The sequence below is a fragment of the Nocardia niwae NBRC 108934 = DSM 45340 genome, from assembly GCF_001613465.1.
GTDB lineage: Bacteria > Actinomycetota > Actinomycetes > Mycobacteriales > Mycobacteriaceae > Nocardia > Nocardia niwae.
The window spans coordinates 57,672-115,342 of record NZ_BDCK01000031.1 but is presented as its reverse complement, the minus strand read 5'-3'; the positions used below and the strand labels follow the sequence as shown (position 1 = coordinate 115,342).

47 protein-coding genes (2 of these 47 cut by a window edge) are annotated in these 57,671 nt (G+C 70.2%); 25 read left to right on the top strand and 22 right to left on the bottom strand.

The window, feature by feature from the left end:
* The 3 genes from NNI01S_RS22315 to NNI01S_RS22305 all read left to right on the top strand — a co-directional run.
* Positions 1 to 879, top strand: the 3' portion of a protein-coding gene (locus tag NNI01S_RS22315; protein WP_063022082.1) for an ATP-binding protein. The gene continues 222 nt to the left of window position 1, outside the view; only the last 879 of its 1,101 coding nucleotides appear in the window; the start codon falls outside the window, past its left edge; the stop codon is at positions 877 to 879.
* Entirely contained in the window at positions 858 to 3,398 is a 2,541-nt protein-coding gene (locus NNI01S_RS22310; RefSeq protein WP_063022081.1) for a DUF5682 family protein, read from the top strand. Before NNI01S_RS22315 ends, NNI01S_RS22310 begins: the two co-directional genes overlap by 22 nt.
* 333 nt (positions 3,399 to 3,731) lie before the next feature.
* A complete protein-coding gene (locus NNI01S_RS22305; protein ID WP_063022080.1) occupies positions 3,732 to 4,889 on the top strand; it encodes a VWA domain-containing protein in 1,158 nt (385 codons plus the stop codon).
* A gap of 444 nt (positions 4,890 to 5,333) precedes the next feature.
* Here the strand turns inward: NNI01S_RS22305 and NNI01S_RS22300 are convergent, their stop codons facing one another.
* From NNI01S_RS22300 to NNI01S_RS22280, 6 genes are all read right to left on the bottom strand, one after another.
* Positions 5,334 to 6,152: a phosphatase PAP2 family protein gene (locus tag NNI01S_RS22300; protein WP_084489172.1), complete on the bottom strand. Its 819-nt coding sequence runs from the start codon at positions 6,150 to 6,152 to the stop codon at positions 5,334 to 5,336.
* Between the two features lie 383 nt (positions 6,153 to 6,535).
* Positions 6,536 to 9,064 carry an ABC transporter permease gene (locus tag NNI01S_RS22295; RefSeq protein WP_063022079.1) on the bottom strand — a complete coding sequence of 843 codons (2,529 nt, stop codon included), beginning with the start codon at positions 9,062 to 9,064 and terminating at the stop codon, positions 6,536 to 6,538.
* A 34-nt stretch (positions 9,065 to 9,098) separates the two neighbouring features.
* Positions 9,099 to 9,875, bottom strand: a complete 777-nt coding sequence (locus NNI01S_RS22290; protein WP_063022078.1) for an ABC transporter ATP-binding protein — start codon at positions 9,873 to 9,875, stop codon at positions 9,099 to 9,101.
* A gap of 36 nt (positions 9,876 to 9,911) precedes the next feature.
* Complete coding sequence (locus NNI01S_RS22285) at positions 9,912 to 10,850, bottom strand: hydroxymethylglutaryl-CoA lyase-like TIM-barrel protein (RefSeq protein ID WP_063022077.1); 939 nt, start codon at positions 10,848 to 10,850, stop codon at positions 9,912 to 9,914.
* A complete protein-coding gene (locus NNI01S_RS34695) occupies positions 10,847 to 11,014 on the bottom strand; it encodes a hypothetical protein (RefSeq protein WP_157114919.1) in 168 nt (55 codons plus the stop codon). Before NNI01S_RS34695 ends, NNI01S_RS22285 begins: the two co-directional genes overlap by 4 nt.
* Positions 11,011 to 12,231, bottom strand: coding sequence for a CaiB/BaiF CoA transferase family protein (locus NNI01S_RS22280; protein ID WP_063022076.1), 1,221 nt, complete (start codon positions 12,229 to 12,231; stop codon positions 11,011 to 11,013). The genes NNI01S_RS34695 and NNI01S_RS22280 overlap by 4 nt, the downstream gene beginning before the upstream one ends.
* Positions 12,232 to 12,499: 268 nt before the next feature.
* Between NNI01S_RS22280 and NNI01S_RS22275 the strand changes: the two genes are divergently transcribed.
* A complete protein-coding gene (locus NNI01S_RS22275) occupies positions 12,500 to 13,429 on the top strand; it encodes a TauD/TfdA dioxygenase family protein (RefSeq protein WP_063022075.1) in 930 nt (309 codons plus the stop codon).
* Between the two features lie 342 nt (positions 13,430 to 13,771).
* Here the strand turns inward: NNI01S_RS22275 and NNI01S_RS22270 are convergent, their stop codons facing one another.
* Positions 13,772 to 14,542 (bottom strand): deoxyribonuclease IV, encoded by a 771-nt coding sequence (locus tag NNI01S_RS22270; protein ID WP_063022074.1) that lies wholly within the window; start codon positions 14,540 to 14,542, stop codon positions 13,772 to 13,774.
* A gap of 123 nt (positions 14,543 to 14,665) precedes the next feature.
* Between NNI01S_RS22270 and NNI01S_RS22265 the strand changes: the two genes are divergently transcribed.
* The 4 genes from NNI01S_RS22265 to NNI01S_RS22250 all read left to right on the top strand — a co-directional run bounded on the left by NNI01S_RS22265 (position 14,666) and on the right by NNI01S_RS22250 (position 20,352).
* Positions 14,666 to 15,790, top strand: a complete 1,125-nt coding sequence (locus tag NNI01S_RS22265; RefSeq protein WP_084489170.1) for a serine/threonine-protein kinase — start codon at positions 14,666 to 14,668, stop codon at positions 15,788 to 15,790.
* 125 nt (positions 15,791 to 15,915) lie between these two features.
* Positions 15,916 to 17,751 (top strand): serine/threonine-protein kinase, encoded by a 1,836-nt coding sequence (locus tag NNI01S_RS22260; protein WP_063022073.1) that lies wholly within the window; start codon positions 15,916 to 15,918, stop codon positions 17,749 to 17,751.
* Between the two features lie 3 nt (positions 17,752 to 17,754).
* On the top strand, positions 17,755 to 19,371 hold the full coding sequence (locus NNI01S_RS36380; protein WP_063022072.1) for a serine/threonine-protein kinase: 1,617 nt from the start codon (positions 17,755 to 17,757) through the stop codon (positions 19,369 to 19,371).
* 33 nt (positions 19,372 to 19,404) lie between these two features.
* On the top strand, positions 19,405 to 20,352 hold the full coding sequence (locus NNI01S_RS22250) for a MerR family transcriptional regulator (protein ID WP_063022071.1): 948 nt from the start codon (positions 19,405 to 19,407) through the stop codon (positions 20,350 to 20,352).
* Here the strand turns inward: NNI01S_RS22250 and NNI01S_RS22245 are convergent.
* Together NNI01S_RS22245 and NNI01S_RS34690 are read right to left on the bottom strand one after the other, a co-directional pair.
* Entirely contained in the window at positions 20,337 to 21,167 is an 831-nt protein-coding gene (locus NNI01S_RS22245; RefSeq protein ID WP_063022070.1) for a GNAT family N-acetyltransferase, read from the bottom strand. The two genes, NNI01S_RS22250 and NNI01S_RS22245, sit on opposite strands and share 16 nt — an antisense overlap.
* Positions 21,168 to 21,257: 90 nt before the next feature.
* On the bottom strand, positions 21,258 to 21,476 hold the full coding sequence (locus NNI01S_RS34690; protein ID WP_157114918.1) for a hypothetical protein: 219 nt from the start codon (positions 21,474 to 21,476) through the stop codon (positions 21,258 to 21,260).
* A gap of 348 nt (positions 21,477 to 21,824) precedes the next feature.
* On the opposite strand from NNI01S_RS34690, the gene NNI01S_RS22240 reads away from it, so the two are divergent.
* Positions 21,825 to 22,256 carry a hypothetical protein gene (locus NNI01S_RS22240; protein ID WP_063022069.1) on the top strand — a complete coding sequence of 144 codons (432 nt, stop codon included), beginning with the start codon at positions 21,825 to 21,827 and terminating at the stop codon, positions 22,254 to 22,256.
* Positions 22,257 to 22,295: 39 nt separating this feature from the next.
* Here NNI01S_RS22240 and NNI01S_RS22235 read toward each other — a convergent pair whose 3' ends face one another.
* Positions 22,296 to 23,420, bottom strand: coding sequence for an acyl-CoA dehydrogenase family protein (locus NNI01S_RS22235; protein ID WP_063022068.1), 1,125 nt, complete (start codon positions 23,418 to 23,420; stop codon positions 22,296 to 22,298).
* A gap of 9 nt (positions 23,421 to 23,429) precedes the next feature.
* Complete coding sequence (locus tag NNI01S_RS22230) at positions 23,430 to 24,602, bottom strand: acyl-CoA dehydrogenase family protein (protein ID WP_063022067.1); 1,173 nt, start codon at positions 24,600 to 24,602, stop codon at positions 23,430 to 23,432.
* 204 nt (positions 24,603 to 24,806) lie between these two features.
* On the opposite strand from NNI01S_RS22230, the gene NNI01S_RS22225 reads away from it, so the two are divergent.
* Entirely contained in the window at positions 24,807 to 25,514 is a 708-nt protein-coding gene (locus tag NNI01S_RS22225; RefSeq protein WP_063022066.1) for a hypothetical protein, read from the top strand.
* Between the two features lie 159 nt (positions 25,515 to 25,673).
* On the opposite strand, the gene NNI01S_RS22220 is transcribed toward NNI01S_RS22225, so the two are convergent.
* Complete coding sequence (locus tag NNI01S_RS22220) at positions 25,674 to 26,837, bottom strand: epoxide hydrolase family protein (RefSeq protein ID WP_063022065.1); 1,164 nt, start codon at positions 26,835 to 26,837, stop codon at positions 25,674 to 25,676.
* Positions 26,838 to 26,934: 97 nt separating this feature from the next.
* Here NNI01S_RS22220 and NNI01S_RS22215 point away from each other — a divergent pair, with 97 nt between their 5' ends.
* Positions 26,935 to 27,909 carry a helix-turn-helix transcriptional regulator gene (locus NNI01S_RS22215; RefSeq protein WP_063022064.1) on the top strand — a complete coding sequence of 325 codons (975 nt, stop codon included), beginning with the start codon at positions 26,935 to 26,937 and terminating at the stop codon, positions 27,907 to 27,909.
* Positions 27,910 to 28,111: 202 nt separating this feature from the next.
* Here the strand turns inward: NNI01S_RS22215 and NNI01S_RS22210 are convergent, their stop codons facing one another.
* The gene (locus tag NNI01S_RS22210) at positions 28,112 to 29,023 is read right to left on the bottom strand and encodes an NHL repeat-containing protein (RefSeq protein WP_157114917.1); all 912 of its coding nucleotides are present in this window, start codon (positions 29,021 to 29,023) and stop codon (positions 28,112 to 28,114) included.
* A gap of 107 nt (positions 29,024 to 29,130) precedes the next feature.
* Here NNI01S_RS22210 and NNI01S_RS22205 point away from each other — a divergent pair, with 107 nt between their 5' ends.
* From NNI01S_RS22205 to NNI01S_RS22185, 5 genes are all read left to right on the top strand, one after another.
* On the top strand, positions 29,131 to 29,838 hold the full coding sequence (locus NNI01S_RS22205; protein WP_063022062.1) for an alpha/beta hydrolase: 708 nt from the start codon (positions 29,131 to 29,133) through the stop codon (positions 29,836 to 29,838).
* A 34-nt stretch (positions 29,839 to 29,872) separates the two neighbouring features.
* On the top strand, positions 29,873 to 30,307 hold the full coding sequence (locus NNI01S_RS22200) for a hypothetical protein (RefSeq protein ID WP_084489168.1): 435 nt from the start codon (positions 29,873 to 29,875) through the stop codon (positions 30,305 to 30,307).
* On the top strand, positions 30,300 to 31,610 hold the full coding sequence (locus NNI01S_RS22195; RefSeq protein ID WP_157114916.1) for a PPE domain-containing protein: 1,311 nt from the start codon (positions 30,300 to 30,302) through the stop codon (positions 31,608 to 31,610). The genes NNI01S_RS22200 and NNI01S_RS22195 overlap by 8 nt, the downstream gene beginning before the upstream one ends.
* The gene (locus NNI01S_RS22190; RefSeq protein WP_245676325.1) at positions 31,592 to 32,413 is read left to right on the top strand and encodes an ESX secretion-associated protein EspG; all 822 of its coding nucleotides are present in this window, start codon (positions 31,592 to 31,594) and stop codon (positions 32,411 to 32,413) included. Before NNI01S_RS22195 ends, NNI01S_RS22190 begins: the two co-directional genes overlap by 19 nt.
* Before the next feature lie 382 nt (positions 32,414 to 32,795).
* Positions 32,796 to 33,320, top strand: a complete 525-nt coding sequence (locus NNI01S_RS22185; RefSeq protein ID WP_063022059.1) for a gamma carbonic anhydrase family protein — start codon at positions 32,796 to 32,798, stop codon at positions 33,318 to 33,320.
* Positions 33,321 to 33,326: 6 nt separating this feature from the next.
* Here the strand turns inward: NNI01S_RS22185 and NNI01S_RS22180 are convergent, their stop codons facing one another.
* Positions 33,327 to 33,950 (bottom strand): phosphoribosyltransferase, encoded by a 624-nt coding sequence (locus tag NNI01S_RS22180; protein WP_063022058.1) that lies wholly within the window; start codon positions 33,948 to 33,950, stop codon positions 33,327 to 33,329.
* A 12-nt stretch (positions 33,951 to 33,962) separates the two neighbouring features.
* Positions 33,963 to 34,817 (bottom strand): carbon-nitrogen hydrolase family protein, encoded by an 855-nt coding sequence (locus NNI01S_RS22175; protein WP_063022057.1) that lies wholly within the window; start codon positions 34,815 to 34,817, stop codon positions 33,963 to 33,965.
* Between the two features lie 62 nt (positions 34,818 to 34,879).
* Between NNI01S_RS22175 and NNI01S_RS22170 the strand changes: the two genes are divergently transcribed.
* Both NNI01S_RS22170 and NNI01S_RS22165 read left to right on the top strand, forming a co-directional pair.
* A complete protein-coding gene (locus tag NNI01S_RS22170) occupies positions 34,880 to 36,667 on the top strand; it encodes a DEAD/DEAH box helicase (RefSeq protein ID WP_063022056.1) in 1,788 nt (595 codons plus the stop codon).
* A gap of 116 nt (positions 36,668 to 36,783) precedes the next feature.
* On the top strand, positions 36,784 to 40,158 hold the full coding sequence (locus NNI01S_RS22165; RefSeq protein ID WP_245676324.1) for an AAA domain-containing protein: 3,375 nt from the start codon (positions 36,784 to 36,786) through the stop codon (positions 40,156 to 40,158).
* Here NNI01S_RS22165 and NNI01S_RS22160 read toward each other — a convergent pair.
* Both NNI01S_RS22160 and NNI01S_RS22155 read right to left on the bottom strand, forming a co-directional pair.
* Positions 40,128 to 41,306 (bottom strand): alanine racemase, encoded by a 1,179-nt coding sequence (locus tag NNI01S_RS22160; RefSeq protein ID WP_063022055.1) that lies wholly within the window; start codon positions 41,304 to 41,306, stop codon positions 40,128 to 40,130. The genes NNI01S_RS22165 and NNI01S_RS22160 overlap by 31 nt on opposite strands.
* 43 nt (positions 41,307 to 41,349) lie before the next feature.
* The gene (locus NNI01S_RS22155) at positions 41,350 to 41,832 is read right to left on the bottom strand and encodes a hypothetical protein (protein ID WP_063022054.1); all 483 of its coding nucleotides are present in this window, start codon (positions 41,830 to 41,832) and stop codon (positions 41,350 to 41,352) included.
* 414 nt (positions 41,833 to 42,246) lie between these two features.
* On the opposite strand from NNI01S_RS22155, the gene NNI01S_RS22150 reads away from it, so the two are divergent.
* The gene (locus NNI01S_RS22150; RefSeq protein WP_063022053.1) at positions 42,247 to 42,993 is read left to right on the top strand and encodes a tyrosine-protein phosphatase; all 747 of its coding nucleotides are present in this window, start codon (positions 42,247 to 42,249) and stop codon (positions 42,991 to 42,993) included.
* Between the two features lie 7 nt (positions 42,994 to 43,000).
* On the opposite strand, the gene NNI01S_RS22145 is transcribed toward NNI01S_RS22150, so the two are convergent.
* Positions 43,001 to 44,254: a class I adenylate-forming enzyme family protein gene (locus NNI01S_RS22145; protein ID WP_063022052.1), complete on the bottom strand. Its 1,254-nt coding sequence runs from the start codon at positions 44,252 to 44,254 to the stop codon at positions 43,001 to 43,003.
* 92 nt (positions 44,255 to 44,346) lie between these two features.
* Complete coding sequence (locus NNI01S_RS22140; RefSeq protein WP_063022051.1) at positions 44,347 to 45,141, bottom strand: enoyl-CoA hydratase/isomerase family protein; 795 nt, start codon at positions 45,139 to 45,141, stop codon at positions 44,347 to 44,349.
* A gap of 38 nt (positions 45,142 to 45,179) precedes the next feature.
* On the opposite strand from NNI01S_RS22140, the gene NNI01S_RS22135 reads away from it, so the two are divergent.
* The 6 genes from NNI01S_RS22135 to NNI01S_RS22110 all read left to right on the top strand — a co-directional run bounded on the left by NNI01S_RS22135 (position 45,180) and on the right by NNI01S_RS22110 (position 56,643).
* A complete protein-coding gene (locus tag NNI01S_RS22135) occupies positions 45,180 to 46,205 on the top strand; it encodes a glutathione S-transferase family protein (RefSeq protein ID WP_063022050.1) in 1,026 nt (341 codons plus the stop codon).
* A gap of 138 nt (positions 46,206 to 46,343) precedes the next feature.
* Positions 46,344 to 47,069: a hypothetical protein gene (locus tag NNI01S_RS22130; RefSeq protein ID WP_063022156.1), complete on the top strand. Its 726-nt coding sequence runs from the start codon at positions 46,344 to 46,346 to the stop codon at positions 47,067 to 47,069.
* The gene (locus NNI01S_RS22125) at positions 47,066 to 48,055 is read left to right on the top strand and encodes an ABC transporter ATP-binding protein (protein WP_063022049.1); all 990 of its coding nucleotides are present in this window, start codon (positions 47,066 to 47,068) and stop codon (positions 48,053 to 48,055) included. Before NNI01S_RS22130 ends, NNI01S_RS22125 begins: the two co-directional genes overlap by 4 nt.
* Positions 48,052 to 48,834 carry an ABC transporter permease gene (locus NNI01S_RS22120; RefSeq protein ID WP_063022048.1) on the top strand — a complete coding sequence of 261 codons (783 nt, stop codon included), beginning with the start codon at positions 48,052 to 48,054 and terminating at the stop codon, positions 48,832 to 48,834. The genes NNI01S_RS22125 and NNI01S_RS22120 overlap by 4 nt, the downstream gene beginning before the upstream one ends.
* 50 nt (positions 48,835 to 48,884) lie before the next feature.
* Positions 48,885 to 52,730, top strand: coding sequence for an ABC transporter ATP-binding protein (locus NNI01S_RS22115; RefSeq protein WP_063022047.1), 3,846 nt, complete (start codon positions 48,885 to 48,887; stop codon positions 52,728 to 52,730).
* A 124-nt stretch (positions 52,731 to 52,854) separates the two neighbouring features.
* Positions 52,855 to 56,643, top strand: a complete 3,789-nt coding sequence (locus NNI01S_RS22110; RefSeq protein ID WP_084489166.1) for a multifunctional oxoglutarate decarboxylase/oxoglutarate dehydrogenase thiamine pyrophosphate-binding subunit/dihydrolipoyllysine-residue succinyltransferase subunit — start codon at positions 52,855 to 52,857, stop codon at positions 56,641 to 56,643.
* A 200-nt stretch (positions 56,644 to 56,843) separates the two neighbouring features.
* Here the strand turns inward: NNI01S_RS22110 and NNI01S_RS36575 are convergent, their stop codons facing one another.
* From NNI01S_RS36575 to NNI01S_RS34685, 3 genes are all read right to left on the bottom strand, one after another.
* Complete coding sequence (locus tag NNI01S_RS36575) at positions 56,844 to 57,212, bottom strand: YbaB/EbfC family nucleoid-associated protein (RefSeq protein ID WP_169813007.1); 369 nt, start codon at positions 57,210 to 57,212, stop codon at positions 56,844 to 56,846.
* Between the two features lie 37 nt (positions 57,213 to 57,249).
* Positions 57,250 to 57,480, bottom strand: a complete 231-nt coding sequence (locus tag NNI01S_RS22105) for a DUF7683 domain-containing protein (protein ID WP_063022045.1) — start codon at positions 57,478 to 57,480, stop codon at positions 57,250 to 57,252.
* Positions 57,481 to 57,572: 92 nt separating this feature from the next.
* Positions 57,573 to 57,671: the end of a colicin E3/pyocin S6 family cytotoxin gene (locus NNI01S_RS34685; protein WP_218019245.1), read on the bottom strand. Its footprint extends 1,116 nt past the window's final position; 99 of the gene's 1,215 nt are visible here — the last part of the coding sequence; its start codon lies off the right edge, out of view; the stop codon is at positions 57,573 to 57,575.

The window sequence follows — 57,671 nt, the reverse complement described above, 5'->3', positions numbered from 1 at the left end:
GTCGCGACGCTGGCCACCGACCGGGCTTTGCTGCTGCTCGGCGTGCCGGGGACGGCAAAGACCTGGGTGTCGGAACATCTCTCCGCCGCGATCAGCGGTTCCTCGACGCTGCTGGTGCAAGGCACCTCCGGCACAGCCGAGGAGGCGATCCGCTACGGCTGGAACTACGCGCGGCTGCTCGCGGAGGGGCCGAGCGAGGCGGCGCTGGTGCCGTCGCCGGTGCTCACAGCCATGCGGACGGGCTCCATCGCCCGGCTCGAGGAGCTCACCCGCATCCCCTCGGACGTGCAGGACGCGCTGATCACCATCCTGTCCGAGAAAACCCTGCCGGTACCCGAGCTCGGCACGGAAGTGCAGGCCGCCAAGGGCTTCAACGTCATCGCCACCGCCAACGACCGCGACCGCGGGGTGAACGAGTTGTCCTCCGCGTTGCGCCGCCGGTTCAACACGGTGGTGTTGCCGCTGCCCGCGAGCGAGGACGAGGAGGTCGCCATCGTCAGCAGGCGGGTCGAACAGCTCGGTTCGGCACTGGAACTGCCCACCGTGCCCGCGGCGGCCGAGGAGGTGCGGCGGGTGGTGCGGGTCTTCCGCGAGCTGCGCTCCGGCAGCACCGCCGACGGCCGGACCAAGCTCAAGTCGCCGTCCGGAACGCTGTCCACGGCCGAGGCGATCTCGGTGATCACCAACGGCATCGCGCTCTCGGCGCACTTCGGCGACGGCGTGCTGCGCGCCTCCGACATCGCGGGCGCGGTGCTCGGCTCGGTGATCAAGGACCCGGTGGCCGATGCTGTCGTGTGGACCGAGTACCTGGAGGCCGTGGTCCGCGAGCGACCCGACTGGGCGGACTTCTACCGTGCTTGCCGCGAGGTCACCGGGTGACCTCGGGCACCGGATCCTCCGCGGTGACCAGGGTTTTCGGCATCCGTCACCATGGTCCCGGGTCGGCGCGCTCGCTGCGGCTGGCCCTGGCGGACTTCCGGCCCGACATGATTCTCATCGAGGGTCCCGCGGACGCCGATCCGCTGGTGGGCTTGGTGGCTGCCGAGGGGATGACCCCGCCGGTCGCGCTGCTGGCGTACGTTCCCGACGCACCCGCCAAAGCCGCGTTCTGGCCGTACGCGGTGTTCTCCCCGGAGTGGCAGGCGCTGCGGCACGCGGTGGACCACGACGTACCGGTGCGGTTCTGCGATCTGCCCGCGACCGTCACGCTCGCGACCGAGGACGAGCCGGGCGACCGATTCGATCCACTCGCCGCGCTCGCCGAGGCGGGCGGCTACGACGATGCCGAACGCTGGTGGGACGCCGTCGTCGAATCCGTCCCGGACGCCGAGGCGTTCGAGGCGATCAGCGAGGCGATGAGCGCGCTGCGGGAAACCGTCGAGCGCTCCGCGCGGCGAGGCGACATGACACCGGGCGCCGAAACCAGCGAAGGCCCGCGACCGCAAGGCGAACCGGAGGGCTCCGAAGTCGCAGACCGGGCGACAGCACCCACGAAAGACCGTGGGGCGCACCGCGACCCTGCGGTGCCAGAACCCGCTGAGGATCGATCGGCGGCCGCCGAGTCGGAGCGCGGGCGATCCGAGCGCGACCAACCCGCGACCGCCGGATCGGTGCCGGAACGATCCGCGAACGACCCGGCACCGGACTTCGATTCGGTCGCGGAGGCGATCGCCGAATCGGTTGCCGAATCACCGCCCGAACCCCTCGTGATCGACGCTCACACCCTCCGGCGCGAGGCGTACATGCGCCAGACCATGCGCAAGGCGCTCAAGGACGGGGCGATGCGGCTGGCGGTGGTGTGCGGTGCGTGGCATGCGCCCGCGCTCACCGGCGCGCTCGGTCCCGCCGCGCCGGACGCCCGGTTGCTCAAAGGGCTGTCGAAGACCAGAGCCCGGCTCACTTGGGTGCCGTGGACGCATTCGCGGCTGTCCACCTCCTCCGGCTACGGCGCGGGCGTCACCTCGCCGGGCTGGTACCACCACCTGTTCACCGCCACCGAGCAGCCGATCGCCCGCTGGCTGACGAAGGTGGCCGGGGTGCTGCGTGCGCACGATCTGCCCGTTTCCAGCGCGCATGTCATCGAAGCGGTCCGGCTCGCCGACACCCTCGCCGCGCTTCGCGGCCGCCCGCTCGCCGGTTTGTCGGAGGTCACCGAGGCCACCCGGTCGGTGCTGTGCGGCGGTGACGAGACGATGCTGCAGTTGGTGATCGGCGAACTCGTCGTGGGTGAGGCGCTCGGCGCCGTGCCGGAGGAGACGCCGACCGTGCCGCTGGACGCGGACCTGCGCGCCACCATCCGCTCCCTGCGGATGAAGCAGGAGCCCTCGATCCGCACCATCGACCTGGACCTGCGCAAGGAACGCGAGGTCGAGCGGTCGCGGCTGCTGCACCGCCTCCGAGTCCTCGACATCGAGTGGGGCACGCGCACCACCAGCGACGTACGCAGCACCGGCACCTTCCGGGAGACCTGGACGCTGCAGTGGCATCCCGAGTACGCGATATCGGTCATCGAGGCCTCGCGCTGGGGCACCACCATCCGCACCGCGGCGGAAGCGAAGATCCTCGACACCGCCGGCGGCTCCGACCGGTCGGTGGGCGAACTGACCGCGGCGCTGGAAGTCGCGCTGCTCGCCGACTTGGGCGGCGCCACCGACGGATTGATCGCCCGGCTGGAATCGACGGCGGCGCTCGACCATGACGTCACCCACTTGCTGGCCGCGCTGCCCGGCCTGATCCGCACGTTGCGCTACGGCGACGTGCGCGGCACCGACACCAAAGCGCTTGCTCACGTCGCCGACGGGTTGCTGGTGCGCATCTGCGCGGGCATGCCCGCGGCGGTGACCGGCTTGGACACCGACGCCGCCACCGAATTGCGCGGTCTGCTGGACGCTGCGCACACCGCCATCCACACCAGAGACGACGGCTGGGCCACCGGCGAGTGGCTGGCCGCGCTGCGCCGTGTCGCCGACCGTGACGACGTGCACGGCGCCCTGGTGGGGCGTGCCGTCCGTTTGCTCGCCGACGCGGGCCGCATCGACGACGCCGAATCCGCGCGCCGCCTTTCCGCGGCCCTTTCGGTGGGGGCGACCGCCGCGGCCAAAGCGGCGTGGATCGACGGGTTCCTCGGCGGTCGCGGCCTGCTGCTGGTGCACGACCGGGAGTTGCTGCGGCTCATCGACGACTGGCTGCGCGGACTCGGCGACGACACGTTCGTCGAGACATTGCCGCTGCTGCGCCGCACCTTCGGCGCGTTCGAGTCGGGTGAGCGCCGTGCGATCGGCCAGGCGGTCCGCGACGGCGCTTCCGCGGCCGCCGCGTCGGCTGTCACCGGAATCGACCCCGACCGAGCTACCGCCGCACTGCGCACAGCAGCGGAAATCCTAGGGGTCACGATATGAACGGCCAGGCCCGAACACCGCAGCGCAGCGCCACAACACCGGGTCCCGCGCAGACCGAAAGCAGGCACGGCGCCAGCGACCAACCTCCCGGGCGGCAACGCAACATAACTACACACAGCACGAGCCGCCAGACCCTCACACGGCAGCACAGCACCACCACGCAGATCCCCACCCGGACCGAAAACGGGCACAGCGCCAGCGGCCGGACCCGAAGGCGGAAGCGCAGCAGCACCACGCGATACCCCGCACATGGCGGAAGGGGCACAGCATGAGGGATCAGGCAGTCCGGCGAGACCGCAGCGAGGTTCCCGGTCGTACCACGGAGGACGGGGCGTGACCGACGAAGCACAGTCCCGGCGTTGGCGTTTGGTGCTCGGCGCGGCCGCGGAGGAAGGATTGGGCGGGCTCGGCTCCGGTGCGGACGCGGCCATGGACCGGGCGCTCTCGGCGCTGTACAACACCGATGAAGAGACCTCCCCCGGCAAGCGCACCGGAGGTCTGCAGGGCTCGGCGCCGCGCGTGGCCCGCTGGCTCGGCGATATCCGCAGCTACTTCCCCGCCTCCGTGGTCGAAGTCATGCAGCGCGACGCCGTGGAGCGGCTCGATCTCACCCAGCTGTTGCTGGAGCCGGAACTGCTCGAGGCGGTGGAGCCGGACGTACACCTGGTCGGCACCCTGCTGAGCCTGAACCGGGTGATGCCCGAGACCACCAAAGCCACCGCGCGCATGGTGGTGGAGAAGGTGGTGCGGGAGATCGAGCAGCGCGTCGCGGCGCACACCGTCGCGGCGGTCTCCGGTGCGCTGAACCGCGCCGCCCGCGTCACCCGCCCGAGATTGCGAGACATCGACTGGGACCGCACCATTCGCAAGAATCTCGCCACCTATCTGCCCGAGCATCGCACCGTGATACCGGAACGCCTGGTCGGCTACGGCCGCAAGGCGCAGGCGGTGCGGCGGGACGTGGTGCTGGCCATCGACCAGTCCGGTTCGATGGCCGCAAGCGTCGTGTACGCATCGGTGTTCGGTGCGGTGCTCGCCTCGATGCGGTCGCTGCGCACCTCGATGGTGGTGTTCGACACCGAAATCGTAGATCTGACCGACAAACTCGATGACCCGGTGGAAGTGCTGTTCGGCACCCAACTCGGCGGTGGCACCGACATCAACCGGGCCCTCGCCTACTGTCAATCCCTGGTCACCCGCCCGGCCGACACGCTGTTCGTGCTGATCTCCGACCTGTACGAGGGAGGCATCCGCGACGAGATGCTGCGTCGCGTCCGCACGATGCGGGACTCCGGCGTGCAGGTCGTCGTGTTGCTCGCGCTCTCCGACGACGGCGCGCCCGCCTTCGATCACGACAACGCCGCCGCCCTGGCGGCCCTGGACATTCCGGCCTTCGCCTGCACGCCGGACAAGTTTCCGGAGCTGCTGGCCATTGCCCTCGATCGAGGTGATGTGCAGTCCTGGGCGCACACGAACGCCGCCCACCACTAGGGCCCGCACCGAACCCCACGAAGGGGGCGGCCCGTTCCGCTCCACGGTCTGGGGATACCCCGAGTCGGCGGTGGGCTGTAGGGCGATCATGCGGTCACCGCTGTCCACGAGCAATCCGGCCGGACCGCGGTGAACTGGACCTACTCGCTCCAGCCCACCGCGGCGCCGTTGCGGCCACCGGTATCCGGACCATGCCCGCGCTCATGCGGCAGATGCTCGCCGCGATGAACAGCGGCGCGCAGGCCGGAACGGGTCAGCCGGGGTAACCGCCGGGGAATCCGCCCAACAGGGCGAACACCTGGATGGCAAGCGAGGACAGCAGATCCGCGATGGTCATCAATTCCATGGCAACTCCTTGTCCGGACGGGCGAACTAGGACGGCTCTGCGATCGTACGCGCGCCGGAGCGCTTCTCCGGTCAGCGTCGCCGGGCGTGTGGTGGATGTCAGCGTCTGGTCAGCGCAGGTTTCGGTGGCACGGGACCCATCACGCCCCACGCCGTGGCCGCTGCGGGCACCACGACGGGATGCAGGACGGCGGACGATGCCAGCAACACAACAGCGACGAGGGCGTCCAGCCAATAGTGGTTGGCGGTGCCCACCACCACCAGCGTGGTCAGCGCCGGATGGGCCAAGGCCAGCCAGCGCCACGGCGTCCGGGTCGCCGCCACCACCGCCATGCCGAGCAGCAGCGCCCAGCCGACGTGCAGCGATGGCATGGCCGCGAGTTGATTGGACAGCCCGCCGGAATCGGCCGCGCCGTAGACGGATTGGCCGTAGCGCGCGGCGAGGTCGATGAAGCCCCGATCGGTCAGCATGCGCGGAGGGGCAAGCGGGACCAGGATGTGCACTACGAGCGCGGCCGCGGTCAACGCCACCATGAGGTTCCTGGTCCAGCGATAGTGTTCCGGCCGGAACGTCCACAGCCACAGGAGTACTCCCACGGCCACGGTGAAATGGGCACTGGCGTAGTAGAAGTTGGCCGGAACGGCGAGGAACTCGCGGTGCAGGAACAACGCCTGAACCGTCCGTTCGTCCGGCAGGCCGAGCCGTTCCTCGAAGCCGAGCAGGCCGTACGCGTTGCCCATGGCGCGCCCGGTGTCGTCGGCGGTGATCAACCGTCCGGCACGGTAGCCGAGGTAGAGCACCGTGATGAGAACGAGCTGTCCCACCGCCTCGCCGCCGCGACCGCGCACTGCCGTCCGCACCCGTTCGACGACTCCGCCCGGCGCGAACTCCAGTCCGCCGAAGTCCACAGCGACCATCGCGCGGCCTCCTTCCCCGTTGAATCAGGCCGTTTATGTAGAATTAAGTGGAGTGGTAGCCTCCGTTTAAATTAACACTACGAAACCGACAACTGCAGCAGGATGTGACGGGACGGACACCGTCGCGAGGAAGATCGGGTTCGCTTGCACGACAAGCGAATTCGCGATGAATGCTGCCATCGGGAATGCCGATTGAGGGCGCAATGGGGACGTGCCTCAGCCTCAGCCTCGGTCGTCGCGTCGGCATCCGGCAGCTCGACCCGTCAGGCGCTCAACGCCCCCGAATGCTCACGTCCGACCGAGGAATGACCACATGCAGACAGCAGCCGGGCGGAACCGATCCGCGTCCGCGCGGCGCACAGCGGATGTGCGCCGCACGGACGTCAGAGATCCGCGATGGCCGCCAGCGGTGGCGTGCGCGCCGCCCGCACGGCGGGCCAGAGCGCGGCGAGCACCCCGACGACCGCCGAACTGACCAGGACCAGGACCAGCTGGCTCCACGGGATGGCGATCTGATCGAGCCCGAGGTCGCGCAGCGTGCGCAGGAAGCCGACGCCGAGCCCCAGCCCGAGGACCATGCCGACGACCGCGCCGAACACCGCGATCAGCATCGACTCCAGATAGATGGTCCGGCGCACCTGGGTGCGCTGCATGCCGACCGCGCGCAGCATGCCGATCTCCCGCCTGCGCTCCACCACCGACAGTGCGAGGGTGTTGACGATGCCGAGGATCGCGATGACCACCGCGAGGGCGAGCAAGCCGTACAGGATGGCCAGCAGGGTGTTGATCTGTTTGCCCTGCGCGCCTTTGAACTCCTCGCGGTCCTGCACCTGCACCACGACGAACTGCTCGGTGGCTTTCTCCAGATCAGCGCGCATCTGGGTGAGGTTCGCACCCGGTTGCGCTTTGATCAGCACCAGGAAGTTGGTCCGGAAGTTGAGCGGGACGACCTCGTCGTAGACCGTCTGCGACACCACCATCGGACCGAGCAGCGGGTTCTTCTTGTACACACCGGTCACGGTGAGCGGAACCTTCTTGCCGTCGACGCTGGTCGGGGTCACCTGGTCGCCGACCTTCCATCCGCGATCGGCAGCCTCGTCCTCCGACACGAGCACGTCCCTGGCTCCGAGCGTGTCGCTGCCGCGCACGATCTCGTAGTTCAGCACGCCTGCCAGCGGACCGTCCGGCGAGGTGGCGAACACCTGCTCGTCGCCGAGTTTGAAGCCGGCGCCCCGCATCCCCACCGCCTGCTCGACGCCCGGCACCTCGGTGCGCGCGGCGTCGGCCGCGCCGAACGGCACGCCGAGCAGCTGCGGTCCGGCCAGCACGTAGTCGGCCCGCACCCCCTTGTCGACCAGCACACCGACGCTGGCCTTCGCCGAAGCGCCCAGCATGCCGATGGCGGAGACGAGCATCAGTCCCAAGGTGAGCGCGAAGGCCGTCGCGGCGGTGCGGCGCGGATTGCGCGCCGCGTTGTTGCGCGCCATGCGGCCGACCGGCCCGAATGGACGCACCAGCAGGCCGAGCCCGCCGACCAGCGGCCTCGACAGCGCGGGCGCGGCGAGCAGCACCGCGAAGATCAGCCCGAGCGCGCCGACGCCGACCGTGGCGGCCGCCGTGCCGCCGGTGCGCTGCGCGCCCAGTACGACGAACCCCGCGCCGACCACGGCGAGCACCACACCGAAGACCGTGCGCAGGCGCAGCGACTCCCCGGTCGACGCGAACTCCTCGCGCATGGCCTGCACGGGCGGAATGCGCGAGGCGCGGCGCGCGGGCGCGTACGCGCTCACCATCGTCACGACGAGTCCGACCAGCAGCCCCACCACGATGGTCCGCGGCCGGACCGCCATCGATCCGGTGGGCAACCCGAGGTCGAACGCGTTGAGCACCGCCGACAGTCCGAACGCCAGCCCGACGCCGCCCGCGAGACCGATCAGGCTGCCGATCAATCCGATGACGAACGCCTCCGCCACCACCGACGTGCCGACCTGCTGCCTGCTCGCGCCGACCGCGCGCAGCAGCGCCAGCTCCCGCAGGCGTTGCGCGACGATCATCGAGAAGGTGTTGTAGATGATGAACGTGCCGACGATCAGCGCGATCGCGCCGAAGGCGAGCAGGAAGTAGTTGATGAAGTTGAGCGCGTTGGAGACTTCCTTCTTCAGGTCCGCACGCACCTGATCGCCGTTCTGCACTTTGTAGCCCGGCAGCTCTCGGGCCAGGTTGTCGCGCAGTTCGTCGCCGGGAACGCCGGTCGCGGCCAGATCCACATACGCGACGTGCAGGCCGTCGGTGAACAGCTTGCGCGCCTGCGCGTCGTCGAACAGCACTCCGATGAAACCGCCCGTGTCGGAGGGGACTTCGTAGATGCCGGTGAGGGTCACATCGAGGGGATCGGGCTGGGACGGGATGAGGATCTTCGTCCGGTCACCGATCTTCAGTCCGGCGCGCTCGGCCCCGCCGGTGTTGAGCGCGATTTCACCCGGCCGGGCAGGCGGCACACCCTGCAGGAACTTCTCCGGCTCCGCGACGGCCTTCTCCGGCGGCAGGTACGACTTGCCGAACGTCGGCGCCCCGCCGGTCTGCACGGCTTTCTTGCCCGCCGGATCGAGCAGGACCAGCGGTCCGTTCACGCTCGGGGCGACAGTGCGGACGCCCGGATACTTCGCCAGCTCGTCCACCACGTTGTTCGGCACGCCCTGCGCCTGGCGCTCCTTCGGGCTCACCCGGACGTCGACGCCCTTCGCCTCGTTGGCGAAGATCCCGTCGAAAGTGCTCTGCAGCGTGTCGGTGAACACGAACGAGCCCGCGATGAACGCGGTCCCGAGCACCACCGACAAGAGGGTCAGCGCGAGCCGCACCTTGTGCGCGGCGAGATTGCGCAGCGCGACTTTGCGCATCGGACTTCCGGCCATCACACCCGCCCCCGATTCTTCCGCGAGCGCCCGATCACGCCTGTTCCAGCGCTTTCATCCGGTCGAGCACCGTGTCGGCGGTCGGATCGCGCATCTCGTCGACGATGCGTCCGTCGGCGAGGAAGACCACCCGGTCGGCGAATCCCGCCGCATGCGGTTCGTGGGTGACGATGACGACCGTCTGCCCGAACTCGTCCACCGCCGCGCGCAGGATCGACAACACCTCCTCCGAGGCGCGGGAGTCCAGGTTGCCGGTCGGCTCGTCGCCGAAGATGATCTCCGGTTTGCCCGCGAGCGCCCGGGCGCAGGCCACCCGCTGCTGCTGACCGCCGGACAGCTCGCTGGGACGGTGGGTGAGCCGATCGATCAGTCCGAGCCGCTTCAGCACCGTGTCCAGCCACTCCTGGTCGGGCTCGCGTCCCGCGATGTCCAGCGGCAACGTGATGTTCTCCAGCGCCGTGAGCGTCGGCACCAGGTTGAACGCCTGGAAGACGAAGCCGATCCGGTCCCGGCGCAGGCGCGTCATCTGCTTGTCCGACAGCGCGGTCAGGTCGGTTTCGCCGATCCGGACGGTGCCCGAGCTGGCGCTGTCGAGTCCGGCCAGGCAGTGCATGAGGGTCGACTTGCCCGACCCGGACGGGCCCATGATCGCGGTGAACTCTCCCTTCGCGAACTGGGCCGACACTCCGTCCAATGCCCTGACCTGGGTGTCACCCGATCCGTAGACCTTGGTCAGTTCGATAGCGTGGGCCGCGACACCGATCGATGCCGCCAGGCCGTCTGTGTCGGCGCCCAAGGCTTGCGAAGTCATGCCGTCCAGTCTTACCGGCTTCGCGTCCCCACGCCATCAGGGAAGACCCTGTGTTTCCGCGCTGCCCACCACCCACTCGAACGCAGCGGCCTCGGATCGGGCGCCTTCGAGGGCGCGGGAGCGGTTGGGTTCGCCGAGTTCGGACAGCAGTTCCTCCGACAGGTCGACCAGCGCGGCCAGGGTGGCGGGGGTGAACCAGTCCGGTCTGGTGGCGAAAAGGATGTCTTCGGAGGCGGTGTTGCCGCTCGCGCCGGGAGCGAAGGGGCAGCCGCCGAGTCCGCCGAGCGCGCCGTCGACCATGTCAGCGCCCGCAGCGACCGCGGCGAGGGTGTTGGCCACGCCCATACCCCATGTGTCGTGACCGTGGAAGACGATGCGTCGCTCGGGCGTGCGGTCGCGTACCGCGGCGACCAGTGCGGCGACCTCCCCGGGATGGGCTTGGCCGAGGGTGTCGGCCAAGACGATGTCGTCCGCGCCCTCGGTGCGCGGGTCGCGAGCGATGGCCAGTACCCGTTCCGGATCGACCGGCCCGTCGAACGGGCAGGTGAACGCCGTCGCCAAGCAGAGCTGGATCGAGCCGTCCACCGCGCGGGCGTGGCGCACCGCGTCCGGCATGGCGGCGACGCTGGCCTCGGTATCGCGGCCGATGTTCGCCCGGTTGTGCGCGTCGGAGACCGAGAAGCAGTACTGGAAATTGCGCACTCCCGCCGCGGCGGCCTTCTCCACATGGCGCGGTGTCGCCACCCACACCCAGCAGCGGCTCAGTTCCTCCGGCGTCAACGCGGCGACCAGCTCCATGGTGTTGGCCATCGGCGCGACCAGGTCCGGGCGCGCCATCGAGCCGATCTCCAGCGCGGGCACCCCGAGCGCGAGCAGGCGGCGCACGACGTCCACCTTGCGCTGCACGGGCAGCAGCTTGCCGGTCAGCTGCAGTCCGTCGCGCAGGGTGACGTCGCGCAGCACCGGCGCGGTCATCGCTGCTCCCGCGCCCGGTGGTGCCCGCACATCACGCCGCCCCATGGCTTCTCGCCCGCTCCGGTCGGATTCGGCTGGACGACGGGCCTGCTGGCGCCCGGCGAACGCAGTTCTCGTGGTCCGCGCCCCTTCGGACGCCTGCGGTCGTGCGATCGCGTGCTCATCGCGCCTCCAACGCATCGATCTCGGCTTCGCTCATGCCGAGCAGATCGGACAGCACTTCCCGGGTGTGCTCCCCCAGGTCGGGACCGACCGTACGGATGGGAAGGGACTGGTCACCGATCACCGGGACGATGCCGGGGAAGCCGACGACCTTCGGCTCCGGCGCGCCGACGTCCACGGCGAACGGCTGGATCATGTTGCGTGCCCGATACTGCTCGTCGGCCACGATGTCGGCCGCGGTGTAGATCGGGCCGCACGGGATCGCGGCGGCGTCCAGCAGTTTCAGCGCCTCGGCGCGAGTGCGCCGGATCGTCCACTCGCCGATCGCCGCGTCAAGCCGCTCGCGGTGACGCCAGCGGCCCGCGTTGTCCTGGAGTTCCGGGTCCGCGGCCAGGTCCGGCCGATCGATGACCGCCATATAGCGCTGGAAGATGGCGTCGCCGTTGCCGCCGATGATGATGCTGGTTCCGTCCGCGCACGGATAGGCGTTGCTCGGCGCGATGCCCTCCATCCGGCCGCCGACGCGTTCGCGCTGGATGCCGTAGGCGAGATAGTCCGGCACCAGCGACTCCATCACCGAGAGGATGGCCTCGTTGAGCGCCACGTCGATCGTCCTCTCCCGCAACGGGACCGGCTCGTCCCGCTCGGCGCGGCGCTCGCGCTGGAACAGCGCCATCACGGTGCCGAAGGCGGCGTAGATGCCCGCGATGGAGTCACCGATCGAGACGCCCGTGCGCACGGGCGGACGGTCCGGATCACCCACCAGTTCGCGCAGGCCACCCACCGCCTCGGCCACCGCGGCGAACCCGGGACGCTCCGACATGGGCCCCGTCTGCCCGTAGGCGGAGATCCTGGTGATCACCAGATCCGGATTCGCCTCGTTCAGCACCTCCGGGCCCAGGCCCCACTTCTCCAGCATCCCCGGCCGGAAATTCTCCAGCAGCACGTCACAGCGCCGCACCAGATCGAGCACGATCCCGCGCCCCGCCTCGGTACGCAGGTCGAGGGTGATCGACTTCTTGTTGCGGTTGATCGTCCGGTAGAGCATCGAGGTGTCGCCGCCGTAGAGCCGCCAGTTGCGCAGCTCGTCGCCCGCTTTCGGGCGTTCCACCTTGATCACCTCGGCGCCGAAATCGCCGAGAATGCGCCCGGCGGTCGGCGCGGCGATGTAATTGCCGAGTTCCAGGACGCGCACCCCGTCCAGCGGCCGAATACTCATGGCAACCAGTCTGGACCATGGCGCGCCGGTTTCCGCAGCGCCTCCGGCGCCGCGTGTTCACCGCCCCGGGAAGGTCTCGTGGGACGCGCGCCCTCCGGGGGTGCGTCCGTTTCGGTCGCCGCGCGGGGAGCAGGGCGGCGGGGGCTGGTTCGCGATGCGCGAGTTTCCGCCCTGTTTGCGATCAGCCCGACGAAAACCCTGGTCAGCGATGTTGTTCGGGTGATGTGCTCGAGCGGCACCAACCGATCTCGACAGCGAAGGTGATCTCATGACGGTCGCACCCGCAACCCCAACCACCGCCTCGGTGACCAAGCTCGGCGCCCGTATCGGCGCGCGAATCGACAATGTCCGGCTCGGCGGCGATCTGGATTCGGCGACCGTCGAGGTGATCCGTCGCGCGCTGCTCGAGCACAAGGTCGTCTTCTTCCGCGGGCAGGATCACCTCACCGAGGACGGGCAATACGAGTTCGCCCAGCTGCTCGGCGCGCCGACCACCCCGCACCCGACGGTCACCTCGCACGGCGTGAAGAGCCTGGCGATCGATTCCGAGCACGGCCGCGCCAACAGCTGGCATACCGATGTCACTTTCGTCGACCGCGTCCCGAAGGCGTCCATCCTGCGCGCGGTGCACCTGCCGTCCTACGGGGGCGCCACCACCTGGGCCTCCACCGTCGCGGCCTACGAGTCGCTGCCGGAGCCGCTCAAGCGGCTCGCCGAATCCCTGCGCGCCGTGCACACCAACGTCTACGACTACGCCCGCGTCGAGGAGACGCCGCGTCCCAATACAGCCGCCTACCGCGCCGAGTTCGAGTCCACCTACTACGAGACCGAGCACCCGGTGGTGCGCGTGCACCCCGAGACCGGGGAGCGGGCGTTGCTGCTCGGCCACTTCGTCAAGCATTTCGTGGGGCTGTCCAGCGCCGAGTCGCACGCACTGTTCCGGCTGTTCCAGGACCGGGTGACCCGTCTGGAGCACACCACCCGCTGGGATTGGGCGCCCGGCGACGTGGCGATCTGGGACAACCGCGCCACCCAGCACTACGCCATCGATGACTACGACAACCAGCCCCGCAAGCTGACCCGCATCACGCTGGCCGGCGACGTCCCGGTCGGCGTCGACGGCGCGACCAGCACCGTCGTCGCGGGCAACGCCGAGCACTACTCGATCATCGAGGAACCGCAGCTGCTCGCATCCTGAGCGAGGACCCCGCATGGTTGCCGGGCCTCCGGCTGTTGAGGGGCCATGCGGTGTCTTCAATTGGCGGTGAGTTCGCTATCACCACGGATTCGGCACGTCGCCGGTCCCGCTGCACCCGTGGTCGTCGGCTCTCGACGCGACGGTCCGATCGCGAATGCCGCCGCGATCATGCCGGGACGACCGAAACTGCTCCAGCTCCGAGGGGTGCGAGTCTTACGAGCGCCGTTCGCGGCCCGTCTCGTGTTCGAGTGACCGAAGCGCACGCGCCGCAGGCGCGAGTCTCGGTCGCTCGAACACGAGACTCCCCGGGGCCGCGAACACGCAGCGCCGCAGGCGCTGCAATCAAACACAGTGCTCGCGCAAGTACGCCAAATCCTCCGCGAGGCCGTCCCCCGGGGTTTCCAGCACCACCGGAGCGCCCGCCGTGCGGCACACCTCGGCGAGCAGTTGCGGATCGATGGTCCCGTCGGAGAAGTTGGCGTGACGGTCGGCGCCGGAGTTGAACTCGTCGCGCGAGGAGTTCAGGTGCACCAAGTCGATGCGCCCGGTGATCGCCTTGATCCGGTCCACCACGCCGACGAGTTCTTCGCCGCCCGCCCAGGCGTGGCAGGTGTCCAGGCAGAAACCCGCGCCGTAGTCGCCGACCGCGTCCCACAGCCGGGCGATGGCATCGAAATGCCTGGCCATGGCGTGATTGCCGCCCGCGGTGTTCTCGATCAGGATCGGCACCGCGAAACCGCCCTTGTCCTGCTGCCGCTCGAACAGTTTGCGCCAGTTGTCGATTCCGGTCTCCAGCTCGGCGTCGGAACGCACGTGCCCGCCGTGCACCACCAAGCCGAACGCGCCGAGTTCGGCGGCCGCGCGCGCTTGCTGGGCCACCGCGTTGCGCGAGGGCATGCGCAGCCGATTGTTCAGGCTCGCGACGTTGATCTGGTAGGAGGAGTGCACCACGACATCGATCGGGCTGGCGAGAATCTCCTCGGTCCGCGGGTGGGGGGTGGGTTTGTCCCAGCTCTGCGGATCGACCACGAACATCTGGATGACGTCGGCGCCGAGTCTCTCCCCGAAGCCGATCGGGTCGCTGTCGAGCCGGACGTGTGCTCCAATGCGCATGCGGGCCACAGTACTGGCAGCTACCGACGACAATCGAGGTTGCGCCGCGACTGTTGCATCCCGACGGTTCGCCGAGATACATGGATAGTGTCCGCGCGCTCGACTCGACAAGGGGGTGTAACGGTGTTGCAGACCGGCGATGTGTTCGCGGGCTACCTCATCAAGCGCGTCCTCGGCCAGGGCGGTATGGGCACCGTGTACCTGGCCCAGCATCCGCGCCTGCCCCGCCTGACGGCGCTCAAGCTGCTCAAACGGGAGTTGTACGCCGACACCGGCATCCGGCGCCGATTCGAGCGCGAGGCCGATCTGGTCGCGCGCCTCGACCACCCGAACATCGTCACGGTGTTCGACCGCGGCGCCGAGGACCAGCAGCTGTGGATCTCCATGCAGTACGTGCCCGGCGCGGACGCCTCTTGCGCGGACGTCGACGTGCTCGCTCCCGGCCGGGCGGTGCAGATCGTCGCCGATACCGCCGCCGCGCTGGATTTCGCGCACGCCAACCAGGTGCTGCACCGCGACGTGAAACCGGCCAACATCCTGCTGGCCAAAGCGCCGATCGGGCAGCCGGAGCGGGTACTGCTCACCGATTTCGGGATCGCGGGCATCCGCGGCGCGGAGTCCACGATCGGCTCGTCGGGCACCATCACCGCGACGCTCGCCTTCGGCGCCCCCGAACAGCTGATCGGCCGTCCGCTGGACGACCGTGCCGATCAGTACTCGCTGGCGTGCACGTTGTTCTGGATGCTCACCGGGGCGCCGCCGTATCCTGGCGCCAACCCCGCGGCTGTGGTGAACAGCCATCTCTACGCGCCGATCCCGCTGCTGAGCCGCGGGCGTCCCGGCCTGCCGCGCGCGCTGGATCAGGTGCTGGCTCGCGCCATGGCCAAGCGGCCCGCGGATCGCTTCGACAGTTGCGCCGAGTTCGCCGCCGCGGCGAGACATGCCCTCGCCGACCACCCCACCGGGCACCGGACCGCCCCGCGCGCCGACGGGCACCCGACCGCGCCGACGCACCGTACTCCCGCGCCCCCGCCGCAGCACCGGCCGAGGCCGGAAACCGCTCGGCCGCTGCCGGCATTCCTGCCGCCGCGCCGCCCCATACACCCCGGCATGATCGAACTACCGAACTTGCCCATGCGCCCGGGATCCGGGGTGCGGCCGCACCAGCAACCTCCGGACCCCAGGCCCCCGCCGGGCGGTCGGGCTCCCGTCGATCGCCCGTGCGTCACCACGCTCGACGAGCGATAGGCGAGGCGCGACTACTGCTATGGTTTCGATGTTTTCCGTGGTCGGACCCTTCTCCGGCCACGCGTTCTTTTGCTGTACGCCTGTTCGCCGGTGGGTCCCGGCGGGCGGCGGGAAGTGGAGCAGTCATGCTGGCCAGCGGTGACGTTTTCGCCGGCTATGTCATCGAGCGGCAACTCGGCCGCGGTGGCATGGGCTCGGTCTATCTGGCGAAACATCCGCGGCTGCCGCGGATGACCGCGCTGAAGCTGCTGAATCGGGAGATGTTCTTCGACAAGGAGGTGCGGGCGCGGTTCGAACGGGAGGCGGACCTGGTCGCCCAGCTCGATCACCCCAACATCGTCACGGTCTACGACCGCGGGCTCGAGGACGAGCAGCTGTGGATCTCGATGCAGTACGTCGACGGCATCGACGCCGCCTCGGTGGAGCCGAAGTCGCTGCCGCCCGAACGCGCGGTGCAGATCATCAAGGAGACCGCCGACGCGTTGGACTACGCGCATGGCAACGGCGTGCTGCACCGGGACGTGAAACCCGCCAACATCCTGCTGGCGCGCTCCAGCGCCGGTCGCGGCGAGCGGGTGTACCTCACCGACTTCGGCATCGCGCGGCTGCGCGACGACACCGGTCATCTCACACAGACCGGCACGTTCACGGCGACGCTCGCCTACGCCTCGCCCGAGCAGCTCACCGGCGCCTCGCTCGACCACCGCTCCGACCAGTATTCGCTGGCCTGCTCGCTGTTCTGGTTGTTCACCGGCACCGGACCGTTCTCCGCGACCAACCCGGCCGCGGTCATCCAGGGGCATCTGCAGGGAGCGCCGCCCGCGCTGAGCAGTGTCCGGCCCGGGTTGTCCTTCGCGCTGGACAGCGTCCTGGCCAGGGCGATGGCCAAGCGACCCGACGACCGCTATGGCAGCTGCGCGGAATTCGCCGCGGCCGCCAAGCAGGCGCTGACCGGTTCGAGCGTTCCGTCGATGCCGGTGGTGGGCGGTCCCCGTCCGGTCACCGGTCCACCGCACCCGACCGCCGGGCCGCACCCGACCGCCGGGCCGCGCCCGACGACCGGACCGCAGAACCCGGCCACCGGCTCGCCGTATCCGGTGGCGCAGGGCCACTACGTCAGCGGCCCCGGCCACTCGGTGCACACTCCGCAGGCCAGTGGTCCGAACCCGCTCGCCGCCTCGGCCTCGCCGGCGACTCCGCCGCCCGCGCCGGTGGCGGGCTCGCGGCCGCAGACCGGGCCCGCGCCGCAGCCGACGGCCGCCAATCCCTACCCCCCGCAGCACTTCTCCGGCTTCGCCGCCCCGCCCGCGCCACCGCACGGCGCGCACGCCCACCTTTCGGCCGCCCCGCCACCCAAGAAGAACACGGGGTTGATCGTCGGCCTGGCCGTCGGCGTGGTCGTACTGATCCTGGTGGTGCTCGGCATCATCGGCGCCGTCTCCGATTCGGGTTCGAACAACGGCGGCACCACGACCACCTCGGCGGTGAAGCCGAACCTCGTCGACGCGACAGCGGAATCGATCAGCGCGGAATTCCCGCGGATGGTGCCCGCCTCCAAGACGGAGGAGGTCGGCTACAACGGCGCCGAGTGCTGGTTGGCCTCGCCCAGCTCGCCGCCCTCACCGTCGAAGGGCGACCCGGACTTCGGCGACTGGGCCGCGCAGTGGCGCTGCTTCAAGGGCGGCAACAACGAGGACCCGTACTACCGCATCTACGTCTACAAGACCCCGGCCGACGTCCAGGCGGTGCTGAAGAGCCTGCCCTCCTCGGCCGCGAAGTCCACCGACACCAACGGCGGAAAGACCTACACCAACTACAAGTACGTCGACGAGGGCGCCAAGCTGGTCACCGCGTTCACCGGCGACCCGGATCGGACCCAGTACCTGATGTACACCGACGGCTTCGCCCACACCACCATCGACGAGGCGCTGCGCTGGTGGCGCTCGGCGCCGCTGAACTGACCGATGCTGCGCACCGGCGAGGTCTTCGCGGGATACACCATCGAGCGCCTGCTCGGCCGCGGCGGGATGGGGTCGGTGTACCTGGCCAGGCATCCGCGGCTGCCCCGGTTGACGGCGATGAAGCTGTTGAACCCGGAACTGTTCGACGACAGAGAGATCCGTACCCGCTTCGAGCGGGAGGCGGACGTCGTCGCGCGGCTGGATCACCCGAACATCGTCACGGTGTTCGACCGGGGCGTGGAGGGCGACCGGCTGTGGATCTGCATGCGCTTCATCGACGGCACCGACGCCGCCGCGCTGGACGCGGGGACGCTGCCGCCGCAACGGGCGGTGCAGATCATCGCCGAGACGGCCAAGGCGCTGGACTTCGCGCACAGCCGCGACGTGCTGCACCGCGACGTGAAACCGGCGAACATCCTGCTGGAGCGGGTCGACGGCGGGCAGGAGCGGGTATACCTCTCCGACTTCGGCATCGCCCGATTCCGGGACGACACCGGACGTCTCACCCAGACCGGGACCTTCACCGCCACCCTGGCCTACGCCGCGCCGGAGCAGCTGTCGGGTGCGCCGCTGGATCACCGCGCCGACCAATATGCGCTGGCCTGCACGTTGTTCCGGCTGCTGACCGGCACGGTGCCGTTCGACGCCACCAATCCGGTCGCGGTGATCCAGGGACATCTCAGCGCTCCGCCGCCACCGGTCAGCAGGCTGCGGCCCGGATTGCCGGCGGCATTGGACGGCGTGCTGGCCAAGGCGATGGCCAAGCACCCGGCCGATCGTTTCGATTCGTGCGGCGAGTTCGCCGCCGCCGCATGGCAGGCGCTCACCGCTCCCGCAGCGTGGTCGCCACCGCCCGCGCCGCATACGCCGCCCCGGACCGACGCGTCGGCTGCCCAGCGTCCGGCGCGCGCCTACCTCGGCCCGGTGCGACGTTCCCGATGGCACGCATCGGTGGGCGGCTGGATCGGCTTGCTGTTGGTGGTCGCCATGCTCGGTCTCGTCGTCGCGGTGGCCCTGCGCGACACCGGTTCTCCCGGTACCGCCGCCCCGACGACGACCGCGCGCCCGGCGGACACCGTCTCCGCGCCGCCCTCGGTCACCGGGCGTCCCACCACGACCGCCTCCGCCACCACGGACCGTGCCACGATCGGCGCCCGCGCGGCGGAGCTGAGCGCCGCGTTCCCGGACATGCTGCCGGAGACCTCCGCCCAGCGCTTGGTGCACTCCGGAACCGGGTACAACAAGGCGGGCTGTTTCGCGCACGCACCGGACTCCGCGACGACGCGCGACCACGACGACCCGGATTTCGGCCCCTGGCTGGTGATGTGGAGCTGCTTCGGCGGCCCGAACAAGGCGTCCTTCGATTTCTATCTCTACGGCTCCCCCGCCGACGCGCAGGCGGCGCTCGCCGCGTTACCGGCCAACGATCGCGCCACCGCCACAAACGACAGCGGACGCAGTTACACCAACTACACACTGCATGACAGCCGCAACCTGCGCCCGCGAATGGTCACCGCCTTCTCGGATCCGGCCCGCGCCGCCATGGTGATGTACAGCGCCGGATTCATCGCCACCGACGCCGAGTTCCTGGCTTGGTGGAAATCGGCGCCGCTGAATTGAGCTTCCCCCAGGGGGAGACGCGAGGGTAGGCGTATGGACGACACCCGCTTCACCATCGGAGCCGTAGCCGAACGAACCGGACTCAGCGTCAAGACGATCCGGTTCTACGCCGACGAGGGCATCGTCCTGCCCACCGAACTCAGCCCGGCCGGCTACCGCCTCTACGACGTCCGCGCGCTCGCGGAACTGGACATGGTGCGGACACTGCGCGCTCTCGGACTCGACCTGGCCACCGTCCGCCGCGTGCTCGCGCACGAGCTGTCGCTGACCGAGGTCGCCGCGGCGCACGCCGACGCACTCGACACCCAGATCCGGATCCTGCGTCAGCGGCGTGCGGTCCTGCGTGCGGTGGCCGGGCAGGCCGCGACCCCACAGGAGCTGGATCTCATGCACAAGCTGGTCACTTTGTCCGCCGCCGAACGTCATCGGCTGATCGAGGATTTCGTGCAGGCCACGTTCGGCGGACTGGACGCCAACCCGGAACTCGCCGAGCTGATCCGGACGACACTGCCCGACTTGCCCGACGACCCCACTCCCGCGCAGGTGACCGCGTGGGTGGAGCTGGCGGAACTGACCACCGACCCCGGCTTTCGCGCGGCGATCCGGCGGATGGCCGAGTATCAAGCGCGCGAACGCGCCGAAGGTGACGCGACGGGTCTGCACCACCATCTCACCGAGGCCGTGCGCGACCGGGTCGGGGCGGCCGTCGCGGCGGGAATCCCGCCCGAGTCCTCCGCGGCGGCAGGGTTGGTCGCCGATCTCGCCGAGCGTTACGCGGCCACCTTCGGCAGGCCCGACGATCGCGCGCTGCGCGAGTGGATGCTGACTCGTCTGCAGGTGGCCGACGACGCACGCGTGGAGCGGTACTGGCAATTGCTCGCGGTGATCAACGGCTGGCCCGCACCGCCGAGCCTGAGGCCGGTGTTCGCCTGGTTCACCGCCGCCCTGCGCACCGACCTCGCCGGTTATTCGAAGACGTAGTGGGCGAACTCGTGTGTCGGGTGGAACCCGATCGTCCGGTAGATCCGGTTGGCCGTCGGATTGGCGGTGTCCGCGAACAGGCAGACCTCCAGGCTCTGGCCGCGCAGCAGCTCGGCGACGTGCGCGGTCACCGCGGAGGCGTAACCGTGCCCGCGCGCGTCCGGCGGGGTGTAGACGGGCCCGATCCGGGACCAGCCCTGGATCGGGATCTGATGCGCGGCAAGGCTGACCGGTTCCCCGTCGTGTTCCCACAGCCACCAGCGGCCCGCGTTCACCCGGCGGCGGATCGCGGCTTCGTCCAGTCCGGACGCCATCCCGGACTCTTCGCGCATGGCCGCCAGCCAGTCCCGGCACAGCGCGACATCGGATTCCCGGGCGCGGCGCGGCGCTCCGGCCACCTCCGGGATCCGCAGCGCGCCCAGCCGGTGCAGCCGGACGACGTACGACTGGTGAAAACTCTTCCCCAGCAGTGCGCACCAGTGCTGGGCGAACGCGGTCGCGTCCGCGACGACGCCCTCGACGCCCGCGCTCGCGGGAACGACGTCGGCCAGCGCGCGAGCCACCGCGGGAATGCCGTCGGGCGGTAGCGCGCCGAGATACACGTCGCGACCGGCCACGCGCATGGCGGCGCCGACCACCGCGGAGTCCGCGCCGTGGACCGACAGGAATCGCGATGTCCCGGCCGGGGCATCCATGCCCGTGACGTGGTTGGCGACGCTCGTGGTGAGCACGGTGTGCCGCAGCGGCTCGCGGAGCAGGAACGACCCCGCGACCGAGCGGAACTCGGCGGCGTCGGTGGTGATCTCGATCCTCATGGAATCACGGTAGGCGCCTGAAGTGTTGTGCGCCTTTCGTTTCTCGCGTCCGAGGCCGGTCCGGTCGCCGAGCGACCGGACGGTTTCGCGTCAGTCGGCTTCGCCACCACCTGCGCGGAGTTTGAGCAGGACCAGTCCCGCGGTGCAGGCGAGAATGAGTCCGGCGACCGTGATCTCGACGTGCAGGCCGGCGATGCCGAGCACCGCCCCGACGAGTCCGCCGATGAAGAACAGCCAGGCGAACGTCCGCGACACGATCGTGAACACGCCCTGCTGATTCGACGCGGGATGCTGCGCCGTTGCCGACACCGCATCTTCCGCGGCGCGGGATGAACCACGCCGCGACGCTGTCGAGTAAGCTCCCATCATCTACTCCTCGATGACGCCGGTCAGAGAACCACTATCACGTTCTCACACAACGTGTCTCTCATCCTTAAACCGGCGTCTCACGCGTAACTTTGCTCACACACGCTACGACCCCGGCACGCCGGAAGATAGCGACACGTGCCCACGACACGCCGAAGAGACCAATTCGATATCTGAAGCAGAACTGTTTTATTTGCGCCGCCCGGCGTATCCCCAGCGACCACTCGCCTCGCCGGACCGTCCGGCCTCGAGTAAGGTGAGTCCACTCGATACACACGAGGAGCGTCACCGTTGGAAAGCAGCAGGGCCAAGATCGCCGGTCCGGCGATCGCCGTGGGAGCGGTTTCCATCGGGCTCGTCCTGATCGGCGCCTGCGGCGTCGGCAAGCAGGACACCTACGTACCGCCGCCGCCACTGAAAGCGGGCGAGTACGCCGAACCCGTGGTCCACGAAAGCACCTCCGGATCGACGACTCCCAGGGTCGTCATCCCGCCGTCGCCCACTTGGCGGATCGCACCGGCCGACCAGCGGCACCCGACCCCCTTCGCGGGCTTCATGAGCAGCACCACCGCCGAGCCGTCCCCGCGGAATCCGCACGAGGACACCTCGCAGGCCCCGCCGACCGAGGACCCCAGGCCGCCCACCGCCCGGACGCCTACCGGCGAATCGGCGGACGAGGCGCCCACGCAACTGCGGACCACCCCGGACGGTGCCGACGAGTGAGACGCGGTGGTGCGCAAGCACGCACCACCGCGGCACTCCTTACAGCTCGGGCAGCTCGTAGTCGCCGACCCGGTCGCTGAGCACCCGCAGGTGCTCGAGCCCGCTGCCGAGGGTGTGCTCGATCGCGGTCAGCCGCGCCACGTAGTGGCTCACCGGGTACTCCGAGGTGACGCCGATGCCACCGTGCATCTGGATCGCCTCCTGCCCGATGTGCCGGGCCGCGCGGCCGACCTGCAACCGGGCGCGTGAGGCGATCACCGGATCGCCGGACCCGTCCGCCAGCGACGCCGTGGCGTACAGGCTCATGCTGCGCGCCAGCTCCAGCGAGACGTACATGTTCGCCGCCCGCTGCGTGAGCGTCTGGAACTTCGACAGCGTGACGCCGAACTGCTTGCGCTGCTTGAGGTAATCCGTGGTCAGCCGCAACGCCTCTTCCATCGCGCCGACCGACTCCGCGCACAGGCTCGCCTGCGCGTGGGTGAGTACGGAGGCGATCGCCTCGGCCGCGTCCGCCGCGCCGAGCCGCTCGGCGGGCGCGTCGGTCAGTTCCAGCTGCGCGCCGCGCTGACCGTCCACCGTGCGGTAGGACTTGCGGACCACGCCCGTCGCGTCGGGCGCGACCAGGAACAGCCCCACACCGCCGTCCGGCAGCGCGGCGCTCACCACGAGTTCGTCGGCGCTGTCCCCGTGCGGAACAGGGTTCTTCACACCGGTCAGCGTGTACGAATCACCCTGGGCCGCGGCCGTCGTCGCCAAGTCGCTCGCCGGCCAGCGCACGCCCGGCTCGGCGTGGGCGAACGCGAGCAGCTTCGCGCCCGACGCGACCTCGGGCAGGATCCGCTGCCGCTGTTCGGCGCTGCCCGCCGCGGCGACCAGCCCACCGGGCACCAGCACCGCGTCCAGGATCGGTTCCGGAGCGAGCCTGCGGCCCACTTCCTCGAGCACGACCATCGTCTCCTCGGGACCGGCGCCGACGCCACCGTCCTCCTCGGAGAAACTCAGCCCGAGCACGCCCAGTTCGGCGAGCTGGCGCCACACGTCGCGGCTCCAGCCGAGTTCGGAGTCGATGACCTTGAGCCGCGATTCCGGGTCGTAGGTGCGGGCGAGCAGGTCACGGACCGTGTCGCGGAGCATGACCTGTTCATCGGTGAGATCGAAATCCATAATGTCGCCTCACAATCCGAGGATCGTGGAGGCGATGATGGTGCGCTGCACCTCGCTGGAGCCTCCGTAGATGGTTGTCTTGCGGTAGTTCAGGTAGGAAGGGCCGCTGCGCTGCGCCCAGCCGGGCGAGGCGATGTCGTCCACACCCACCGGGATGGCGTCCGGTCCCGCGATGTCCAGCAGAAGCTCGGTGGCCGCCTGCTGAAGCTCCGAACCGCGCAGCTTCAGCACCGACGACGCCGGATTCGGCTTGCCGTCCGACGAGTTGGACACCACGCGCAGCTGGGTGAGCTCCAGCGCGAGCAGCTCGTTCTCCAGTTCGGCGACCCGCGCCGCGAAGATCGGGTCCTCCAGCAGCGTGCCGTTGCCCGACTTGGTCTTCGCCGCGTACTGCTTGGCCACACCGAGCTTGACCTTGGTGCGGCCGACACCGGTGATGCCGGTGCGCTCGTTGCCGAGCAGGAACTTGGCGTAGGTCCAGCCCATGTTCTCCTCGCCGACCAGCTGGTCGGCGGGCACCCGGACGTTCTCGAAGAAGACCTCGTTCACCTCGTGCCCGCCGTCGATCAGCTTGATCGGGCGGATGGTGACACCGGGCGACTTGACATCGAACAGCAGGAAGGAGATACCCGCCTGCTTCTTCGGAGCGCTGGGGTCGGTGCGCACCAGGCAGAAGATCCAGTCCGCGTGCTGGGCCAGCGTGGTCCAGATCTTCTGGCCGTTGACGATGTAGGAATCGCCGTCGCGGACCGCTGTGGTGCGCAGCGAGGCCAGGTCGGAGCCCGCGTCCGGCTCGGAGAAGCCCTGGCACCACCAGATGTCCAGCGCCGCGGTGGGCGGCAGGAAACGCTCCTTCAGCTCCTGCGAGCCGAAGTGGGCGATCACCGGGCCGACCATCTGCGCGTTGAACGTCAGCGGCTCCGGCACCGAGGCCAGCTGCATCTCGTCCTGCCAGATGTGGCGCTGCATCGGCGTCCAGTCCTTGCCGCCCCACTCCACGGGCCAGTTGGGCACCGCGAGACCGTGGTCGTTGAGGATCTTGTGCGTGGTGACGATGTCGTCGCGGGACAGCTCACGGCCGTCCCGGACGCGCTCGCGGATCTCGGCCGGGATCTCGGTCCGATAGAACTTGCGCAGTTCGTCGCGGAAGGCGACGTCGTCGGGGGACAAGGATAGTTTCATACGCATCTCCCTGCGTGTCTCGTACGTCCGAGTCAAACCTACCTCCCGGTAATCCCCCATTGTCGACTGGATCACAACGAAGGGACACCTGCGCCGGTCACGACCCCGTCCCGGGTGCCGCTCCCCAGGACGGCGACGGCGGCGAGCTGGTACGTTGCTGCAGGTGGGCCGGGGGCCCACAGGGTTCGGTATCGAGGAGAACGAGTGAACGGCAGGACCATCGCACGCGCCGCGGCCGCCGCGGCATCTCTCGCCATCGGCGCGGTTCTCACCTTCTCCGCGCCCGCCACCGCCGAGCCTCAGGCGCCGGTGGACTCCGGCCTGGATCATCTCTCCGACATCGCCGGATCCGATCCGTCCGCACAGGAGGGCGTCGGTGCGCTCAGGCGCTACGCCGACTTGATCGGCGCCGCGCGCCTGCGCGAGGTGTCCAGCGTGTTCACCCCGTTCTCCTACGCCGCGCCCACGTTCGGCTGCGGCAGCAACGGGCCGATCACCACGATCATCGCGGCCGCCACGACCGACGGGACCGGCGCAGGCCGGGATCTGAACGTCGGTCCCGGCGAGCTGCGGTTCAGCGCCACCCCGTCGCACTCCGGCGCTCCCCTGGCGTCCGGGCTCGTCGTCGCCTGGGTGAACGTGAACACCGGCGCCAGCGGCATCGACCCGCTCGACGACGTGACCGAGTACCGCCTCCCGACGCTGTCGAAGACGGTCAAGAGCGGACCCGGCACGGTGCTCGCCTCCATGTGGGGCATCATCGACTACCCCTTCGCCCACTGTGTGATGACTCCCACAGTCGGGTTGTTCACCGTCCCCGATGTCCCGGCTCCGCCACCCGCGACCACGCCTGCCCCGGCGGCACCCGCTCAGCCCGCGCCGAGCGGCTCCGGCGGCGAACCCACCCCCTAGAAGGCCTTTCACCGCCGTCCCCTGGTTCGGCTTCGGTGCTGACCGTTAGCTCTGCGCCCGCAAACGGCGCAGCGCAGTCCGCCCGGACGCGGTCGCATCGGTCCGCACTGATCGGATCCACGCGGCCGTGCTACCGATGCCGGACGACGAGCTTCCGGTTCAGCGGAGCACCGCCGTCGACGTTTCCCACCGCAGGGCGGCGAAGAAGGCCCGGATGTCGGCGACGTGCGCCCGCGGGCATTCCATCGCGACGAAGTGGTTGCCGGTATTGCCCTCCGGCCAGTGCACGATGGTGTTGTCGCGTTCGGCGAGCCGGCGCATCAGCGCGGAGCCTCCGCCGTAGGTGCCGGTGGGCACGCGTTTCTGTCCTTTCGGCCACGTGAATCCGCCGTCGCCGAGGCCGTTGTACATCGGCCAGGACGAGGAGGCCGCGGTGCCGGTGAACCAGTACAGGCTGGCGTTGGTCAGCAGCTGATCACGACTGATCACGTCCTCGACCCGGTCGGCGAGCGGGGCGAATTCGGTGAACTTCTGCATCAGCCAGGCGAGCAGACCCACCGGTGAATCGGTCCACGCGTGGGCGAAGGTCTGCGGGGCCGCGTGCAGCAGGACGTGGTGGTTCACGCCTCCGGTCATCCACCGCTGCATGCCGTCCCATTCGGCGCGCTCCTCGGGCGTCATGGTGGGCACGTCCGCCTCGGTCGGCATCCCGATCCCGCCGTCGAGGTGTACGCCGATCACCCGGTCCGGCGCGGCGATCGCCAGTTCGGGCGCGACATACGCGCCGAGATCGCCGCCCTGCGCCCCGAAACGCCGGTAGCCGAGGCGATCCATCAGGGTCAGCCACATCCGGGCCACTTTCGCCGGTGTCATGCCGAGTTCGCGCGGCCCTTCGGAGAAGCCGAAACCCGGAACCGAGGGCACCACGACATGAAAGGCCTGCGCCGGGTCGAGTCCGTGCGCCCGCGGATCCGCGAGCGGGCCGATGGTCGCGGCGAACTCGGCGAACGAGTTCGGCCAGCCGTGGGTGAGGATCAGCGGCGTCGCGTCCGGCTCCGGCGAGCGCACGTGCAGGAAATGCACGTCGAGCCCGTCGATGCGCGTCTTGAACTGGGGGAACGCGTTCAGCGCCGCTTCCTGTGCGCGCCAGTCGAACCCGGTACGCCAGTACTCGGCGAGTTCGCGCAGGTAGCCGACCGGGACGCCGCGATCCCAGCCCGCGCCGGGCAATTGAGCGGTCCAGCGGGTGCGGGCCAGCCGGTCGTGCAGATCGGCCACCTCTGCCTGCGGAATTTCGATGCGGAACGGGCGGATGTCGGTCATTCGGTCGGCTCCTTGCCGGTCGGTCCTGCGGTACGACGACGACGCTAGGAGGCATTTAGGACCGAACAGGTCCTAGATTTCCGGCATCCTCGAATTCATGAACGACACTCCCGCCCGGCTGCTTCGTCTGCTGTCGCTGCTGCAAACGCCGCGCGAATGGCCGGGCAGCGAATTGGCCGAACGCCTCGGCGTCACCGACCGCACGGTGCGCCGCGATATCGACCGGCTACGTGAGCTCGGCTATCCGGTGACCGCGACGCTCGGCGCGGCGGGCGGCTACCGCCTGGCGGCGGGCGCGGCGATGCCGCCGCTGCTGGTGGAGGACGACGAGGCCGTCGCCATCGCGGTCGGCTTGCGCGCCGCCGCCGGGTCCGCGGTGGCCGGGATCGAGGAGGCGTCGGTCCGGGCGCTGGCCAAAGTGGAGCAGGTGCTGCCCGCGAAGTTGCGGCGCCGAGTGCGGGTCTTCGCCGCCGCACTGACGCCACCCACCGGCGACGGTGCCGCGGCCGATCCCGAAGTGCTCGCTACGCTCGCGGCCGCGGTGGCCAACCGGGAACGGGTGCGTTTCACCTATCGCGACGAGGCAGGCGCCGAGACGAGGCGCAATGCCGAGCCGGTCGGCCTCGTGCCCGCCCGGCGGCGCTGGTATCTGGTCGGCTACGACCTCGACCGCGCCGGCTGGCGCGTCTACCGCGTCGACCGGATCGACCGCCCGCAACCCACGGCCGCCCGTTTCGCCCCGCGCCCGCTGCCCGCGGCCGATCCCGCCGCCTACGTCGTGGGCCGCCGCACGGATTGGGGCACACCGTCCTTCCGGCTCCGCCTGACCATCCACGCTCCCGTCGAACGAGTCGCGGGACGGTTGGGTGACGGCCCGGGCGAGATCGTCGCGATCGACGCGCACACCTGCCGGATCGACGCCCAACGCGACGACGCGCCGGAATGGCTGGCCCACCGGCTGCTCGGGCTCGGAGCGGAGTTCCAGGTCCACGAGCCCCCGGCGCTCATCACGCATCTGCGCGCCATCGCCGACCGCGCCGAGCGCGCGATCGGCCCGCAGCAGCGTCCATGACTCGAGCGATTCGCTCTCGCCGTCTTCGGGCACCGGGACAGGGCCGCAGCGTGTGCGACCGGGAGTCCTTACCGCTGTGCACACCCCGGCGCACCGACACCCGAACCCGGCCGCTACGAACTCGTAACCGAACCCCCATGAGCACCGCGGCTTCGAGCGTCTGCCGCGGGTTGCGTACGCGCCCCCGCGTGCGACCTCCGAGTCAGCGGGCGAGGCGGATTCGCAGGAGCGCGCCGGATTCCGTGCTCGCGATCAATTCGTCCGGACGGCCAGGGGCGGCGGCTACCGCGGTGAGCGGCTGGCCGGTGAGGACGGCGCAGGTGGCGCCTGTGGCGGGATCGACCCGGACCAATTGGCCGGTGAGGGTGGTGACGTAGAGGATGCCGCTCGGGTCGACGAGAAGGTCGTCGGCGAAATCCGGCAGGCCGGGCAGTCGCCCGGCCACATCCGCGACGGTGGTGCGGGCGGCGGGGTCCTCGAGCGGGATACGGACGATCCGGCCGAGCGGGCCGCCGTTGGCGGTGATGTACAACGCGCCGTCGTGCACGACCGCGCCGTTGGCGGCGAATCCGGCCAGCGGTGCGCCCCACGCGGTATCGACGGAGGCGTCGGGACGGACCTTGACCACGCCGGACAAGGTCGCGACGTACAAATTTCCGCCCGGGTCGAACGCCGCGCCGTTGGGCATCGTGAACCCGGAGACGAAGACTTCCGGTTTCGGCTCGGCCGCCGCCGGATCGAACCGGACGACGCCGCCGGGCCGCACGACACTCACCGGCGCGTCGCCGTAGACGACATACAGCAGCCCGTCGGGACCGAGCCGGACCGCGCCGGGGAACTCCACCGGAACGGTCGCGGTCAGCGTGCCCGCGGCGTCGTAGCGCTGGACCTCGTTGCGGTAGAGCCGCGAGACCCACAGATTGCCCTGCGCGTCGTAACCCAGATTCTCCGCCCAGTCGAGCACCGGCACCGGCGCGGGAACGGCCGTGACCGCCACCGCCGGGTCACAGGCGGCGACCGGCGGCGCGGCCTGCGCGACCGGCGCGAGCACTCCGGTGAACGCGAGCGCCGCGGCGGAGACGAGGAAGACGCCTGGACGGCGAAGGATTCTCAACGCGGGCACCTCGGGCTCGGGTAGGAGTGAGTCGCCGCGGATCTTAGCCGTTGCCGGCGCTCGATCGCGCGGTCCCCGCACGAGCCGTTATTTGGCACCATCGGTGCATGCCATTCTTCGACGGCGCGCGCGGCCGGATGCACTATCGGCGGTGGCCGATCGAAAATCCGCGGTACACCATGGTTCTCCTGCCCGGAATCGGGCAGCACAGCGGGCATTACCACCGCTTCGCGCGCGCCCTGCGACCAGCCGGGGCCCAGGTGTGGGCGTTGGACACCCATGGGCACGGCTTGAGCGAGGGTGATCCGGCACAGCCCGGCACACTGGCCGAGCTGGTGGCGGACGCGGTGCGGCTGGTCGAACTGGCGCGCGGCGACCTGCCGCTGATTCTGATGGGCCACTCGCTGGGGGCGGTGACCGTGCTGGGCATGCTCGGCGCGGCCGTGCCGGAGCCTGCCGGGCATCCGGCCACCCTGGACCGGAACCACCCGCTGCGGCCAGCCCTGCCCGCCGACGCGCTCGCGGGCCTGGTGGTCTCGGGCGTCCCGAAGCGCGCGCTCGGCGGCGGTGCGCCCGGCGCGCCGGGAACGCAACTGCCACGCGGACTTCCGGTGCTCGCGGTGCACGGCGTGGACGATCGGCGCGCGCCGATCGATGCCGTCAGGGTCTGGACTAGCCGCCACGAATCGGTAGATTTACGGGAGTACATCGACGCAGGGCACGACCTGTTGCACGAGCCGGTGCACGCGCGGGTCACTGCCGACATCGCGGATTGGACGCAGGATGTCGTCGTGGGGTCGGCGCGACATCCGTGAACCGCTCTTCGGACGAGGAAGGGGGACGGCGCAGATGCCATCGCAGGAGAACGGGTTCGGCGGAGAGCCACCCGCGCAGGTCACCGCACCCGGGATCGACATCGCCGCGCTGAACCGGGCGGTCGACGAGGGCTCGCTGTGGATCGACGGCCTCTTGGTCGCCGACGGCGCGCACGAAAGATGCGCGCGCCGATACGAACTGCTCGCCGATCGGGTCGACGAGCAGATTCGCGTGCTGAGCGCCGCGACCGCCCTGCCCGGCTTCGGCGGATTCGCCTCCGGTGACGCGCTGCGCGCCGGATTCGAGCGCAAGGCCGACGGCGCGATCACGCGCTTGCGCGAATACGCCGCCGCGGCAAGGGAACTCGCTCAGACCTTCCGCGCCGCGGCCGCCACCTACCAGCAGGCCGACCAAGCCCTCGCGCTGGCGGTGGAGCGGATCGACGTGACAGGAGCCGCGCATGCGTGAGATGCCGCGCGCCGGCGAGCGGGCCACCCACCGGCGCACCGATCCCGCTTACGCGCCGAACGTCGAAGTGTTCGACAACCTCACTCACAGCGAGATCCACGCCAAGGTGCAACTGCTGGATCCGGCCGTGCTCGCGGGCGGCCAGCAGGCGTGGAGCGCGGCGGCGGCGCAGCTCGCCGACGCGATCTTCCAGGCGCACACCGAGATTCGCGCGGTCATCGCCGACGGCTGGCGCGGCTCCGCGGCGAAGAGCGCGGACGCGGTGGTGCGCGTGTTCGAACAGAGCGGCCAGGACCTGGCCGACGTGTTCGCGGTGGTCTCGCAGCGCCTCGGGCGGGCGAGCGACGCGGCGGAAGCGCTGCGGGCCGCGGTGACCGAGCCTTCCGCGGGCGCGCCGGATCTGGCGGGCGCACTGCTGGATCCGTCCCAGGCGACCAGCAATATCGAGGGGCAGAAGGCGAGTGAGCACGCCCGCCAAGACGTCGTACGAGCGATGAACGACATCTACGCCGGCGTGTTCGTGCAGACCGGCACCGACGTGCCCGCCTTCCCCGACGAGACGGATCAGCCGACCGCCGCGGCGCCCACCGCTGCCCCCTCGTCGAGCAAGCTCATCGGAGGCGCCCAGCCCTCCCCTGCCGTGCAGCCCATACCGTTCGAGACGACCTCGCAGCAGCCGAGCCACTCGGTGCCGCAGAGTATCGGTGCCACGCCGTCCGATCCGGAACCCACCGCCGAGACTCCGTCCACGTCCGCCGCCGCCACCACACCGAGCGCCGCCACCGCCGCTGCGGGCGAGGCACCGGCGCCGACCGCGTCCCGCGTCGGGCCCGCCGCGACGGCGGCGCTTCCGACAATGGCGGCCGCGTCCGTCCTCCGTCCTGCGGCCACCCCTCGCGCGGCGGGACCGGCCACCGCCCCCGCCGCGGCGACGGGCGAGCCGATGACGGTGCCTGCCGTGCCGGGTACCGGCCCCCAGGTGTCGCCCGAGGAACAGCGCAAGCGCGACGAGCGGCGCAAGAACGACGACAGCGGCGACGCGGCCGTCACCGGTCTCGGCGCGGGCGCGATGGGCGGCCTGATGGGCGGCGCGGTGGCCGCGGTGGACACCCCACGCGCGGGTTCGAGCGTGGCCGCGAACGCGGCGACCGCACGCCTGGCGCCGATCGACGACGAGGACGACGAGTTCGACCTCGATGATCTCCCCACCTTCCTCGAGCCCTCCGACGACGGCGGCGAACTCATCGGATCCCTCGATCCGACCACGCCGCCCGTGCTCGGGGAATGGTCCGAGTACGAGTGAACTGGACGCTGACCCCGGACCAGTTCGCGCTGGCCTGGTCACGCACCGACGGTGATCGCATCCCCTATCCACTCGCCGTGCGCTTGTCGGCCCGCGACGTCGGAGAGCGCACCGCGCAGCTTCCGGCGCTCGAACGCTGGTGCGATCAGGTCCTGGACGCGGATCTGGAGGCGGCGCTGCGCGTTCTCGCCCAGCCGGACCTGCGCGTCGAGGTATTCGGTCAGCGTGCCGCGGCGCCCGGCGAGGACGGCGGAGCACGATCGGCGACCGGTACCGGAGGCGAACCGGCGGCGCGGCCGGTGCGCATTCTCGGCGCCGCCGCAGCGAACATCGCGGTGGTCGCGGCGCAACGCCCCGGCGCGACGCCCGACCGCGGCGGCGACGTGCGATTGTTCGCGGGCAGCTCGAAAAGCCTCTGCGCGCGGATCGTTTCGATGCTTCCGGAGAACACCCCCGGAACCCTCCCCCGGCTGACCGCTCCGCTGGCCCAGGTCGGCGAGGACAGTCGCAACCTGGTCACCGTTCCGGTCGCCGGGCCGTCCACTCCGTCCCGGATCCGCAAGTTGCTCAAGCAGCCGCGCGAAGGCATCGGCCAGATGGTCGTCTCGGCGCGCCGGGGCGCGGGCGAACTACGCCCGTTCGGCGTGCTGTGCTGGATCGACGTCGTCGCCGACGGCCGGTACGCGGTGCGTACCGGCACGGACGTCGACGTCGTCGCGGTGACCGCCGAGCGTTTCGCCGCCCACCTACGACCGCTCGTCACCGCGGCCGCGCGCACGTCCACCGCCTACGCCGGGCGCTGAACATTTCGGCAGCCGGTTGCGGGTCCAGCGCCCACCCCGCTGATGCTCGGCAGCGCGGAGCGACGAACGCGTGACGGACCCGCCGACCAGGCCGGGCGAACCGCAAACCGTCGCCTTCTCCACTGACACCCGATGGGGACATGCACGCCGGTGATGATCCACTGCCGCGAAGAGCCTGAGTTCCGCTGCTACGCACCGCCGCCTCATGCGGCGCTCGACCACCTCCGTCCGGTGGACCGCACCCCACGAACGCCGAGACGAACTCGCCTGCCGCACGATCGGTCCGGGCACTCCGCTTCGAGCCGCCGCTGAGCCGCCGCTATGCACGGCGGTTTCGACGCCGTTCCGGCGACCACCCGACACCACCGTTTACGGTGTACGAGTGCCACTCTACGAATTCGAAGGCAAACGGCCGCAGGTCGATCCGACGGCGTTCGTCGCGCCGACGGCCACCCTGATCGGCGACGTCCGGGTCGAGGCGGGCGCCTCCATCTGGTACGGCGCGGTGCTGCGCGCGGACCTGGCGCCGATCGTCATCCGGGAACGCGCCAACATTCAGGACAACGCGGTGCTGCACGTGCCGCCGGAGGTGCCGATGGAGATCGGGCCCGGCGCGACGATCGCGCACAGCGTGGTCTTCCACGGTGCGGCGGTCGGCGCCGAGGCCATCGTCGGCAACGGCACCACGGTGCTGGACCTGGCCAAGATCGGGGCGGGCAGCATGATCGCCGCCCACTCGCTCGTGCCGCCGGGGGCCGAGATTCCCGACGGCGTGCTCGCCGCCGGTTCCCCCGCCGAGGTCAAACGGCCGATCGAGGGCACCCAGGCGCAGATGTGGGTGCGGCTCAACCCGGGCTTCTACGCCGAACTGGCCCAGCGCCACCGCAAGGGCATCGCCGAGATCTGAGCGCCGTCAGCACAACAGTGCGGTGACCTCGGCGTCCTCGAGCTGATGGAAGTCCCGGTACGCGCCGCCGACGCCGCCGAGCGAGCGCGGGACCCATGGGCAGACCGCCTCGTCGGCCTCGTCGGCGACCCGGCGCATCGCCTCCGTCGAGGAGACCGGGACGGCGACGACGACGCGCGCGGGCCGGTGCAGACGCGCGACCCGGCAGGCGACCACGACCGTGGCGCCGGTCGCCATGCCGTCGTCCACGATCACCACGGTGCGCCCTTCCAGCGGAATCGGCCGCGCCGAACCGCGCAGCACCTGCCTGCGCCGCTCCAATTCGGCGCGCTCGCGCGCCTCGATCGAGTCGACCTTCTTCGGCGTCAACCCGGTGTGCGCCAGCACATCCGGATTCAGCACCCGGACCCCGCCCTCGCCGACAGCGCCCAGCGCCAGTTCCGGCTGCCACGGCACGCCCAGTTTGCGGACCAAGAGGATGTCGAGGTCACCGCCGATCACCGCGCGCACCGCGGCGGCCACCGGCACCCCACCCCGCGGCAGCCCGAGCACCAGCGGGTTCGCCGCGCGTAGGTGTTCCAGATGCGCACCCAGCGCGTGACCGGCCGAGGTCCGATCGGTGTAGACCATCGATTCCGAACGCTACTCCGGTCCGCGCTCGGTGATCGAGAATCGCCGCAACGCGAGGCTCGGGTTGGCGGTGCGCACCTTGCTCAGATACGCCAGGTCGATCGCGGCGGTCAGCACGCCCGGCTCGTCGCCGAGTTCGGCGAGCACCGCACCGGCCGGGCCCACGATCATCGACGCGCCCGCCCCGCGCGGAGCGGCCTGATCGGCAGCGGCGACGTACATCGTGTTCTCGATCGCACGCGCCCGCACCAGTGTGGTCCACTGGTCGACCTTGGCCGGACCGGGGATCCACTGGGCGGGCAGCAGCAGCACTTGCGCGCCCGCCGCCGCGACCCGGCGCACGCCCTCCGGGAAGCGGAGGTCGAAACAAGTTTGCATGCCGAATGTCACATCGCCGACCGAGAAGATCGCCGGAGCCTCGATCGCACCCGGCTCGACGACGTCGGATTCGAGGTGCCCGAAGGCGTCGTAGAGGTGGACCTTCCGATAGCGGGTGACGAGGGATCCGTCGGGGCCGAGCACGACCAGAGTGTTGCGGATGCGGTCGCCGCCCGGCGCGACCTGCTCCACCGTTCCGGCGACCAGGAACACGCCGAACTCGCGCGCGATCGCCCCGAGGCCGGTGACGAATGGGCCGGTCAGCGGCTCGGCGACGGCGACGACCCGCTCGTCGAGCCGGGTCACGGCAAACATCGAGTATTCCGGTGCGACGACCACGCGCGCACCACGCTCTCGGGCCGTGCGGACGTGCTCGCGCATCGTCGCGAGGTTGGCCGCAGGGTCGGTCGCGGGGGCGAACTGGACGACCGCCACGTCCAGCTGATCCGGCGTCGCATCCCGATGCGCGGGCGAGTTGTCCAGTTGCATAGGTCTCACCGTATTGGGGCGGTGGCCGGGACGACCAGCACGAGGCAGTAAACTCCTGGTCAATGAGCACCAATGAGGTCGACAGCGTTTCTGGCGACAACGACAGGGACACCGACGGCCCGTCTTTCGCCGATCTGGGGATCGATGACCGCATCCTCGCGGCCATCGCCGACGTCGGTTACGAATCGCCGTCGCCTATTCAGGCTGCGACGATTCCCCCGTTGCTCTCCGGCGCCGACGTCGTCGGTCTCGCGCAGACCGGCACCGGCAAGACCGCCGCGTTCGCGATCCCGATCCTGATGGGGCTCGAAGCCACCGGCCGCACTCCGCGCGCCCTCGTGCTCGCCCCGACCCGCGAGCTCGCGATCCAGGTCGCCGAGGCGTTCGGCCGCTACGCGGCGCACATCCCAGGCCTGCACGTGCTGCCCATCTACGGCGGGCAGAGCTACGGAGTGCAGCTGTCGGGCCTGCGCCGCGGCGCGCACGTCGTGGTCGGCACGCCCGGCCGGGTGATCGATCACCTGGAGAAGGGCACGCTCGACCTGTCGCAGCTGCAGTACCTGGTGCTCGACGAGGCCGACGAGATGCTCAAGATGGGCTTCCAGGAAGACGTCGAGCGCATCCTCGCCGACACTCCGTCGGACAAGCAGGTGGCGCTGTTCTCCGCGACCATGCCCGCCGCGATCCGCAAGATCTCCAAGCAGTACCTGCACGATCCGGTGGAGATCACGGTCAAGGCCAAGACCTCGACGGCCACCAACATCAGCCAGCGCTGGGTGCTGGTCTCGCATCAGCGCAAGCTGGACGCGCTCACCCGGGTGCTCGAGGTGGAGTCGTTCGAGGCGATGATCATCTTCGTCCGCACCAAGCAGGCCACCGAGGAGCTCGCCGAGAAGCTGCGCGCCAGGGGCTTCTCCGCCGCCGCGATCAACGGCGACATCGCGCAGAACCAGCGCGAGCGCACCATCGGCCAGCTCAAGTCCGGCGCCTTGGACATTCTGGTCGCCACCGACGTGGCCGCGCGCGGGCTGGACGTGGACCGCATCTCGCACGTGGTCAACTACGACATCCCGCACGACACCGAGTCCTATGTGCACCGCATCGGCCGCACCGGCCGGGCCGGGCGCAGCGGCGAGGCGCTGCTGTTCGTCGCGCCGCGCGAGCGGCATCTGCTCAAGTCGATCGAGCGGGCCACCCGCCACCCGCTGACCGAGATGCAGCTGCCCAGCGTGGAGGACGTCAACGCCCAGCGCGTCACGAAGTTCGGCGACGCCATCACCGAGAACCTCACCTCGGCGAACCTGCCGTTGTTCCGCAAGCTGATCGAGGACTACGAGCGCGAGCACAACATCCCGCTGGCCGACATCGCCGCGGCGCTGGCGGTGGGCTCCTACGACGGCGACAACTTCTTCATGGAGCCCGAGCCGGAGCCGGTGGAGCGCCCGCAGCGCGACCGGACCCCGCGCGAGCGGCCCGCCCGGCGCTTCGACGAGCCGGTCGGCGGTTCCCACCACCGCGCCACCGGGACCGAGCTGGCCACCTACCGGATCAGCGTGGGCAAGCGGCATCGCGTGGTGCCCGGCGCGATCGTCGGCGCCATCGCCAACGAAGGCGGCCTGCGCCGCAGCGATTTCGGGCACATCAGCATCCGTCCCGACCACAGCCTGGTGGAACTGCCCGCCCAGCTGCCCGAGGAGACGCTGGAGGCGTTGCGGCGCACCCGAATCAGCGGTGTGCTCATCCAGTTGCAATTGGATCAGGGCCCGCCGCAGCAGCGCACGTTCAGCCGCGGCCAGCGCCGGGAGCGCGAAGGCGGCAAGCGGCCGGAGCGCCGTAAGCCGCGGTCCTGAGCCGGGGAGGGTAGGCCGAGGTCAGGCGCGCTAGCTACAGTGTTGCGGTCCGTGTGTAATTCGGCGCACGCCGGCAGCGGGTGTCCCGCGAAGACACAGGAGGGCCGCGTTTGTTCGTGTTCGGTGATCGTGTCGTCTGCACCACCGTCGATCTCGTCCGCGCGGCGCACTGCGAGTTCGCGCTGCTGCGCGCCCTCGACGCCGAACTCGGCACCATCCCGGCCGAACCTCGAAGCGCCGCACCGGGAACCGAGCCCCGGCCGGGAATCGACGACGTCCGGCAACGCCTGCTCGACGACTACCGCGCGCGGTTCGGCGGCGCGGTGGTCGAGATCGACCGCCCGCCGGACGACCCGAGCCACCCCGGCCGGTATGTCGCGGCGCTGACCACCACGCACGCCGGCACGGTCACCGCCTTGCGCTCCGGCGCCCACGTGGTGCACGGCGCGGCCTTCTTCGACGGCCGATTCCACTGCGGCGCCGACTTCCTGGTGCGGGCGGAGCATCGGGTGCGCTACACCGTGCACGGGATCGCGCCCACCACCGCCGACCGGGTCGCCGCCGCGCTCGAACTCGCCGCCTGCGCCGACGCCCTCGACCGCTCGGGCGCGCTCACCGCGCCGCTGGTCCGGCTGCATCGGGGCGCGGAGAGCAGCGCTCAGGCGCTGAGCGAGCTGCTTCCGTTGTACCGGGCGCGCAGGCGGCGGGTGGAGCGCATCGTGGACGAGAAGCTCGGCGAACTGCTGCCCGTGCAGTGGGGCGATCCCCGCTATCTCGCCTGCGGCCGCTGCCGGATCTGCACCGAAGCCCTGTCCGCCGCGCGTGACCTGCTGCTCGTGGCAGGCATGCCGTCCGCCGCCCGCGCCCGGCTGCGCGAAGCGGGGGTGACCACCATCGACCGGCTGGCCACCACCGACAGCGCGGTGCCCGGCGTGCCGCCGCGGACGGTATCCGCGTTGCGCCGCCAAGCGGAAATCCAGCTGCGGCGCGAAGTTTCGGGAACGCCCAGCCACGCTCTGCTCGACGCGGCCGCGCTCGGGGCACTGCCCCCGCCGTCGCCCGGTGACCTCTCGCTCACCATCGCGGGCGGCGGTCGCACTCCGCTCGTCGTGGAAGTCGGCGGCCCGGACACGGTGCATCTCTCGCTGCGCGGGCCGATCGGCTCGAGCGAACCCCGCCGCGCCGCCGCCGCGGAGCGCCGCGTGCTCGAGCAGGTGCTGGACTATCTGACCCAGCGCCGCCGCATCTATCCGGACCTGCACGTCTACCACTACTCCGCCGCGGTGCGCACGGCGCTGCTGCGCTGCACCGGACGACACGGCGTCAACGAGGAACTGGTGGACGAACTGCTGCGCGAAGGCGTTCTGGTCGATCTGTATCCGATCGTGCGCGGCGCGCTGCTCGTCGGTGAGTCCTCCTACCGGCTCAGCGGGCTGCGCCGACTGCTTCCCGGCTCGGCGGATACCTCCGCCGAACACGACTGCCGCACCGTGCTGCGGTTGCGTGATTGGCTGCTCGATCGTGCGGCCGAGCAGCCGCTCGCCACGCGGCCCATGCCCGCGGCCGGGTACACCCCGGCGATCCCCGGCGAGGCCGCGCCGCCGCCGTCGTCGCGGCCGTCATCGTTGGAGGCCGCGCTCGCGGAATACGCCGCCGCGCAGGGGGATTCGCTGCATCCGGCGGCGATGACGGCGGCGGCGCTCGGTTACCACCGCCGCGAACGGCAACCGCTGTGGTGGGCGCACGCCGACCGGCTCAGTCACCCGGTGGACGAATGGGCCGACGCGCCGGGGGTTCTGGTCGCCGACTGGGGCACGGTCGACACCAAGTGGCATCGCCGCCCCGATCGCCCGGCGATGCGCCGCTATCTGACCCTCACCGGCCGGATCGGCACCGGTACCAGCGGCGCGCCGGGCGCGAGCGCGCTCACCCCGGGCACCACCGTCTACACCTTCTACGACCAGCCTATGCCGGCCGGCATGGTCACCGCCGCGGGCCGGCGGGCCACCGCCACGGCCACGGTGCTGGGCTGCTCGGTGGACGCCGAATTCGACGACACCGTCCGGCTGGAGGAATTACTGCCCGAAGGGTGCGAGCCCTACGACGAACTGCCCTCGGCGATCGCGCCCGGCCTGCCGGAGTGGGACGAGAACGCCGAACTGGCGATCGAGCTCGCGGCGCAGCAGTTGCTGATGACCTTGCCGGACACACCCCGGGCGGCCGTCTTCGACATCCTGGCGCGCCGCGCGCCCCGGCTGCGCGGCGACGCCCGGTTGCCCGAGGTGCACGGCGACTACGCCGCGGCGATCACGGCCGCGCTGTGCGCCCTCGACGACTCCTACGTCGCCGTGCAGGGCCCGCCGGGCACCGGGAAGACCGCGACCGCGGCCCGGGTGCTGGAGCGGCTCATCACCCGGAACAAGTGGCGGATCGGGGTTGTCGCGCACGACTCTTCCACCGTGGAGAATCTGCTCGACGCGGTCGTGCGGGCGGGCGTGCTGCCGGAACTGGTGGCCAAGAAGGACGCGGCGACGGTCGCCCCGGAATGGGTGGTGATCGATGCCGCCCGCTACCCGCGATTCCTGGACAACGCGATCAGCGGGTGCGTCCTCGGCGGCGTCCCGGCCGACTTCGCGGACGAGAATCTGGTGCCGCGCGCGGGCCTGGACCTGCTCGTGATCGCCGACGCGGGCCGCTTCCCCCTGGCCGAGGCCGTGTCCGTCGCGGCGAGCGCGCGAAACCTCTTGCTGCTCGGCGACCCGGTGGCGTCGAGCGCGCGCGGCGCCCACCCCGCCCCGGTCGGCGAATCGGTGCTCGGCTGGCTGGCCGAGGGACGCCAGACCTTGCCCATCGAACGCGGCTACTTCCTGGACCGCACCTGGCGGATGCACCCGGCGGTCTGCGAACCGGTCTCCCGCCTGTATTACGACGGCCGCCTGCGCGCCAACGAGACCGTCACGCTGGCCCGGCGGCTGGACGGCGAGCAGCCCGGAGTGGACACCGTCCTGGTGGACCATTACGGCAACGCCACCGAGTCGCCCGCGGAGGCGCGCGAGGTGGTGCGCCGGGTCCGCGCCCTGCTCGGCATGTCCTGGACGATCGGCGCGACCACGCGCAGATTGCACCCGCACGACCTCTTCGTGGTCGCGCCGTACGCCGCTCAGGTGGGGCGCATCCGGACGCTGCTGGCCCGCGCCAAGATCGAGGACGTCCTGGTGGGCACCCCGGATCGCTTCCGCGGCCGGGAGGCGGCGGTGGTGCTGCTGTCGATGACGACCTCCAGCCCCGCCGACGCCCCCTACGGCATGCCGTCGCTGCTGTCGCGCGGTGTGGTCCACGCACTGTGCCGCGCCATGTGGAAGGCGATCGTCATCCGCTCACCGCTGCTCACCGAATATCTGCCCGCGACCACGGACGAACTCGCCGATCTCGGTGCGTTCCTGCGGCTGACCGATGCCGGTCAACCGAAGCAGACGCCCTCACCGCGATAGGTCGGCACGCCGACGCGGGAGCCGTCCTCGTCGACCAGGTGCACGGCGTCGAACCGTTCGCACAATTCACCGGCCTTCGCGTGCCGGAACCACACCCGGTCGCCGATCCGGAGTTCCGCGCCGCCCGACAGGGGGGTCTGCACTTCACCCGCGCCCTCGGTGCCGAGCAGCTTCAACCCGCGCGGCCACACCGGCTTGGGTACCCGTGACGCTCCGGTGGGACCGGAGGCGATGTAACCGCCCGCGAAGACGGTGGCGATATCGGAGGCGGGCCTGCGCAGCACGGGCATCGCGAAGTACAGCGCGGGGCGCGGCGTGAACGACCGGTAGCCGTCGAACAGCGTCGGCACGTATAGCCCCGACCCCGCGGTCACCTCGGTGACGTCCGGATCGGAGACGCTGACCTCGATGGATCCGCTGCCGCCGCTGTTGACGATCTCCAGCTTGCCGGTCACCGACCGGACCGCGTCGAGCACCTCGGCCCTGCGCTTGCGGATCTCCGCCGCGGATGCCCGCTTCACCAGGCGCACCGCGAGATTGGTGTCCGGCAGTCCCGCGATCTGCGCCTCGTAGGTCATCAAGCCCGCCACGTCGAACCCACGCCGCAGCGCCTCGCCGGCCAGGGTGGCGGCCTGCTGCGGCGTACGCAGCGGAGAACGGCGCACACCGAGATGCAGCGGGCCGATGCGCAGGGAGGCGTCCACGTCCAGGCAGACCCGGGGCCGCACCCGGTCGGTGCCGGCCGCGGCGCGGATCAGATCGAGTTGCGCGGCATCGTCGATCATGAGCGTGATCGATCGCAGCGCGATGTCGTCGGCGGCCAGTTGCGCCAGCGCCGCGCGGTCCACACTGGGATATCCGAGCAGCACGTCGCGCGCCCCGTGGCGCACGAGCCAGAGGGCCTCACGCAGGGAGTAGGACATGATGCCCGCGAAACCGCCCGAGGCGGTGAGTTCGGCGCCGAGGACTTCGGCGAGCACGGCGCGGCAGCGCACGGATTTGCTGGCCACGCGCACGGAGGTGCCTGCGGCGCGCCGTACCAGGTCGGCGGCGTTGGCGCGGACCGTGGACAGGTCGAGGGCGGCCAGCGGCGGATCCAGGTCGGCGGTGGCGGCGTGCAGCCCCGCGATCGGCGACGTCTCGGTCACCAGGACAACTCAACCACCAAGTTGGTCAAACGTCCAGTATTTGTCAGATCTCCGCGGCCTTGGCGGCCAGTCCGCTGACCATCTCGTCGAGTACCACCAGCATGGTCTCGTCGTTGCAATCGGCCAGCCAGCGCAGGACCGTGCCCTGCACGATCGACACGACGTTGCAGGCGATCGCCTCCACCGGCTCCAGCCACTGCGTCCCCGACCGCTCGGCGCACAGCTTCAGGAACGCGGTGACCTCCGCGTCCTTCTCACGGTAGAACTCCGTCGCGATCGGATCAGGAAAGCAACCGCCCCTGACCTCCCAGCGCGCGCGCAGCGCCTGCAAGGTCATCTCGTAGGACCTGATCTGCTTGCCCGGAGTGGCCTTGACCAGCGGCCAGTAGGCACTGACCCCGGCGTGCAGCAACACCCGCAGCGCGCGCAGGCCCTTGTAGTCGAGCGTGGCGGCCGCCGCTTCGACAGCGTCCGTGACGGCAGGTCGAAGCCGGATTTCTGTTATCACTTCTCCACGTGCGCTCAACGACGACTCCCTCGGCGAAAGAACTCGCGCACCTCCGTTGGCGCGACTCGCTGAACAGGGCGGGCAACATCGGGAAACACCTCGGCTGCCCGGTCCAACGTTCACCAATGGTAGAGCGTTTTCGGGGTTTGAGAACGGGTTCGATGGGTAATTCCAGACTGGAAGAATGTTTTGTTACCCAACCGGGACCGGTATGCGATCAGCCCGTGTCGGCCGGAAATCCCGCTATGACGGTGGATCTCGGCGACACCCCGTCGCCCTGCAGACCATGGACAACGGTACGGTCCCGGTGGGCGGCGACCCAAATCCTGTGGCAAATCCCACAGTGAAACCGCGCAAATCGGTCAGCCTATGGTGCGGGGTTCGATCCGCTATCGACACCTTTTCGTTCCGCGCGGCGGATAGCCTGAATCGGTGACTCTCTCGCCCCCCGCCGATCAGTACTTCCTCTCCGGCACGTTCAACTTCCGCGACACCGGCGGGCTGCGCACCGACGACGGCGCCAAGGTCCGCCCCGGCGTCCTGCTCCGATCGGCCCAGCTCAGCGGCCTCGACGACGCAGGCCACGCCGCGCTGCGCGAACTGGGCGTCAGCGCCGTCCACGACCTGCGCGGACAGCGCGAGATCGACCACATCGGCGCCGACCGGCTGCCTTCGGACGTCCGGCTGACCATCACGCCGTTCGACTCCAGGATGGCCGAAGCGCCGCCGCACGAGGCAACCGCCCAGACCGCGTACACGCACATGCTCGAGGTCTACCGGATGTTCCCGGCGCTGCCGGAGGCGCACGCCGCCATCGCTTCGCTCGCCGAGTCCGTCCTGCGCGGCGATGGCGCCGTGCTGGTGCACTGCGCGGCGGGCAAGGACCGCACCGGCTGGGCTGTCGCCACACTGCTGCGCGCGGTCGGCGTCACCGAGGCCGACGTGCAGGCCGACTACCTGCTCAGCAACGGGGCCGTCCCCGCGCTGCGCGCCCTCATGACGACGAAACTGCTCGGCGGCGAGGAACTCTCGATCGATCTGCTCGGGGTGCGTGACGAATACCTGGACATCGCGACCGCATCGATGCGCGAGCTGCACGGCGACCTGAACGGCTATTTCACCACCATCGGGCTGACGCCCGATCTCCGCGCGCGATTGCGCGATCGAATGCTGGAGTGAGAGCGCGTCATCCGGCGTGTACCGCGCCCCTGCGTACCAAGCCGTCGGCGTCGATCGTCACCTGATCGCCGGTGTGGAACCACGTTCCGGTGAACCGCGCCGCGGTCGTGGTGGGATCGTTCCAGTAGCGCGGCGTGACATTCGGTCCGCGACAGAGCAATTCGCCGTGCCCCGCCCGCGCCTGCGGGCCCCACAGCGCCAATTCGGTTCCGCCGAACGGGAACCCGAGCACCGCGGCCGCGTCGGGTGAATCCACCTGCTCGGCGTCGTCCACCGCCAGCCCGATACCGCTGGTCTCGGTCGCACCCCACACCGACCACTGCCGGGCAGCGGGGAACACGCCGCGCAGTCCGGCCGTCAGCTCGACCGGAGCGACCGGGGACGCGGCGCGTTCGGCCCGATGACCGGCTTTGCTGATCCGCGCGATGCCCTCGGTGCACAGCCCCTCGGCGCGCAGTTCCGCGAGTTCGGGCAGCAAGCCCGCGAAGATCCGCGGGGTCGCGGAGACCATGTCGACCCGCTCGGCCGTGATGGCCTCGGCCATGCCGCGTGAATCGCGGGTGAGGACCACCGTGCCGCCGACGGCGAAGGTCGGCAACAGCTGGTCCACGCAGCCGCTGGCGTGCGCCAACGGCAGCAGCACCAGGTTGCGCAGGCCGTCGGTCGGCAGGTCCAGCGCCGCGACCACGGAGCGCACGGCGGACAGCAGATTCTCGTTGGTCAGCTCCACGCCTTTGGGCGTGCACGTCCCGCTCGTGTAGGACAGCAGCGCCAGGTCACCCAGCGCCGCGCCGTCATCGATGTAGGCGGCGCCGTCGGGCAGCTCGGCCTCGGCGCCCGGACGGCCGAGCACGAAATCGGCACGGCTGTCGGCGATCACGCGCTCGGCCACCGCCTCGGGCAGCCCGTCGTGCACCAGCACCGGCACCGCGCCGCTGAGCAGAGCGCCGAGGAAGGCCTGCACCCACCGGGCGCCGGAGGGCATGTGGACGGCGACCCGGTCGCCGTATCCGATGCCGTGCTCCTGCAGGCCGCCCGCGATCCGAGAGGCCGAATGCCACAGCTCACGGTAGGTCAGACGCGGGCCGCCGACCTCCACCACGGCCTCGCGGGCACCGAAGGCGTGCACTTGCAGATCGAGGAGTTCGGTCAGCGCGGGTGTGAGGTTTCCGTAACGCAGCACTCCGTCGGCACCCCGGGCTAGCGGGTTGTCCCAGACGTGCGGGCCGGTGAGGGGATATTCGACGAGCAACTGCGACATTCGTCCTCCGCGTGCCTCGAGGTATCAGGCACTGCGACTATATGACGCATGTCACAACTTCGCTGGAATAGGCGATGAACGTGTCCCAGCTGTCACCGGCCCGCGTAGCGCGCTTTCCCCGGCCCCTGCTCGAGGAAACTGCGCACCCCGCCCTTCAGATCCTCGGTGTCGAACAGCGCTCCGGACACCTCGGGCGTCACCGAATCCGCGTGCGCCACACCGCCGGAACGCCAGGCCTCGATGATCTTCTTGGTCGCCGCATTGGCCTTCGTCGGCCCATCGGCCAGCCGGCCGGTCAGCGCTCGCGCCGCGGCGTCGAGGTCTTCGTGCACCGCGTTGACCACGCCCCACTCCGCCATGGTCGCGGCGTCGTAGAGGTCGCCGGTCATCACGAACTCGCGGGCCCGGCCCGAGCCCGCGCGTTCGGCCAGACGCTGCGGCCCGCCCATCGAGGGGGTCAGCCCGACCACGATCTCCACCAACCCGAACCTGGCCTTCGGCGCCGCGAGCAGGATGTCGCAGGCGAGAGCGATCTCGAAGGCGGCGGTGAGGGTCAACCCGTGCGCGGCGAACACCACCGGGCAGGGCAGCGCCTCCAGCGGATGGATGATCTGCGCGAACAAGGTGCGCCACAGTTCGGCGCCCTGCTCCGGGGTCAGCCCCTCGAAGACGTGCACGTCGACGCCGCCGGACACCACCTTGCCCTCGGCGCGCAGCAGCAGGGCACGCGGCGGCCGCGCGGACAGCTCGGCGACGTCGGCGATCAGCGCGTCCAGCATCGACCGATCGAAGAGGTTGAGCGGCGGGTGGGCGAGCGTGAGGGTCGCCACCTCCGCGCCCCCGTCGGTGAAGTCGCGTTCCAGGCGGGTGGCCTTCGTTTCACTCATCCGGTCAGCGTACGAGGTCGATCTGGAAGACTGTCGATGTGACCAAGTCGGCCAGCAAAACCGGTTCCTACGTCGAGCCCGGCGAGTTCAAGAGGGACACCAACTACATCACCACCCGGATCACGGCCGACGGCCGCGACGGCTACCCGGTCGAGCCGGGGCGCTACCGGCTGGTCGCGGCCCGCGCCTGCCCGTGGGCCAACCGGACGCTGATCGTGCGCCGTCTGCTCGGGCTGGAGCCGGTGCTCTCGCTCGGCCTGTGCGGGCCCACGCACGACAAGCTCAGCTGGACCTTCGATCTGGATCCAGGTGGCGTCGACCCGGTGCTCGGCATCCCCCGGCTGCGCGACGCCTACCTGGCCCGGTTCCCGGACTACCCGCGAGGCATCACCGTGCCCGCCGTCGTGGACGTGCCCACCGGACAGGTCGTCACCAACGACTACGCGCAGATCACCCTCGACTTCTCCACCGAGTGGACCGCGCACCACCGCCCCGGCGCGCCGCAGCTGTACCCCGAGCCGCTGCGCGCGGAGATCGACGAGGTGAACCTCGCGGTATTCCGTGACGTCAACAACGGCGTCTACCGCTGCGGGTTCGCCGGGGCGCAGGACGCCTACGACGCCGCCTACGACCGGCTCTTCCGCCGCCTGGACTGGTTGTCCGAACGCCTTGCCGCGCAACGGTATCTGGTCGGCGACACGATCACCGAGGCCGATGTCCGGCTGTTCACCACGCTGGTCCGGTTCGACGCGGTGTACCACGGCCACTTCAAGTGCAACCGCTCCAAGCTCTCCGAGATGCCGGTGCTGTGGGCGTACACGCGCGATCTGTACCAGACCCCCGGCTTCGGCGACACCATCGACTTCGGGCAGATCAAGACGCACTACTACGTCGTGCACCGGGACATCAACCCGACCGGGATAGTTCCCAAGGGCCCCGATCTGTCCAACTGGCTGACCCCGCACGGCCGGGAGGCGCTCGGCGGCAGGCCGTTCGGCGACGGAACCCCGCCGCCCCCTCCGCCGTTGGGCGAACGCGTGCCCGCGATCCACACCCCCGAGTAGCAGCCCACCCGTCCGGGTCGAAAGCGAGGCAGCCGCCGGTGGAACCGATGCGGCTGGGTACTTCGTTGTCATGACGAGCTGACGGCAACCGGTGCCATACAGTTCTACCCAGCAGACCGGAAGAGGAGGATGCCGCCGATGCTCAAAGGCGCGTTCGAGAAGACGGTGGTCGAGCTGCTCGACACCGGGTCCCGCCTGCAGGCCCCCGCGGTCGCCAAGTACGTGGACCGAATCCGCCGCTCCCATCCGGAGGAAAGCCCAGCGCAGATCATCGACCGGCTGGAGAAGCAGTACCTGCTCGCGGTGACCGGCAGCGGCAGCGCGGTCGGCGCGACCGCGGCCTTCCCCGGCGTCGGCACCGTCGCGGCCATCGCGGCGGTGAGCGCGGAGACCACCTTCTTCATGGAGGCCTCCGCGGTGTTCACCCTGGCGGTGGCCTCGGTGCACGGCATCACCCCGGAGGACCAGGAGCAACGCAGGGCGCTGGTGCTCGCGGTGGTGCTGGGCGAGAGCGGCATGCAGATCGTGCAGAAGAGTGTCGGCAGTTCCGCGAAGAACTGGGGCAGCGCCTTCGCCAACCGCATCCCCGGTCTGTCGAGCATGAACGACTCGCTGCTGAAGCGGTTCATCGTCCGGTTCATCACCAAGCGCGCCGCCCTGATGGCGGGCAAGGTGCTGCCCGCGGGCATCGGCGCCGTGATCGGCGGCGCGGGTAACCGGGCGCTGGGCAAGGCCACGATCACCAACGCGCGCAAGGCATTCGGGCCGCCGCCCGCCACCTGGCCCGGACACCTGATCATCGACGCCGAGCCGCTCACCGCGATCGATCCGGCGAAGCCGCACCCTCCGGCCACGCCGCGATGAGCGGAACGCGGCCGATCGCGTTCGCGGTCCGTGGCCTGACCAAGCGGTACGAGCTGGCGACCGCCCTGACCGACGTCAGCTTCACCGTTCCCTCCGGCACCGTCGCCGCGCTGGTCGGTCCGCGCGGCGCGGGCAAGACCACGATCCTGCGGGTGCTGCTCGGACTGCTCGTCCCCACTACCGGAACCGCGTCCGTCGGCGGGCCCGGTTCCCGGCGGGACGGCGCGGGCTCCGCGGGTGTGATCGGCGGCGTGCTCGCGCCACGCGGACTGCATCCGGCCCGTACCGCCCGAGATCACCTCTGGATCTACGCCGCCGCGGCGCGCGTCGCCGACAGCCGGGTGACCGAGGTACTCGAGCTGGTGGGCCTGGACGACCACGCCTCGACGAAGATCGGCGCGCTGTCGATCGGGCAGCACACCAGGCTGGCCCTGGCCACCGCGCTGCTCGGCGACCCCCCGCTGCTGGTGCTGGACGAGCCGATGGAGGGGCTGGACGCCGCCGAACGCGGGTGGCTGCAGGACTTCCTGCGCAGGCATACCCTGCGCGGCGGTAGCGTCCTGCTGACCAGCGAGAGTCTCGGCGCGGTACTGCCCGCCGCGGATCAGCTCGTCGTGCTGAACGAGGGCGCGGTGGTCTACCAGGGGACGCCTGCGCGGCTGCGGCGCGGGCATCCGGACCGGCTGGTCGTCGCCGCGTCCACCCCGATCGCGCTGGCCACCATGCTCGCGGCACAGGGCTTCACCGATGCGGTGATCCGGCCGGACGGTCGCCTCGCCGTCGCCGAGGCGACCGAAGCGCAGATCAGGACGGCGGCCGCGGCGGCGCAGGTGCGGATCGACAGCATCGTGCCCGACCCGATCCATCCCGACCGCGTTCTGGCGTCGCTGACCAAACCCAGCGCCGCGCCCGCACCGCACTATCCGGGCCTCGCCGCGCCCGCCGCCCAGCCACCCTCGCCGATGCCCTACGGAATCCCACGATGATCGCCATCCTGCCCGCGGACCTGGTGCCGAACGTCAACTCCGAGGTGCGCAAGGTCGTCACGATGCCGCGCGGCCGCACGCTCGCCGCCGCGCTGCTCGGCGTGGCGCTGTTCGCGAGCCTCGTGTCGGCGAGCCTGGCCGGGCCGCCGGATCCGCGCGGCCAGCCGGCCACGGGCGCGGCGACGATCGGGCTCTACGTCGGCCTCGCACTGCTCGTGCTGGCGGCCGCCGTCTTCGGCGCCGTGGGCACCGGCGCGGAATACCGGTACCAGAGCATGCCGGTGACCGCGCTGTTCACCGCCGACCGTGACCGGCTCGTCGCCGCGAAATTCCTGGTCACCGGGTGTTGTGCGCTGGCGGCGGCGGTCGCGCTGGAACTGGTGTCGGCGGCAGCCCTGTTCGGCGTCGGACGTGACAAGATCGCCGTCACCGGCGAATTGTTCGCGGTGCTCGGCGGCGGACTGCTGGCCGCGGTCTGCTGGTCGCTGATCGGCGCGAGCGCGGGCATCCTGCTGCGATCCTCGACCAGGGCGGTGCCGCTGCTGCTCGGCTGGATCGTGCTCGCCGAACCCTTGATCTGGCTGATCGCGCGCGGCCTCGGCATCCCGGGCGTGGTCACCGTGCTGCCGGTCTCCGCCACCGTCGGCACGGTGGCGGTCGGCTCCTACTCCGACAGCGAGGTGCTGGCCCCCACACCGGCCGCGGTCGTGGTGCTGTTGCTGTGGACCATCGGCCTGGGCGCCGCGAGCTGGTGGAGTCTGCGCACCCGCGACCTGTGATCCGAGCCCGGTAGGGAACAACGGCTTGTCGGTCGGTGTCGGTACCGTCGATGACGAGAACGGTACGACCGAGGGGGCGAGCGCACGACGTGGACGGGGGAGCCGAACCGGGCTGGATACGCAGGCTGTGGGCCGAATGCCTACCGCATCGGACGGTGCTGGCCGGGCTCGCGGCGGCGGTGCTCGGCGGAGCGATCGTCGAGACCGCCGGACCACTCTTGACCAAACGTGCCGTGGACGCGGCGGGGATCGGTGACACGGCGGCGATCAGCGCCGTCGCCTGGCTGATCCTCGTAGTGGCGGTCAGCCGGTCCGCGGCCGGTTTCGGGCGGCGCTGGCTGGCCGGGCGGCTGTCCTTGGACGTGCAGCACGCACTGCGGGTGCACCTGCTCGGCGCGCTGCAGCGGCTGGACGGCGTCGGCCAGGACACCCTGCGCACCGGGCAGGTGGTGTCGCGCTCGATCACCGACCTCCAGCTGGTCCAAGGCCTGCTGGCGATGGTGCCGCTGTCCGGCATGGCGCTGCTGGAATTCGGTCTCGCCGCCGCGGTCATGATCTGGCTGTCCCCGCCGCTGGCCGCCGTCGCGTTGCTGGTGGTGCCCGCGATCGGCGTGGTGGTCTATCGCATGCGGCCGCGCCTACACGCGGCTACTTGGTCGGCGCAGCAGCGCGCCGCCGATCTCGCCCAGCACGTCGAGGAGACGGTCACCGGCGTGCGGGTGGTCAAGGGCTTCGGCCAGGAAGCGCGGATGGTCGATCTGCTGGAGCGGCACGGTCGCAAGCTGTTCGCGGAGCGGATGCGCGCGGCGCGGATCGATGCCGGGTTCGCGCCGACCGTCGCGACGATCCCGCAGGTCGGAATGGTCGCGGTGATCGCGCTCGGCGGCCTGCTCGCGCTGCACGGCAGCATCGGCATCGGCACCTTCGTCGCGTTCGCCGCCTACGTCGCGGTGATGACCGGCACCGCGCGGATCCTCTCCTCGGTGATCGTCATGGCCCAGCTGACCAGGGCGGCGGCCGAGCGGGTGTTCCAAGTGATCGACACCGCGCCGGTGATCGCCGAGCCCGAGCGCCCGGCGGAGCTGCCGGACGGACCGCTCGGCATCGAGATCGATGCCCTGACGTTCGGATTCGATCCCGACCGTCCCGTGCTGCGCGAACTGGATTTGCGCGTGCGGCCCGGCGAGACGGTGGCGGTCATCGGCCCGGCGGGTTCGGGCAAGTCCACGCTCGCCCTGCTGCTCCCCCGGTTCTACGCACCAGACGCGGGCAGTATCCGGCTGTTCACCGACGGACCGGCGCACGCGGGCGCGAGGGACGCGTTCGCCGCGCGCGCGAGTTCGCCCACCGGCACCGGGACCGGGACCGCCGGAACCACGAGCGTCGACATCGCCGACGTGCGCGCCGCCGACCTGCGCTCCGCGATCGGCGTCGTCTTCGACGATCCGTTCCTGTTCTCCGACACCATCGCGGCCAATATCGCACTCGGACGGCCGGATGCCACCGACGAGGAGATCAGGCAGGCCGCCGTCCAGGCCGCGGCCGACGAATTCATCGCCGAGCTTCCCGACGGTTACGACACGGTGGTCGGCGAGCGCGGCCTCACTCTCTCCGGCGGGCAGCGGCAGCGGATCGCGCTGGCCAGGACGCTGCTGGCCCGCCCGCGCATCCTGGTGCTCGACGACGCCACCTCCGCGGTGGACGCGGTGACCGAGGCCGCGATCTTCGACGCGCTGCCCGACCGCGGCGGACGCACGACGCTGATCCTCGCGCACCGGGAATCCACCCTCGCTCACGCCGACCGCGTGATCCGGTTGCCGGGCCCGGCCGGGCACGTCCTGCCCGAGCCGGATTCGGTCGCGGCCCCGGCCGTCAACGGGCGAGCACTCGACGGTGCGGCCGGTCGCCGCTTCGGCAGCGCGGCGGCCGATATCAGCGAGACACCCGAGCTGCGCCGGACCATCGAGCTGCTTCCACCCGCCACCGAGCAACCGGGCATGGACGCGGAGCGGCTGCGCGAACCGGATCCGCGTTTCCGCCTCGCCCGTCTGCTGCGTGCCGTCCGCGGGCTCGTGCTGACCGTGATGGCGCTGCTGGCCGCGGACGCGGCCATCGCGATCGCCTTCCCGCCGCTGGTGCGCTACGCGATCGATGACGGCGTGCTCGGCGACCACGCCACGGCGCTGGTCCGCGCCGCGCTGCTCGGCGCGGTGCTGGCCGCGGCGGGCTGGGCGGTCGGCGCGGCCACCACGCTGCTCACCGCGCGCACAGGGGAACGGGTGCTGTTCGCCCTGCGCGTCCGCAGCTTCGCGCACCTGCAACGGCTCGGCCTGGACTACTACGAACGCGAGCTGTCCGGGCGGATCATGACGCGGATGACCACCGATGTCGACGCGCTGTCGACCTTCCTGCAGACCGGGGTCGCCACCACCCTGGTCGGCCTGCTGACGCTGGTCGGCATCACGGTCGCGTTGCTGGTCATCGACGTGTCGCTGGCTCTCGTGGTGCTGGCGACGGTACCCGCCCTGCTGATCGCGACGGTGCTGTTCCGGCGGGTTTCCTCCACCGCCTACACCGTGTCGCGCGAGCACGTGTCCGCGGTCAACGCCGACTTCCAGGAGAACGTCACCGGCTTGCGGGCGGTGCAGGCCAACCGGCACGAACCACGCGCCGCCCGTCGTTTCGCCGAGTACTCGCAGCGCTACCGCAACAGCCGGTTGCGCGCACAGCGGGCGATCGCGCTGTACTTCGCGTTCGTCGTCGGATGGGCCGACGTGGCGTTGGCGGCGGTGGTGTTCTTCGGTGCGCGCGGCGTAGCCTCCGGCGCGACCAGCGCGGGAACGCTGATCGCTTTCGTGCTGTATCTGGAGCTGCTGTTCGTGCCGATTCTGCAGCTGTCCCAGGTCTTCGACGGCTACCAGCAGGCCAGGGTCGGCCTGCGCCGGATCGGGGACCTGCTGCGCACGCCCTCCTCGATCGCCGCCGATCCGGCCGACCCGGTACCCATCGGACCGGGGCTGCGCGGCGAAGTTGCGTTCGACGACGTGCGCTTCCACTACCCGGGCAGTCGTGTTCCGGCGCTGGACGGCGTCTCGTTGCACATTCCGGCGGGGTCCACCCTCGCCCTGGTCGGACCGACCGGCGCGGGCAAGTCGACCGTGGTCAAGTTGCTGGCGCGGCTGTACGACCTGCCGCCGGATCCCGGCGGTCTCGCGCGTCCGCGCGTGGCCGAGCCCACGGTGGCGAAGAACAGAGGCCCGGTGGTCGCGCACGAGCCCGGCGCTATCCGGGTGGACGGCGCCGATGTGCGCGACTACCGCCTCGCTGACTATCGCGCGCGGCTTGGCATCGTCCCCCAGGAAGCTCACCTGTTCACCGGGGACGTGGCGAGCAACATTGCATTCGGGAAACCATTCGCCACCCCGGAGGAGGTCGCCGCGGCGGCCGCGGCGGTGGGTGCGACGGAGATGATCGCCGCGCTCCCGCTCGGGATGAACCAGCCGGTCGGCGAGCGCGGCCGCGGCCTTTCGGCCGGGCAGCGGCAATTGATCGCGCTCGCCCGCGCCGAACTGGTCGCTCCGGACTTGCTGCTGCTCGACGAGGCCACCGCGACGCTCGACCCGGACACCGAGGCGTCGGTGCTGGCAGCGAGCCGATCGCTGAGCCGGGACCGCACCACGGTGATCGTCGCGCACCGGCTCGGCACGGCCGCGCGCGCCGACCGGATCGCCGTGGTCGACCATGGGCGAATCGTGGAATTCGGCCCGCACACCGAGCTGCTCGCGGCGGGTGGACCGTATGCCCGCCTATGGGCAGCGGCCCGGGCGTCGGAGGGAATATTCTCAGGTGACGACGGGTCGTCACCAATAGGTTCGGGGGTGTCGGGTGGTCAGTGAATCGGCCGATTCGCTGCTGGGCCTATCCTCAGATAGGGCGCATCGGCGCGCAATCCGCTGATCCCCGTGCCGGGCACGTCACAAACGTCGCAGCGCGAAGAACGAAAAGAGGCGAACACCTGCTGTGAGCAGCTCAACTTCCCAGTTCGGACAGAACCAGTGGTTAGTCGACGAGATGTATCAGAAGTTCAAACAGGATCCATCCTCGGTCGACGAGAGCTGGCACGAGTTCCTGGCCGACTACACGCCTGACACGAGTGGCGACTCCGGCAACAACCAGCCCGCCTCCGCGCCCGCGCAGACCGCCGCTCCCGCACCGGCTCCAGCGGCCGCCAAGCCCGCCGAAGCCAAGCGCAACGACGCCAAGCCCGCCACCCCCGCGGCTCCGAAGGCGCCCGCCCCGGCCGCCGCCAAGCCCGCACCGGCCGCCGCCAAGCCGGCCGCGGTGACCACGCGCGCTCCCCAGACCACCCCGGCGCCCACGTCGAACGCCGCGCCGACCTCCGGCCCGAAGCAGGCCGACACCGCCGCCGACGAGTCCAAGGTGCTGCGCGGCGCCGCCGCCGCGGTGGCGAAGAACATGGCCGCCTCGCTGAGCATCCCCACCGCGACCAGTGTGCGCGCCATCCCGGCCAAGCTGATGATCGACAACCGCTTGGTCATCAACAACCACCTCGCCCGCACCCGGGGCGGCAAGATCTCCTTCACCCACCTGCTCGGCTACGCCATCGTGCAGGCGGTCAAGGCCTTCCCGAACCTGAACCGGCACTACGCCGAGATCGACGGCAAGCCGAACGCGGTCACCCCCGCCCACACCAACCTCGGCCTCGCCATCGACCTGCCGGGCAAGGACGGCAGCCGGTCGCTGGTCGTCGCGGCCATCAAGGGCTGCGAGGCGATGACCTTCGGGCAGTTCCACACCGCTTACGAGGACATCGTCCGCCGCGCCCGCGACGGCAAGCTCACCGCCGAGGACTTCTCCGGCGTCACCATCTCGCTGACCAACCCGGGCACCATCGGCACCGTGCACTCGGTGCCGCGCCTGATGAACGGTCAGGGCGCGATCATCGGCGCCGGCGCGATGGAGTACCCCGCCGAGTTCCAGGGCATGAGCGACGAGCGCATCGCCGATCTGGGCGTCGGCAAGCTGATGACGCTCACCTCCACCTACGACCACCGCATCATCCAGGGCGCGGAGTCGGGCGACTTCCTGCGCACCATCCACCAGCTGCTGATCGCCGACGAGTTCTACGACGAGATCTTCCACGGTCTCGGCGTGCCGTACGAGCCGGTCCGCTGGCGCAAGGACGTCCGCGAGCGCGGCGTCGACAAGAGCGCGCGCGTGCTGGAGATGATCGCGGCCTACCGCAACCGCGGCCACCTGATGGCCGACACCGATCCCCTGCGCCTGGTCAAGGACAAGTTCCGCAGCCACCCGGACCTGGACGTCACCCAGCACGGCCTGACCCTCTGGGACCTGGACCGCACGTTCAACGTGGCGGGCTTCCACGGCCAGGAGCGGATGAAGCTGCGCGACGTGCTGTCGGTCCTGCGCGACGCCTACTGCCGTCACGTCGGTGTGGAGTACACCCACATCCTGGACGTGGAGCAGCTGCGCTGGATCCAGGATCGGGTCGAGCAGAAGCACGCGAAACCGACGGTCGCGCAGCAGAAGTACATCCTGAACCGGCTCAACGCGGCAGAGGCGTTCGAGACCTTCCTGCAGACCAAGTACGTCGGGCAGAAGCGCTTCTCGCTGGAGGGCGCCGAGGCCGTCATCCCGATGATGGACGCGGTCATCGACCAGTGCGCCGAGCACAGCCTCGACGAGGTCATCATCGGCATGCCGCACCGCGGCCGGCTCAACGTGCTGGCCAACATCGTGGGCAAGCCCTACTCGAAGATCTTCACCGAGTTCGAGGGCAACATGAACCCGGCCGCCACCCACGGCTCCGGCGACGTGAAGTACCACCTCGGCGCGCAGGGCACCTACCTGCAGATGTTCGGCGACAACGAGATCGAGGTCTCGCTCACCGCCAACCCCTCGCACCTGGAGGCGGTCGACCCGGTCCTCGAGGGCCTGGTCCGCGCCAAGCAGGACCTGCTGGACAAGGGCGACGGCCCGGAGGGCTTCTCGGTCGTGCCGCTCATGCTGCACGGCGATGCCGCGTTCGCCGGTCAGGGCGTGGTCGCGGAGACGCTGAATTTGGGCGGCCTGCGCGGCTACCGGGTCGGCGGCACGATCCACATCGTGGTGAACAACCAGATCGGCTTCACCACCGCGCCGGAGAACAGCCGCTCCACCGAGTACTCCACCGACATCGCGAAGTTCATCGGCGCGCCGATCTTCCACGTCAACGGCGACGACCCGGAGGCGTGCGACTGGGTGGCGCGCCTGGCGGTCGACTTCCGGCAGAAGTTCCGCAAGGACGTCGTGATCGACATGATCTGCTACCGCCGTCGCGGCCACAACGAGGGCGACGACCCGTCGATGACCCAGCCGTACATGTACGACGTCATCGACACCAAGCGCTCGGTCCGCAAGGCGTACACCGAGAGTCTGATCGGCCGTGGCGACATCTCGCTGAAAGAGGCCGAGGACGCGCTGCGCGACTACCAGGGCCAGCTGGAGCGGGTGTTCAACGAGGTCCGCGAGCTGGAGAAATACTCGCCGGAGCCGAGCGAGTCGGTCGAGGGCGACCAGCCGGTGCCCGCGTCCGTCGTCACGGCGGTGGACAAATCCATCCTGCAGCGCATCGGCGATGCGTTCCTCAACGTCCCCGACGGCTTCAATGTGCACCCGCGCGTCAAGCCGGTGCTGGAGAAGCGCCGCGAGATGGCCTACGAGGGCAAGGTCGACTGGGCCTTCGCCGAGCTCCTCGCCTTCGGCACGCTGATCGACGAGGGGCGCGCGGTGCGCCTGACCGGTCAGGACTCCCGCCGCGGCACCTTCACCCAGCGCCACGCGGTGATCATCGACCGCAAGACCGCCGACGAGTACACCCCGCTGCACAACATCGGCAGCGAGAACCCGGGCTGGTTCGCCGTGCACGACTCCGCGCTGAGCGAGTTCGCCGCCGTCGGCTTCGAATATGGTTACTCGCTGGGCAACCCCAACGCGCTGGTGTTGTGGGAGGCGCAGTTCGGTGACTTCGTCAACGGCGCGCAGTCGATCATCGACGAGTTCATCTCCTCCGGTGAGGCCAAGTGGGGCCAGCTTTCCGACGTCGTGCTGCTGCTGCCGCACGGCCACGAGGGCCAGGGCCCGGACCACACCTCCGGCCGCATCGAACGCTTCCTGCAGCTGTGCGCGGAAGGATCGATGACCGTCGCGGTGCCGTCCACCCCGGCCAACTACTTCCACCTGCTGCGCCGCCACGCACTCGACGGCATCCGCCGCCCGCTGATCGTCTTCACCCCGAAGTCGATGCTGCGCAACAAGGCCGTGGTCTCGGACCTGAAGGACTTCACCGAGAGCAAGTTCCGCTCGGTCTTCAACGAGCCGGCCTACGAGCAGGGCATCGGCGACCGCAGCAAGGTCAAGCGCGTCCTGCTGACCAGCGGCAAGCTCTACTACGAACTCGCCGCCGAAAAGGCCAAGCAGAAGCGTGAAGACGTGGCGATCGTGCGGATCGAGCAGCTCTACCCGCTGCCCGTCCGCCGCCTGAACGAGGCGCTGGAGGGCTACCCCAACGCCACCGATCTGGCGTGGGTCCAAGAGGAACCGGCCAACCAGGGCGCCTGGCCCTTCTTCGGCCTCAACCTCCCCGAAACCCTCCCCGCCCGCTTCGCCAACACGAAGCTGCGCCGCATCTCCCGCCGAGCCATGTCGGCCCCGTCCTCGGGGTCGAGCAAGGTCCACGCGGTGGAACAGGCGGAGATCATCGCGGAGTCGTTCGAGCCGACTGCGTAGTCACCTAACCTGAATCGGGCCGATCTCTCTGACACAGAGCGATCGGCCCGATTCAGCGTTTCCGGAGCATGGAGATTCAGAACGCCAGCGTCGCCACCCCGGCGAAGGAGCTAGTCTTCCTACTCGAGTCAACATGTCGGAGCATTCTCGACCTTCGACGGTCTCTGGCTTGCGGCTGCGGGCGAAATATCGTGGGCGCCTCATGGCCGACCTCTAGGCGCATGTTCCCCCAGAGTCTCACGGAGGAACCTCATTGCGGCGGCGGCACCGGGATCCTCGGTGTATGGGCGTGACATGGCCTCCACCTGTTGCTGCGCATCCGATTGGGCGCGCTGGATAGTCTCTAGCAGTACCCGCGCGAGCTGGACTTCGCCGAGCCGGAGAGCCTGCGGCGTAAGCCGCAGATCGGTTACCTTGCCGCGCGCGTCTACCGTGACGCCCAGCTCGCCATTACGAGAGCCAGCCCGGACCGCTACCTGTGCGAGAGCCTGCCCTAAATCGTTATTCTTGCGCCGCCATTCCGCTACGGCTCGACGTTGCTCTTCGTTCCATTGGTCCAAATACTCCACGACGCCTCCTGAAGGCCGGATCGTTCGGTGCGCTGGACTACTCGCGGTAAAAGCCGACCTGGTAGTCACACGCGTCGTCTATCGTGAACGGTTTGCTAATGTATCGAGCGAGCTCGCTTACCTGTTCACGAGAAACATCGCAGCCATATATCTCGATTCCTTCGTCAATATTTAGAAACCGCTTCAGTTCCGCAATATCGATACCGCGTAGCGGATACTCGTCGACGAGGAACCCGGACTGCCTATCGTAGGCTTCCAGATAATTCACTTGCGCTCCAATGGCGTTCGATGACGACTGTTTAATGGCTACCACCCGCAGCGGCCTCGACCGTTCGCGATGCTCGGACGATCCCAAAGATCTCACCGGCCCGGCACGCGGCCCGGGTCGGGTGGCTTTGTTTGATTTCCCGTATCGGGATCATACTCGCCTAAATGTTTACCGTTTTTGCTGTATTTCTC

Bases quoted from the DNA above. Each gene is read 5' to 3' on its own strand.
- NNI01S_RS22300 (WP_084489172.1), bottom strand. From the start codon at position 6,152: ATGGTCGCTGTGGACTTCGGCGGACTGGAGTTCGCGCCGGGCGGAGTC.
- NNI01S_RS22295 (WP_063022079.1), bottom strand. From the start codon at position 9,064: ATGGCCGGAAGTCCGATGCGCAAAGTCGCGCTGCGCAATCTCGCCGCG.
- NNI01S_RS22290 (WP_063022078.1), bottom strand. From the start codon at position 9,875: ATGACTTCGCAAGCCTTGGGCGCCGACACAGACGGCCTGGCGGCATCG.
- NNI01S_RS22285 (WP_063022077.1), bottom strand. From the start codon at position 10,850: ATGACCGCGCCGGTGCTGCGCGACGTCACCCTGCGCGACGGACTGCAG.
- NNI01S_RS34695 (WP_157114919.1), bottom strand. From the start codon at position 11,014: ATGAGCACGCGATCGCACGACCGCAGGCGTCCGAAGGGGCGCGGACCA.
- NNI01S_RS22280 (WP_063022076.1), bottom strand. From the start codon at position 12,231: ATGAGTATTCGGCCGCTGGACGGGGTGCGCGTCCTGGAACTCGGCAAT.
- NNI01S_RS22275 (WP_063022075.1), top strand. From the start codon at position 12,500: ATGACGGTCGCACCCGCAACCCCAACCACCGCCTCGGTGACCAAGCTC.
- NNI01S_RS22270 (WP_063022074.1), bottom strand. From the start codon at position 14,542: ATGCGCATTGGAGCACACGTCCGGCTCGACAGCGACCCGATCGGCTTC.
- NNI01S_RS22260 (WP_063022073.1), top strand. From the start codon at position 15,916: ATGCTGGCCAGCGGTGACGTTTTCGCCGGCTATGTCATCGAGCGGCAA.
- NNI01S_RS36380 (WP_063022072.1), top strand. From the start codon at position 17,755: ATGCTGCGCACCGGCGAGGTCTTCGCGGGATACACCATCGAGCGCCTG.
- NNI01S_RS22250 (WP_063022071.1), top strand. From the start codon at position 19,405: ATGGACGACACCCGCTTCACCATCGGAGCCGTAGCCGAACGAACCGGA.
- NNI01S_RS22245 (WP_063022070.1), bottom strand. From the start codon at position 21,167: ATGAGGATCGAGATCACCACCGACGCCGCCGAGTTCCGCTCGGTCGCG.
- NNI01S_RS22235 (WP_063022068.1), bottom strand. From the start codon at position 23,420: ATGGATTTCGATCTCACCGATGAACAGGTCATGCTCCGCGACACGGTC.
- NNI01S_RS22230 (WP_063022067.1), bottom strand. From the start codon at position 24,602: ATGAAACTATCCTTGTCCCCCGACGACGTCGCCTTCCGCGACGAACTG.
- NNI01S_RS22220 (WP_063022065.1), bottom strand. From the start codon at position 26,837: ATGACCGACATCCGCCCGTTCCGCATCGAAATTCCGCAGGCAGAGGTG.
- NNI01S_RS22215 (WP_063022064.1), top strand. From the start codon at position 26,935: ATGAACGACACTCCCGCCCGGCTGCTTCGTCTGCTGTCGCTGCTGCAA.
- NNI01S_RS22205 (WP_063022062.1), top strand. From the start codon at position 29,131: ATGCCATTCTTCGACGGCGCGCGCGGCCGGATGCACTATCGGCGGTGG.
- NNI01S_RS22200 (WP_084489168.1), top strand. From the start codon at position 29,873: ATGCCATCGCAGGAGAACGGGTTCGGCGGAGAGCCACCCGCGCAGGTC.
- NNI01S_RS22195 (WP_157114916.1), top strand. From the start codon at position 30,300: ATGCGTGAGATGCCGCGCGCCGGCGAGCGGGCCACCCACCGGCGCACC.
- NNI01S_RS22190 (WP_245676325.1), top strand. From the start codon at position 31,592: ATGGTCCGAGTACGAGTGAACTGGACGCTGACCCCGGACCAGTTCGCG.
- NNI01S_RS22180 (WP_063022058.1), bottom strand. From the start codon at position 33,950: ATGGTCTACACCGATCGGACCTCGGCCGGTCACGCGCTGGGTGCGCAT.
- NNI01S_RS22175 (WP_063022057.1), bottom strand. From the start codon at position 34,817: ATGCAACTGGACAACTCGCCCGCGCATCGGGATGCGACGCCGGATCAG.
- NNI01S_RS22170 (WP_063022056.1), top strand. From the start codon at position 34,880: ATGAGCACCAATGAGGTCGACAGCGTTTCTGGCGACAACGACAGGGAC.
- NNI01S_RS22145 (WP_063022052.1), bottom strand. From the start codon at position 44,254: ATGTCGCAGTTGCTCGTCGAATATCCCCTCACCGGCCCGCACGTCTGG.
- NNI01S_RS22140 (WP_063022051.1), bottom strand. From the start codon at position 45,141: ATGAGTGAAACGAAGGCCACCCGCCTGGAACGCGACTTCACCGACGGG.
- NNI01S_RS22130 (WP_063022156.1), top strand. From the start codon at position 46,344: ATGCTCAAAGGCGCGTTCGAGAAGACGGTGGTCGAGCTGCTCGACACC.
- NNI01S_RS22125 (WP_063022049.1), top strand. From the start codon at position 47,066: ATGAGCGGAACGCGGCCGATCGCGTTCGCGGTCCGTGGCCTGACCAAG.
- NNI01S_RS22120 (WP_063022048.1), top strand. From the start codon at position 48,052: ATGATCGCCATCCTGCCCGCGGACCTGGTGCCGAACGTCAACTCCGAG.
- NNI01S_RS22115 (WP_063022047.1), top strand. From the start codon at position 48,885: ATGACGAGAACGGTACGACCGAGGGGGCGAGCGCACGACGTGGACGGG.